This window comes from Paenibacillus campinasensis (genome assembly GCF_002272015.1).
Taxonomy (GTDB): Bacteria; Bacillota; Bacilli; order Paenibacillales; family Paenibacillaceae; genus Paenibacillus_AQ; species Paenibacillus_AQ campinasensis.
The window spans coordinates 1-56,331 of the sequence record NZ_NPBY01000078.1 but is presented as its reverse complement, the minus strand read 5'-3'; the positions used below and the strand labels follow the sequence as shown (position 1 = coordinate 56,331).

General features: G+C 51.1%; 67 protein-coding genes and 1 other annotated feature (1 of these 68 only partly in view). Of the genes, 3 read left to right on the top strand and 64 right to left on the bottom strand.

What is annotated here, in order from left to right; genetic code table 11:
- The 47 genes from secY to CHH67_RS21960 all read right to left on the bottom strand — a co-directional run.
- Positions 1–589 carry the start of a preprotein translocase subunit SecY gene (gene secY, locus CHH67_RS22190; RefSeq protein ID WP_095267552.1) on the bottom strand. It extends 710 nt beyond the left edge of the window, so only the first 589 of its 1,299 coding nucleotides appear in the window; the start codon lies at positions 587–589; its stop codon lies off the left edge, out of view.
- A complete protein-coding gene (gene rplO, locus CHH67_RS22185; protein WP_095267551.1) occupies positions 589–1,029 on the bottom strand; it encodes a 50S ribosomal protein L15 in 441 nt (146 codons plus the stop codon). Before rplO ends, secY begins: the two co-directional genes overlap by 1 nt.
- Positions 1,030–1,071: 42 nt before the next feature.
- Entirely contained in the window at positions 1,072–1,257 is a 186-nt protein-coding gene (gene rpmD, locus CHH67_RS22180; RefSeq protein WP_007132553.1) for a 50S ribosomal protein L30, read from the bottom strand.
- A gap of 12 nt (positions 1,258–1,269) precedes the next feature.
- Positions 1,270–1,767 carry a 30S ribosomal protein S5 gene (gene rpsE / locus CHH67_RS22175; protein ID WP_095267550.1) on the bottom strand — a complete coding sequence of 166 codons (498 nt, stop codon included), beginning with the start codon at positions 1,765–1,767 and terminating at the stop codon, positions 1,270–1,272.
- A gap of 26 nt (positions 1,768–1,793) precedes the next feature.
- Positions 1,794–2,162, bottom strand: a complete 369-nt coding sequence (rplR, locus tag CHH67_RS22170) for a 50S ribosomal protein L18 (protein ID WP_095267549.1) — start codon at positions 2,160–2,162, stop codon at positions 1,794–1,796.
- Between the two features lie 112 nt (positions 2,163–2,274).
- On the bottom strand, positions 2,275–2,817 hold the full coding sequence (gene rplF / locus CHH67_RS22165; protein ID WP_095267548.1) for a 50S ribosomal protein L6: 543 nt from the start codon (positions 2,815–2,817) through the stop codon (positions 2,275–2,277).
- A gap of 30 nt (positions 2,818–2,847) precedes the next feature.
- On the bottom strand, positions 2,848–3,246 hold the full coding sequence (gene rpsH, locus CHH67_RS22160; RefSeq protein ID WP_095267547.1) for a 30S ribosomal protein S8: 399 nt from the start codon (positions 3,244–3,246) through the stop codon (positions 2,848–2,850).
- A 33-nt stretch (positions 3,247–3,279) separates the two neighbouring features.
- A complete protein-coding gene (locus CHH67_RS22155; RefSeq protein WP_013312154.1) occupies positions 3,280–3,465 on the bottom strand; it encodes a type Z 30S ribosomal protein S14 in 186 nt (61 codons plus the stop codon).
- Between the two features lie 47 nt (positions 3,466–3,512).
- Positions 3,513–4,055, bottom strand: a complete 543-nt coding sequence (gene rplE / locus CHH67_RS22150) for a 50S ribosomal protein L5 (RefSeq protein WP_095267546.1) — start codon at positions 4,053–4,055, stop codon at positions 3,513–3,515.
- A gap of 29 nt (positions 4,056–4,084) precedes the next feature.
- The gene (gene rplX / locus CHH67_RS22145) at positions 4,085–4,441 is read right to left on the bottom strand and encodes a 50S ribosomal protein L24 (protein ID WP_095267545.1); all 357 of its coding nucleotides are present in this window, start codon (positions 4,439–4,441) and stop codon (positions 4,085–4,087) included.
- Between the two features lie 48 nt (positions 4,442–4,489).
- A complete protein-coding gene (gene rplN / locus CHH67_RS22140; RefSeq protein WP_095267544.1) occupies positions 4,490–4,858 on the bottom strand; it encodes a 50S ribosomal protein L14 in 369 nt (122 codons plus the stop codon).
- Positions 4,859–4,893: 35 nt separating this feature from the next.
- On the bottom strand, positions 4,894–5,160 hold the full coding sequence (gene rpsQ / locus CHH67_RS22135) for a 30S ribosomal protein S17 (protein WP_007132560.1): 267 nt from the start codon (positions 5,158–5,160) through the stop codon (positions 4,894–4,896).
- A 45-nt stretch (positions 5,161–5,205) separates the two neighbouring features.
- Positions 5,206–5,403 carry a 50S ribosomal protein L29 gene (rpmC, locus tag CHH67_RS22130; protein ID WP_007132561.1) on the bottom strand — a complete coding sequence of 66 codons (198 nt, stop codon included), beginning with the start codon at positions 5,401–5,403 and terminating at the stop codon, positions 5,206–5,208.
- Entirely contained in the window at positions 5,393–5,827 is a 435-nt protein-coding gene (rplP, locus tag CHH67_RS22125; RefSeq protein WP_095267543.1) for a 50S ribosomal protein L16, read from the bottom strand. The genes rpmC and rplP overlap by 11 nt, the downstream gene beginning before the upstream one ends.
- 2 nt (positions 5,828–5,829) lie before the next feature.
- Positions 5,830–6,495, bottom strand: a complete 666-nt coding sequence (gene rpsC, locus CHH67_RS22120; RefSeq protein ID WP_007132563.1) for a 30S ribosomal protein S3 — start codon at positions 6,493–6,495, stop codon at positions 5,830–5,832.
- 13 nt (positions 6,496–6,508) lie between these two features.
- Entirely contained in the window at positions 6,509–6,841 is a 333-nt protein-coding gene (rplV, locus tag CHH67_RS22115) for a 50S ribosomal protein L22 (protein ID WP_095267542.1), read from the bottom strand.
- A 35-nt stretch (positions 6,842–6,876) separates the two neighbouring features.
- Complete coding sequence (rpsS, locus tag CHH67_RS22110) at positions 6,877–7,152, bottom strand: 30S ribosomal protein S19 (RefSeq protein WP_095267541.1); 276 nt, start codon at positions 7,150–7,152, stop codon at positions 6,877–6,879.
- A 70-nt stretch (positions 7,153–7,222) separates the two neighbouring features.
- Positions 7,223–8,053: a 50S ribosomal protein L2 gene (gene rplB / locus CHH67_RS22105; protein WP_095267540.1), complete on the bottom strand. Its 831-nt coding sequence runs from the start codon at positions 8,051–8,053 to the stop codon at positions 7,223–7,225.
- A 29-nt stretch (positions 8,054–8,082) separates the two neighbouring features.
- Complete coding sequence (gene rplW, locus CHH67_RS22100) at positions 8,083–8,376, bottom strand: 50S ribosomal protein L23 (protein ID WP_095267539.1); 294 nt, start codon at positions 8,374–8,376, stop codon at positions 8,083–8,085.
- The gene (gene rplD / locus CHH67_RS22095) at positions 8,376–8,999 is read right to left on the bottom strand and encodes a 50S ribosomal protein L4 (RefSeq protein ID WP_095267538.1); all 624 of its coding nucleotides are present in this window, start codon (positions 8,997–8,999) and stop codon (positions 8,376–8,378) included. Before rplD ends, rplW begins: the two co-directional genes overlap by 1 nt.
- A gap of 26 nt (positions 9,000–9,025) precedes the next feature.
- Positions 9,026–9,649 carry a 50S ribosomal protein L3 gene (gene rplC / locus CHH67_RS22090; RefSeq protein WP_095267537.1) on the bottom strand — a complete coding sequence of 208 codons (624 nt, stop codon included), beginning with the start codon at positions 9,647–9,649 and terminating at the stop codon, positions 9,026–9,028.
- Between the two features lie 38 nt (positions 9,650–9,687).
- A complete protein-coding gene (gene rpsJ, locus CHH67_RS22085) occupies positions 9,688–9,996 on the bottom strand; it encodes a 30S ribosomal protein S10 (RefSeq protein WP_006676490.1) in 309 nt (102 codons plus the stop codon).
- Between the two features lie 401 nt (positions 9,997–10,397).
- Positions 10,398–11,588 carry an elongation factor Tu gene (tuf, locus tag CHH67_RS22080; RefSeq protein WP_095267536.1) on the bottom strand — a complete coding sequence of 397 codons (1,191 nt, stop codon included), beginning with the start codon at positions 11,586–11,588 and terminating at the stop codon, positions 10,398–10,400.
- 94 nt (positions 11,589–11,682) lie between these two features.
- Positions 11,683–13,761 (bottom strand): elongation factor G, encoded by a 2,079-nt coding sequence (gene fusA, locus CHH67_RS22075; RefSeq protein WP_095267535.1) that lies wholly within the window; start codon positions 13,759–13,761, stop codon positions 11,683–11,685.
- Between the two features lie 46 nt (positions 13,762–13,807).
- Positions 13,808–14,278, bottom strand: a complete 471-nt coding sequence (gene rpsG / locus CHH67_RS22070; protein ID WP_095267534.1) for a 30S ribosomal protein S7 — start codon at positions 14,276–14,278, stop codon at positions 13,808–13,810.
- Positions 14,279–14,329: 51 nt separating this feature from the next.
- Positions 14,330–14,752, bottom strand: coding sequence for a 30S ribosomal protein S12 (rpsL, locus tag CHH67_RS22065; RefSeq protein ID WP_095267533.1), 423 nt, complete (start codon positions 14,750–14,752; stop codon positions 14,330–14,332).
- A gap of 138 nt (positions 14,753–14,890) precedes the next feature.
- Positions 14,891–15,142, bottom strand: a complete 252-nt coding sequence (locus tag CHH67_RS22060) for a ribosomal L7Ae/L30e/S12e/Gadd45 family protein (RefSeq protein WP_095267532.1) — start codon at positions 15,140–15,142, stop codon at positions 14,891–14,893.
- Between the two features lie 175 nt (positions 15,143–15,317).
- Positions 15,318–18,932: a DNA-directed RNA polymerase subunit beta' gene (gene rpoC / locus CHH67_RS22055; protein WP_095267531.1), complete on the bottom strand. Its 3,615-nt coding sequence runs from the start codon at positions 18,930–18,932 to the stop codon at positions 15,318–15,320.
- An 88-nt stretch (positions 18,933–19,020) separates the two neighbouring features.
- A complete protein-coding gene (gene rpoB / locus CHH67_RS22050) occupies positions 19,021–22,566 on the bottom strand; it encodes a DNA-directed RNA polymerase subunit beta (protein WP_095267530.1) in 3,546 nt (1,181 codons plus the stop codon).
- A 386-nt stretch (positions 22,567–22,952) separates the two neighbouring features.
- Positions 22,953–23,555 carry a class I SAM-dependent methyltransferase gene (locus CHH67_RS22045; RefSeq protein ID WP_095267529.1) on the bottom strand — a complete coding sequence of 201 codons (603 nt, stop codon included), beginning with the start codon at positions 23,553–23,555 and terminating at the stop codon, positions 22,953–22,955.
- Between the two features lie 187 nt (positions 23,556–23,742).
- Positions 23,743–24,105: a 50S ribosomal protein L7/L12 gene (gene rplL / locus CHH67_RS22040; protein WP_095267528.1), complete on the bottom strand. Its 363-nt coding sequence runs from the start codon at positions 24,103–24,105 to the stop codon at positions 23,743–23,745.
- 70 nt (positions 24,106–24,175) lie between these two features.
- Positions 24,176–24,679 (bottom strand): 50S ribosomal protein L10, encoded by a 504-nt coding sequence (gene rplJ, locus CHH67_RS22035; RefSeq protein ID WP_095267527.1) that lies wholly within the window; start codon positions 24,677–24,679, stop codon positions 24,176–24,178.
- A gap of 60 nt (positions 24,680–24,739) precedes the next feature.
- Positions 24,740–24,899: a sequence feature (ribosomal protein L10 leader region), on the bottom strand.
- 70 nt (positions 24,900–24,969) lie between these two features.
- Positions 24,970–25,662, bottom strand: coding sequence for a 50S ribosomal protein L1 (rplA, locus tag CHH67_RS22030; protein WP_095267526.1), 693 nt, complete (start codon positions 25,660–25,662; stop codon positions 24,970–24,972).
- Positions 25,663–25,744: 82 nt separating this feature from the next.
- A complete protein-coding gene (gene rplK, locus CHH67_RS22025) occupies positions 25,745–26,170 on the bottom strand; it encodes a 50S ribosomal protein L11 (RefSeq protein WP_095267525.1) in 426 nt (141 codons plus the stop codon).
- An 80-nt stretch (positions 26,171–26,250) separates the two neighbouring features.
- Complete coding sequence (gene nusG, locus CHH67_RS22020; protein WP_095267524.1) at positions 26,251–26,784, bottom strand: transcription termination/antitermination protein NusG; 534 nt, start codon at positions 26,782–26,784, stop codon at positions 26,251–26,253.
- Between the two features lie 21 nt (positions 26,785–26,805).
- On the bottom strand, positions 26,806–26,997 hold the full coding sequence (gene secE, locus CHH67_RS22015) for a preprotein translocase subunit SecE (RefSeq protein WP_095267523.1): 192 nt from the start codon (positions 26,995–26,997) through the stop codon (positions 26,806–26,808).
- 24 nt (positions 26,998–27,021) lie between these two features.
- Positions 27,022–27,171, bottom strand: a complete 150-nt coding sequence (gene rpmG / locus CHH67_RS22010; protein ID WP_006212941.1) for a 50S ribosomal protein L33 — start codon at positions 27,169–27,171, stop codon at positions 27,022–27,024.
- A gap of 392 nt (positions 27,172–27,563) precedes the next feature.
- Positions 27,564–28,211, bottom strand: a complete 648-nt coding sequence (sigH, locus tag CHH67_RS22005) for an RNA polymerase sporulation sigma factor SigH (protein ID WP_095267522.1) — start codon at positions 28,209–28,211, stop codon at positions 27,564–27,566.
- Positions 28,212–28,410: 199 nt separating this feature from the next.
- Positions 28,411–28,929, bottom strand: a complete 519-nt coding sequence (locus CHH67_RS22000; RefSeq protein ID WP_095267521.1) for an NYN domain-containing protein — start codon at positions 28,927–28,929, stop codon at positions 28,411–28,413.
- Positions 28,930–28,935: 6 nt separating this feature from the next.
- The gene (rlmB, locus tag CHH67_RS21995) at positions 28,936–29,685 is read right to left on the bottom strand and encodes a 23S rRNA (guanosine(2251)-2'-O)-methyltransferase RlmB (protein WP_095267520.1); all 750 of its coding nucleotides are present in this window, start codon (positions 29,683–29,685) and stop codon (positions 28,936–28,938) included.
- 91 nt (positions 29,686–29,776) lie between these two features.
- Positions 29,777–30,211 carry a Mini-ribonuclease 3 gene (locus CHH67_RS21990; protein WP_095267519.1) on the bottom strand — a complete coding sequence of 145 codons (435 nt, stop codon included), beginning with the start codon at positions 30,209–30,211 and terminating at the stop codon, positions 29,777–29,779.
- Complete coding sequence (cysS, locus tag CHH67_RS21985) at positions 30,208–31,617, bottom strand: cysteine--tRNA ligase (protein WP_095267518.1); 1,410 nt, start codon at positions 31,615–31,617, stop codon at positions 30,208–30,210. Before cysS ends, CHH67_RS21990 begins: the two co-directional genes overlap by 4 nt.
- Before the next feature lie 91 nt (positions 31,618–31,708).
- The gene (cysE, locus tag CHH67_RS21980; protein WP_095267517.1) at positions 31,709–32,401 is read right to left on the bottom strand and encodes a serine O-acetyltransferase; all 693 of its coding nucleotides are present in this window, start codon (positions 32,399–32,401) and stop codon (positions 31,709–31,711) included.
- A gap of 593 nt (positions 32,402–32,994) precedes the next feature.
- Complete coding sequence (gltX, locus tag CHH67_RS21975) at positions 32,995–34,458, bottom strand: glutamate--tRNA ligase (RefSeq protein ID WP_095267516.1); 1,464 nt, start codon at positions 34,456–34,458, stop codon at positions 32,995–32,997.
- A 36-nt stretch (positions 34,459–34,494) separates the two neighbouring features.
- The gene (gene ispF, locus CHH67_RS21970) at positions 34,495–34,983 is read right to left on the bottom strand and encodes a 2-C-methyl-D-erythritol 2,4-cyclodiphosphate synthase (RefSeq protein WP_095267515.1); all 489 of its coding nucleotides are present in this window, start codon (positions 34,981–34,983) and stop codon (positions 34,495–34,497) included.
- Positions 34,980–35,678, bottom strand: a complete 699-nt coding sequence (gene ispD, locus CHH67_RS21965) for a 2-C-methyl-D-erythritol 4-phosphate cytidylyltransferase (RefSeq protein WP_179292195.1) — start codon at positions 35,676–35,678, stop codon at positions 34,980–34,982. Before ispD ends, ispF begins: the two co-directional genes overlap by 4 nt.
- A 78-nt stretch (positions 35,679–35,756) precedes the next feature.
- A complete protein-coding gene (locus CHH67_RS21960; RefSeq protein WP_095267514.1) occupies positions 35,757–36,845 on the bottom strand; it encodes a PIN/TRAM domain-containing protein in 1,089 nt (362 codons plus the stop codon).
- Positions 36,846–37,108: 263 nt separating this feature from the next.
- Between CHH67_RS21960 and CHH67_RS21955 the strand changes: the two genes are divergently transcribed.
- On the top strand, positions 37,109–37,504 hold the full coding sequence (locus CHH67_RS21955; RefSeq protein ID WP_095267513.1) for a nucleoside triphosphate pyrophosphohydrolase family protein: 396 nt from the start codon (positions 37,109–37,111) through the stop codon (positions 37,502–37,504).
- Positions 37,505–37,663: 159 nt separating this feature from the next.
- On the opposite strand, the gene pssA is transcribed toward CHH67_RS21955, so the two are convergent.
- The 17 genes from pssA to CHH67_RS21870 form a co-directional block, all read right to left on the bottom strand.
- The gene (gene pssA, locus CHH67_RS21950) at positions 37,664–38,392 is read right to left on the bottom strand and encodes a CDP-diacylglycerol--serine O-phosphatidyltransferase (RefSeq protein WP_095267512.1); all 729 of its coding nucleotides are present in this window, start codon (positions 38,390–38,392) and stop codon (positions 37,664–37,666) included.
- A gap of 60 nt (positions 38,393–38,452) precedes the next feature.
- The gene (gene disA / locus CHH67_RS21945; RefSeq protein WP_155618807.1) at positions 38,453–39,535 is read right to left on the bottom strand and encodes a DNA integrity scanning diadenylate cyclase DisA; all 1,083 of its coding nucleotides are present in this window, start codon (positions 39,533–39,535) and stop codon (positions 38,453–38,455) included.
- A gap of 7 nt (positions 39,536–39,542) precedes the next feature.
- Positions 39,543–40,910: a DNA repair protein RadA gene (gene radA / locus CHH67_RS21940; protein ID WP_095267511.1), complete on the bottom strand. Its 1,368-nt coding sequence runs from the start codon at positions 40,908–40,910 to the stop codon at positions 39,543–39,545.
- Between the two features lie 397 nt (positions 40,911–41,307).
- Positions 41,308–43,761 carry an ATP-dependent protease ATP-binding subunit ClpC gene (clpC, locus tag CHH67_RS21935; RefSeq protein ID WP_095267510.1) on the bottom strand — a complete coding sequence of 818 codons (2,454 nt, stop codon included), beginning with the start codon at positions 43,759–43,761 and terminating at the stop codon, positions 41,308–41,310.
- A gap of 62 nt (positions 43,762–43,823) precedes the next feature.
- On the bottom strand, positions 43,824–44,894 hold the full coding sequence (mcsB, locus tag CHH67_RS21930) for a protein-arginine kinase McsB (protein WP_095267509.1): 1,071 nt from the start codon (positions 44,892–44,894) through the stop codon (positions 43,824–43,826).
- A 55-nt stretch (positions 44,895–44,949) separates the two neighbouring features.
- On the bottom strand, positions 44,950–45,474 hold the full coding sequence (gene mcsA / locus CHH67_RS21925) for a protein-arginine kinase activator protein McsA (protein ID WP_095267508.1): 525 nt from the start codon (positions 45,472–45,474) through the stop codon (positions 44,950–44,952).
- A gap of 26 nt (positions 45,475–45,500) precedes the next feature.
- Positions 45,501–45,962 (bottom strand): CtsR family transcriptional regulator, encoded by a 462-nt coding sequence (locus tag CHH67_RS21920; RefSeq protein ID WP_095267507.1) that lies wholly within the window; start codon positions 45,960–45,962, stop codon positions 45,501–45,503.
- A 407-nt stretch (positions 45,963–46,369) separates the two neighbouring features.
- Positions 46,370–47,086 carry a GntR family transcriptional regulator gene (locus CHH67_RS21915; RefSeq protein WP_095267506.1) on the bottom strand — a complete coding sequence of 239 codons (717 nt, stop codon included), beginning with the start codon at positions 47,084–47,086 and terminating at the stop codon, positions 46,370–46,372.
- An 8-nt stretch (positions 47,087–47,094) separates the two neighbouring features.
- Positions 47,095–48,111, bottom strand: a complete 1,017-nt coding sequence (locus CHH67_RS21910) for a sugar kinase (RefSeq protein ID WP_095267505.1) — start codon at positions 48,109–48,111, stop codon at positions 47,095–47,097.
- Complete coding sequence (gene dagF / locus CHH67_RS21905) at positions 48,104–48,859, bottom strand: 2-dehydro-3-deoxy-phosphogluconate aldolase (protein ID WP_095267504.1); 756 nt, start codon at positions 48,857–48,859, stop codon at positions 48,104–48,106. The genes CHH67_RS21910 and dagF overlap by 8 nt, the downstream gene beginning before the upstream one ends.
- A gap of 2 nt (positions 48,860–48,861) precedes the next feature.
- Positions 48,862–49,965 carry a DgaE family pyridoxal phosphate-dependent ammonia lyase gene (locus CHH67_RS21900; protein WP_095267503.1) on the bottom strand — a complete coding sequence of 368 codons (1,104 nt, stop codon included), beginning with the start codon at positions 49,963–49,965 and terminating at the stop codon, positions 48,862–48,864.
- The gene (locus CHH67_RS21895) at positions 49,943–50,992 is read right to left on the bottom strand and encodes an amidohydrolase/deacetylase family metallohydrolase (RefSeq protein WP_425320452.1); all 1,050 of its coding nucleotides are present in this window, start codon (positions 50,990–50,992) and stop codon (positions 49,943–49,945) included. Before CHH67_RS21895 ends, CHH67_RS21900 begins: the two co-directional genes overlap by 23 nt.
- Before the next feature lie 310 nt (positions 50,993–51,302).
- Positions 51,303–52,037, bottom strand: coding sequence for a hypothetical protein (locus CHH67_RS21890; RefSeq protein WP_095267501.1), 735 nt, complete (start codon positions 52,035–52,037; stop codon positions 51,303–51,305).
- Positions 52,034–52,735: an ABC transporter ATP-binding protein gene (locus tag CHH67_RS21885; protein WP_095267572.1), complete on the bottom strand. Its 702-nt coding sequence runs from the start codon at positions 52,733–52,735 to the stop codon at positions 52,034–52,036. Before CHH67_RS21885 ends, CHH67_RS21890 begins: the two co-directional genes overlap by 4 nt.
- Before the next feature lie 30 nt (positions 52,736–52,765).
- Complete coding sequence (locus tag CHH67_RS21880; protein ID WP_095267500.1) at positions 52,766–53,128, bottom strand: GntR family transcriptional regulator; 363 nt, start codon at positions 53,126–53,128, stop codon at positions 52,766–52,768.
- Positions 53,129–53,201: 73 nt separating this feature from the next.
- On the bottom strand, positions 53,202–53,966 hold the full coding sequence (locus tag CHH67_RS21875; RefSeq protein ID WP_095267499.1) for an ABC transporter permease: 765 nt from the start codon (positions 53,964–53,966) through the stop codon (positions 53,202–53,204).
- Complete coding sequence (locus tag CHH67_RS21870) at positions 53,959–54,909, bottom strand: ABC transporter ATP-binding protein (RefSeq protein ID WP_244908300.1); 951 nt, start codon at positions 54,907–54,909, stop codon at positions 53,959–53,961. The genes CHH67_RS21875 and CHH67_RS21870 overlap by 8 nt, the downstream gene beginning before the upstream one ends.
- A gap of 222 nt (positions 54,910–55,131) precedes the next feature.
- Between CHH67_RS21870 and CHH67_RS21865 the strand changes: the two genes are divergently transcribed.
- Positions 55,132–55,440: a metalloregulator ArsR/SmtB family transcription factor gene (locus CHH67_RS21865; RefSeq protein ID WP_095267497.1), complete on the top strand. Its 309-nt coding sequence runs from the start codon at positions 55,132–55,134 to the stop codon at positions 55,438–55,440.
- Position 55,441: 1 nt separating this feature from the next.
- The gene (locus tag CHH67_RS21860; protein WP_244908299.1) at positions 55,442–56,071 is read left to right on the top strand and encodes an SRPBCC family protein; all 630 of its coding nucleotides are present in this window, start codon (positions 55,442–55,444) and stop codon (positions 56,069–56,071) included.
- The last annotated feature ends 260 nt before the right edge of the window (positions 56,072–56,331 follow it).

The window sequence follows — 56,331 nt, the reverse complement described above, 5'->3', positions numbered from 1 at the left end:
TATGCATTGGAATCCCAGCTGCGATACCGGCAAAGATAATAATCGAAATCCCGTTACCAATTCCACGTTCCGTAATCTGCTCACCGAGCCACATCAAGAACGCAGTACCCGCGGTAAGCACGATCGCGATCACAACGAAATCAATAAAGGTTGCTCCTGGCACCATATCCATGCCGTACATCCGGTTAAACCCGATGGACAACGCGAAGGCCTGGATGAGACCCAGTAATACCGTACCATAACGAGTAATCTGAGCCAACTGCTTTTTACCATGTTCCCCTTGTTTGTTCCACTCCGCGAACTTCGGAATGACGTCCATCGACAATAGCTGCACGATAATGGACGCTGTAATATATGGGAATATCGAAAGGGCGAAGATCGAAAACTGCGATAGCGCGCCCCCCGAGAACGTGTTGAGTAGACCAAACAATTCATTTCCTGCCTGATTCGCCTGAGTAAAGACGTCTTTATTGACACCTGGAACCGGTACAAACGATCCGATACGGAAAATAATCAGTACGAACAGGGTGAACAGGATCCGTTTGCGAAGGTCCTCGACACGCCATATATTTTGCAGGGTCTTAAACATTAGATCACCTCGGTTTTACCGCCGGCAGCCTCGATCTTCTCTACCGCAGATTGAGAAAACTTATTAGCTTTTACAGTCAATGAAACGGTAACTTCGCCATTGCCAAGAATTTTGATGCCGCTCTTCGTATTTTTCACAATACCGTTTTCGACCAAAACTTCTGGAGTCACTTCAGTACCTGCTGCAAAGCTGTTAAGCTCTTCGATGTTCACAATCGCGTACTCTTTCCGTGTAGGGTTTACGAAACCGCGCTTCGGAAGACGACGATACAACGGGTTCTGTCCGCCTTCGAAGCCTGGACGTACACCACCGCCGGAACGAGCGTTTTGTCCTTTATGACCTCGACCTGATGTTTTACCCGTGCCGCTGCTCGTACCGCGACCAACGCGTTTGCGCTCTTTGCGGGAACCAGCCGCTGGGCTCAGCTCATGTAACTTCATCGTTCGTTGCACCTCCTTAATGTATCCGGGAAGCACCCGGGATTAACCTTCGATTTCTTTAACAGAAACCAGGTGATTTACTTTCTTGATCATTCCGCGAATCGCAGGATTGTCGTTTTGAACCACGGAATGGTTGATTTTACGAAGTCCAAGTGTTTTCACAGTTGCACGCTGATCCTCTGGACGTCCAATCACGCTGCGCACGAGGGTGATTTCAAGTTTAGCCATGAGATTCCCTCCTTAACCCAACAGCTCTTCGACGGATTTGCCGCGAAGCTTGGCAACATCTTCAGCACGCTTCAGGCGGGACAACCCTTCCAAAGTCGCATTGACCATGTTCATGGAGTTCGAAGAACCTAGAGATTTTGTCAAAATGTCGCCTACGCCAGCCAGCTCGAGCACGGCACGAACCGGTCCGCCAGCGATAACCCCGGTACCTTCAGAAGCCGGTTTAAGCAATACTTTACCTGCTCCGAAGTGACCTTGTACAAGGTGAGGAATGGTGGTTCCAACGAGTGGAACATGGATCAGGTTTTTCTTAGCATCCTCAATACCTTTGCGGATGGCATCCGGTACTTCGCCTGCTTTACCGATACCTGCTCCTACCCAACCTTTACCGTCACCGACAACTACCAGTGCGCTAAAGCTGAAGCGGCGTCCGCCTTTAACAACCTTAGCGACGCGGTTAATGTTTACTACTCTTTCAGTCAGTTCCAAAGTGTTAGGATCTATACGCAAGTCGTTTACCTCCTTTTGTAAATAAGTTAGAATTCAAGGCCTTCTTCACGAGCAGCCTCTGCCAGTGCTTGAATACGTCCATGGTACAAGTATCCACCGCGGTCGAATACAACCGACTTATAGCCTTTTTCTGTAGCGCGTTTAGCTACAAGAGCTCCGACTTTGCGTGCGGACTCAACGTTACCGCCGTTTTGAATGTCACCGCTCAATTCTTTATCAAGCGTAGAAGCCGATGCCAATGTTACGCCAGCTACATCATCGATCAGTTGAGCGTAGATGTGCTTCGAAGAACGGAATACGTTCAGACGAGGACGCTCAGCCGTGCCTTGAATTTTCTTACGGACACGAAGGTGTCTTTTCAAGCGCGCTTTGTTCTTGTCTTGTTTCGTGATCATGCTTCCCTTTCACTCCCTTCAGTTTTGCCATGACAGCTTCACTTTTAGACGCATGGGGTAAGTAAGAAGAAATTGCTTAACCAGCCATCGGATAACCGAAGCGTCAAGCAGCTTATTTCTTCTTACCGGCTTTACCTTCCTTACGGATAATGCGTTCGCCTTCGTATTTGATCCCTTTGCCTTTGTAAGGCTCAGGCTCACGTACAGAACGGATCTTAGCAGCGTATGCACCTACACGCTCTTTATCGATACCTTTAACTGTAATTTTGGTGTTTCCAGCTACTTCGAACTCGATGCCGGCTTCCGGTGCAATTTCTACTGGGTGGGAGTAACCCACGTTCAGCACGATTTTGTCTCCGGATTTGCTGGCACGGTATCCGACGCCAACCAGTTCAAGGTTCTTCGAGAAACCTTCTGTTACACCGCTAACCATATTCGAGACAACGCTGCGGGTTGTGCCGTGAAGAGAACGATGCATTTTGTTGTCGGATGGACGCACAACATTAATTTCGTTATTTTCTACAGTAATTTGCATATCTTTATGCAGTACACGAGTCAGGGTTCCTTTCGGTCCTTTCACCGTGATGACATTGTTATCCAATGTAACATCTACACCGCTTGGGATTGCAATTGGTTTACGACCAATACGGGACATACAGTTACACCTCCTATCTTGTGACGTTGATTACCATACGTAGCAGAGAACTTCTCCGCCAGCTTTGGCTTGACGAGCTTCTTTGTCGGTCATAACTCCCTTGGATGTGGAGATGATCGCGATACCCAGTCCACCGAGAACACGAGGAACTTCATTGCTCTTCGTGTAAACGCGAAGACCTGGTTTACTGATTCTTTTCAGACCTGTGATGACACGTTCGTTGTTTGCGCCGTACTTAAGGAATACACGGATGATCCCTTGTTTGTTATCTTCCACAAACTCCGCATCACGGATGAAACCTTCACGCTTCAAAATTTCAGCGATTTGTTTCTTAATCGTCGAAGCAGGCATTTCTACCGTTTCGTGGCGAACCGTGTTCGCGTTACGAATACGAGTTAGCATATCTGCAATTGGATCGGACATAGTCATGTAGGATAAACCTCCTTCCCGGTTATAAACTTCTTACCAGCTTGCTTTTTTCACGCCAGGAATCTGGCCTTTATAAGCTAATTCACGGAAACAAATTCTGCAAATCTTAAACTTCTGCAGTACCGAATGTGGACGACCACAACGCTCACAACGAGTATAAGCCCGTACTTTGAACTTAGGTGTGCGTTGTTGTTTAACTTTCATCGAAGTTTTTGCCACTTAGCCTGACACCTCCTAAATAGTTTCGGAGAAAAGGGACAACCGTCTTATTTCGCAAAAGGCATGCCCAGTTGAGCAAGCAGTTCACGGGATTCTTCGTCGGTTTTTGCTGTCGTTACGATAACGATGTCCATACCGCGAACTTTATCCACTTTGTCATACTCAATTTCAGGGAAAATGAGTTGTTCTTTCAAGCCGAGCGTATAGTTTCCACGTCCGTCAAACGCCTTGGTGGATACACCTTGGAAGTCACGTACACGCGGAAGCGTAACGTTGAACAGCTTGTCGAGGAAGTAGTACATGCGCTCACCGCGCAGGGTTACTTTTACCCCGATTGGCATGTTCTCACGCAGTTTGAAGCCTGCGATGGATTTTTTCGCACGAGTGATAACCGGCTTTTGACCAGCGATCAGCTGCATGTCGTTTACAGCGGAATCAAGCACCTTCGAGTTCGCTACAGCGTCACCTACACCCATGTTGATGACAACCTTCTCGATTTTTGGTACTTGCATTACTGTTTTATAGTTAAACTTCTGCATCAGCGCAGGAGTTACTTCGTTCAGAAAACGTTCTTTCATTCTTGCTGCCATGATTCAAGGACCTCCTTTCTTAACAAGTCTTATTTATCAAGAACTTCTCCGGATCTTTTCGCGACGCGAACTTTCTTGCCGTTGTCGAGTACCTTGTAACCGATACGGGTTACTTTTCCGCTCTTCGGATCAACGTGCATGACGTTCGAGACATGGATCGGAGCCTCTTTTTCAATAATCCCGCCTTGAGGGTTCGCTTGGTTCGGCTTTTGGTGCTTCTTGATCATGTTCACACCTTCAACCAGAACGCGGTTCTCCCGAGGGTACGCAGCAATGACACGGCCTTTCTTGCCTTTGTCCTTACCGCTGATAACAATAACTGTGTCGTCCTTCTTCACGTGCAGTTTATTGTTGTGGGATTCCAGAACTTTTTTCACATTAGCCATTCGTTACACCTCCTATGACTAGCCAGTTCTTCTTACTTGTCCGTGCTATTAGATAACTTCCGGAGCCAAGGAAACGATTTTCATGTAGTCTCTTTCGCGAAGTTCGCGAGCAACTGGTCCGAAAATACGAGTTCCGCGTGGGCTTCTGTCTTCTTTCACTACAACCGCTGCATTCTCGTCAAAAGAGATGTAGGATCCGTCCTTACGACGTACAGAACGTTTCGTACGAACAACAACCGCTCTAACAACGTCACCCTTTTTGACAACGCCTCCTGGTGTTGCTTGTTTGACGGAGCATACGATCAGATCACCGATTTGAGCTGTACGGCGACCCGTTCCACCCAATACGCGGATACACATCAGTTCCTTCGCACCAGAGTTGTCGGCTACAGCCAAACGTGTAAATGGTTGAATCATTTCAATTTCCTCCTTTCGGACAAACTGATTACAAGTTAGATGATAACCGCTTTTTCGACCACTTCAACCAGTCTCCAGCGCTTGTCTTTGGAGAGAGGGCGAGTTTCCATGATTTTAACGGTATCTCCGATTTGAGCTTCATTGTTCTCATCATGCGCTTTAAATTTCTTCGTGTATTTAATGCGCTTGTGGTACAAGTCATGCTTCTTATACGTCTCAACAGCTACAACGATGGTTTTATCCATTTTGTCACTGACGACTTTACCGATTTGCACTTTACGAGCATTGCGTTCTTCGCTCATTTGTTAGCCTCCTTCCTGAATCCAGACACTCACATGTCCGTTTCATTAACTAATCCCAAGTTCTCTTTCACGGATAACGGTTTTAGCACGAGCTATTTCTTTGCGAACGTCACGAATCCGAGTTGGATTGTCAAGCTGGCCTGTAGCCAATTGAAAACGGAGGTTAAAGAGTTCCTCTTTAAATCCGGCGATTTTTTGCTCGATTTCTGCAGTGGTTAAGTTGCGCAGTTCATTAGCTTTCATTTGCTTCACCACCCACTTCTTCTCGTTTCACAAACTTCGTTTTCACAGGCAGCTTGTGAGCGGCGAGACGCATCGCTTCGCGGGCGATTTCCTCGGACACGCCTCCAAGTTCAAACATGACTTTGCCTGGTTTAACAACAGCAACCCATTTCTCAACGTTACCTTTACCGCTACCCATACGAACCTCGAGAGGCTTCTGAGTGATCGGCTTATCCGGGAAGATTTTGATCCATACTTTACCACCCCGGCGGATGTAACGAGTCATAGCAATACGGGCAGCTTCGATCTGACGGTTGGTGATCCAACCTGGTTCCGTAGCTTGCAGACCGAATTCACCGAAGAGTACTTCAGTACCGCCTTTAGCTCTACCTCTCATATTACCGCGTTGTTGCTTGCGGTGTTTTACGCGCTTTGGTACCAACATGATTAGTTGCCTCCTTCCTGAGCAGCTTGTTTCTTAGCCGTAGGAAGAACCTCTCCACGATAGATCCATACTTTCACGCCGATACGGCCGTAAGTCGTATGCGCTTCTGCTGTACCATAGTCGATGTCTGCACGAAGCGTATGAAGTGGAACAGTTCCTTCACTGTAGCCTTCCGTACGAGCAATCTCGGCTCCGCCAAGACGTCCGCTGACCGATGTTTTGATCCCCTTCGCTCCTGCACGCATCGTTCTTTGAATTGCTTGTTTCAGTGCACGACGGAAAGATACACGACGTTCCAGCTGTTGTGCAATGCTTTCAGCAACAAGAATTGCGTCCAGTTCAGGGTTTTTAATTTCAGAAATGTTGATGTGAACTTTTTTGCCGCCAGCGATTTTAGTCACTTGTCCGCGCAGCACTTCTACCTCGGAACCACCTTTACCGATAACCATGCCTGGTTTCGCAGTGTGGATCGTCACGTTCACACGGTTTGCCGCTCTCTCGATTTCAATACGGGATACAGCGGAGTCTTTCAATTTATTTTTCAGGTATTCACGGATTTTCACGTCTTCCAGCAAAAGATCACCGAAATCTTTGCCTGCATACCATTTGGATTCCCAATCACGGATAATACCGATACGGAGTCCTACTGGATTTACCTTTTGGCCCACACGTTTTCCCTCCTTATTTTTCAGCTACCACCAAAGTAATATGGCTGGTGCGTTTGTTAATCCGGCTTGCACGTCCCATCGCACGTGGGCGGAAACGTTTCATGGTCGGACCTTGGTTAACATAAGCTTGGGTTACAACCAATTTATTAACATCCAAAGAGTAGTTGTGCTCAGCATTCGCAACAGCCGAGTTCAGCAACTTCTCCACGATTGGAGATGCAGCCTTTGGAGTGTGACGAAGAATTGCGATCGCTTCGCCGACTTGCTTGCCGCGGATCAAGTCAACTACGAGTTGAGCTTTACGAGGAGCAATCCGAATCGATCTTGCATGTGCTTTTGCTTCCATTGTTTAACCTCCTCTCAAACAAAGAGCTTCGTTAATTATCTTCTCGTTTTCTTATCGTCTTCGTGACCTTTGTAAGTACGAGTTGGAGCAAACTCACCCAACTTGTGTCCTACCATGTCCTCTGTTACATATACAGGCACATGCTTGCGGCCGTCATATACACCGAACGTGTGACCGATAAATTGCGGGAAAATAGTGGAACGGCGGGACCAAGTTTTGATCACAGCCTTTTTGTTCGAGCTGTTCATTTCCTCTACTTTTTTAAGCAGGTATCCGTCGACGAAAGGTCCTTTTTTCAAACTGCGGCTCATATAGAAATCCTCCCTTCACCAAATGATCTCGTTACCTTCGGCACTTCACGAAGCTATGCGAGTGAGCGCATTACTTCGTGCGGCGGCGAACGATATATTTGTCAGAAGCTTTGCCTTTTTTACGGGTTTTGTAACCAAGGGTTGGTTTACCCCAAGGAGACATAGGAGACTTACGTCCGATTGGAGCGCGGCCTTCACCACCACCGTGAGGGTGATCGTTAGGGTTCATAACAACCCCGCGCACTTCAGGACGCTGTCCGAGCCAGCGGCTGCGGCCTGCTTTACCGATTTTGATCAACTCATGGTCTTGGTTACCCACAGAACCGATGGTTGCACGGCAAGTTTTCAGGATGTGACGAACTTCACCGGAAGACAAACGAATCGTTACGTATTTATCTTCTTTACCGAGAAGCTGTGCTTCTGTACCAGCAGCGCGAACCAATTGTCCGCCTTTGCCTGGCTTCAATTCGATATTGTGGATAACAGTACCCACCGGAATGTTCTCAAGCGGCAGTGCGTTACCGATTTTGATGTCGGCACCTACGCCGGAAACAACTTGATCTCCTACTTTCAGACCTTTAGGAGCGATGATGTAGCGTTTCTCTCCGTCTGCGTAGTGAATCAGAGCGATATTGGAAGTACGGTTTGGATCGTACTCAATCGTAGCAACGCGACCTGGAATGCCGTCTTTGTTACGTTTGAAGTCGATAATCCGGTATTTACGTTTATGTCCGCCGCCATGATGACGAACCGTAATTTTACCTTGGTTATTGCGTCCAGCTGTTTTGCTCAGCGGCGCCAAAAGCGATTTCTCCGGCTTGTTCGTGGTGATCTCTTCGAAAGTCGACACGGACATGTTACGGCGAGCCGGGGATGTCGGTTTATACTTTTTAATAGGCACTGTGTTTTCCCTCCTTACTCAAGAAATTGTTATTCTGCAGATTCAAAGAATTCGAGCGGCTTGCTGTCCGGAGTAAGCGTTACGATCGCTTTCTTCCATTCGGAAGTGTAACCGGAATAACGGCCATAGCGTTTCGGCTTCGCCGGAACACGCATCGTATTCACATTCGAAACTTTCACTTTGAAAATGGATTCAACAGCTTGTTTGATCTCGGTTTTGTTCGCACGAATATCAACTTCAAAAGCATATTTCAGATCTGCCATGTAGTCAGCCGTACGTTCCGTGATCACCGGGCGCTTGATAATATCGCGTGGGTCCTTCATTACGCGAGCACCTCCTCTACCTTCTGAACTGCTTCTTTCGTAATGATCAGTTGATCGTACGACAGTACGTCAAGAACATTAATGCCATCAGCCGCTACAAACTTCACTCCCGGAATGTTACGAGCGGAAAGGGCAACGTTGTCATCGTAGCTAGGAGCAACGATCAGAGCTTTACGTCCTACTTTAAGGTTGCTCAGGATGCTTGCAAACTCTTTCGTTTTTGGCGCATTCAGCGTCAATTGATCCAGTACGATAATTGCATTGTCGTTCACTTTAGAAGACAAAGCGGATTTGATCGCCAGACGACGAACTTTCTTAGGAAGTTTGAAGGAATAGCTGCGCGGAGTTGGTCCGAATACGGTACCGCCGCCTTTCCATTGTGGTGCACGGATCGATCCTTGACGAGCGCGTCCTGTGCCTTTTTGTTTCCAAGGCTTACGACCGCCGCCGCGTACTTCAGAACGTCCTTTTACTTTATGCGTACCGCGACGAAGGGAAGCGCGCTGCAGCAATACTGCACTGTGCATAACATGCACGTTCGGCTCAATCCCGAATACCGCTTCATTCAGTTCTACTTCGCCAACTTGGCTACCGCTGACATTATAAAGTGCTACTTTAGGCATTGTTTGCTCCTCCTTTCTTTAGGTGATTATTTCTTCACCGTTTCTTTAATTTGCACAAAGCCTTTTTTCGGTCCTGGAACGGAACCTTTAACAAGGATAACGTTACGCTCAGCGTCTACCTTGATCACTTCAAGCTTTTGGATGGTAACTGTTTCGTGGCCCATGTGACCTGGCAGGCGTTTTCCTTTAGGAACACGGTTAGCCTGGATCGAACCCATGGAACCTGGTCTGCGATGATAACGGGAACCGTGAGACATTGGTCCGCGGCTTTGTCCCCAACGCTTGATAACACCTTGGAAACCTTTACCCTTGGAAATACCGGTTACGTCAACAAATTCGCCTTCGGAGAAGACATCTGCCTTCAGCTCCTGGCCGACCTCGACACTCGCGAGGTCAACACCGCGAATTTCGCGAACGTAGCGCTTAGGTGCAGTATTTGCTTTTTTCGCATGTCCTGCTTCTGGTTTGTTGGCACGTTGCTCTTTCTTATCAGCGAAACCAACCTGGATCGCTTCGTATCCATCGTTCTCAAGATCTTTTTTCTGCAGAACAACACAAGGACCTGCTTCGATAACCGTTACAGGGATTACATTACCTTCTGGAGTAAACACTTGAGTCATTCCGAGTTTTCTACCTAAGATACCTTTCATGTTGACACCTCTTTTCTCTTCACTAATTCATTATGCAATTACAGTTTGATTTCGATATCTACACCGGACGGCAGGTCCAAGCGCATCAAGGCATCCACAGTTTGTGGAGTCGGGTTCACGATATCGATCAAGCGTTTATGAGTACGCATCTCGAACTGTTCCCGAGAATCCTTATACTTGTGCACCGCACGGAGAATGGTAATTACTTGTTTCTCAGTTGGAAGCGGGATCGGACCGGAAACACCAGCACCCGAACGTTTAGCTGTCTCAACGATTTTCTCAGCGGATTGATCAAGAATTCTGTGGTCGTATGCTTTCAAGCGAATACGAATTTTTTGCTTTGCCATTTTATTCCCTCCTTCTATCGCCCAATTTGGTATCGGACATACTCCGTGAAAATTTTCCGATCACCCTCCTCATGGCAAAGGGGCCGGGTGTGTCGGTAACCTCTCACATCATCGCAACGTCGCAGAACAACATTCACTATTATATAGAAAAGATAGGCGTATTGCAAGCATTAAATCATAATTCATGAAAAGCCATGTATTGGCTGTTATCAGTATAGATCTCCGCCCCCCGTCTTAAACACGGGACAGGAATTGCTTCGCAAATTCTATCATATATATAGAAGGAAGTTGTCACAGAAAAAGAGCCCGGCCTTGAGGGCCGGACTCTCTTATCGTTACATCACATTGTTGCTCGTTACAGTACACTGTTGCATATCGATCGCTTATGGGATAAGCGTTAATTACTTAATGATGGAAGCAACGGAACCAGCACCTACAGTACGGCCGCCTTCACGGATGGAGAACTTCGTACCTTCTTCGATCGCGATTGGAGCGATCAGTTGAACGGTAACGGTGATGTTGTCACCAGGCATTACCATGTCAGTTCCTTCTGGCAGGTTGATTACGCCAGTTACGTCCGTAGTACGGAAGTAGAACTGTGGACGGTAGCCAGTGAAGAAAGGCTTATGACGTCCGCCCTCTTCTTTGCTCAGTACGTATACTTGAGCAGTGAACTCCGTGTGTGGTTTAACGGATGCAGGCTTAGCAAGTACTTGACCGCGCTCGATTTGAGTACGCTCAACACCGCGAAGCAATGCGCCGATGTTGTCACCAGCTTGTGCGGAATCCAGCAATTTACGGAACATCTCAACGCCCGTAACAACGGATTTGCGAGTCTCTTCAGCGATACCCACGATTTCAATCTCGTCACCAACTTTGATCGTACCGCGCTCTACACGACCAGTAGCAACAGTACCACGACCTGTGATGGAGAATACGTCCTCAACAGGCATCAAGAAAGGCTTCTCAGTGTCGCGCTCTGGCAGTGGGATGTACTCGTCGATTGTTTTGAACATTTCAACGATTTTGTCAGCCCAAGGACCATCTGGGTTTTGCAGCGCTTCACGAGCGGAACCACGAGTGATTGGAGTGTCGTCGCCTGGGAAGTCATATTCGCTCAGCAGGTCACGAACTTCCATTTCAACCAGTTCCAGAAGCTCTTCGTCTTCTACCATGTCGCATTTGTTCAGGAATACAACGATGTAAGGAACGCCTACCTGACGGGACAGCAGGATGTGTTCGCGAGTTTGCGGCATTGGGCCGTCAGCTGCGGATACAACCAGGATTGCGCCGTCCATTTGAGCAGCACCAGTGATCATGTTTTTAACATAGTCAGCGTGACCTGGGCAGTCAACGTGTGCATAGTGACGAGTGTCAGTTTCGTATTCAACGTGAGCTGTGGAGATTGTGATACCGCGCTCGCGCTCTTCAGGAGCTTTGTCGATTTGGTCGAATGCTACAGCAGCACCGCCGTATCTTTTGGACAATACAGTAGTGATTGCAGCAGTCAAAGTTGTTTTACCATGGTCAACGTGACCGATAGTACCGATGTTAACATGGGGTTTCGTACGTTCGTATTTAGCCTTTGCCATTTGAACAATTCCTCCTTAAGGGGATATATATGTTAGGCTGGAACGGAATGAACGGGACGATCATCCCGTCTCCTAATCCAGCAGGTGAAACTTATTACTCTGCGCCTTTGAACTTGGTCACAATTTCATCAGAGATATTCTTAGGAACTTCTTCGTAATGGGAGAGTTCCATCGAGAATACGCCGCGGCCTTGTGTACCGGAACGAAGAGTTGTAGAGTAACCGAACATTTCGGAGAGAGGCACTTTCGCACGGATAATTTGCGTACCGCCACGGGAGTCCATACCTTCGATACGTCCACGGCGGGAGTTCAGCATACCCATTACGTCGCCCATGTATTCCTCAGGCACGGTAACTTCTACTTTCATGATTGGCTCAAGCAGGACAGGACTACATACATCCTTCGCCGCTTTCAAAGCCATAGAACCGGCGATTTTGAACGCCATTTCATTGGAGTCAACATCATGGTAAGAACCGTCAACGATTGTAGCTTTAACGTCTACAAGCGGGAAGCCGGCAAGTACACCGTTCTTCATCTGCTCTTCAATACCTTGTTGTGCTGGTCCAATATATTCTCTAGGTACAGCACCGCCGACGATCTTGCTGTCGAACTGGTTGCCGCTACCCGCTTCGAGAGGTTCGAACTCAACCCATACGTGACCGTATTGACCACGACCACCGGACTGACGGACGAATTTACCTTCAACACGCCCTGGCTTGCGGAAGGTTTCGCGATAAGCAACCTGAGGCTTACCAACGTTGGTCTCAACCTTGAACTCACGACGCATACGGTCGATGATGATATCAAGGTGAAGCTCACCCATACCTGCCAGAATCGTTTGGCCGGTTTCCTCATCCGTATGAGCGCGAAGCGTTGGATCCTCTTCTGTCAACTTACCGAGGGCCACACCCATTTTATCCTGGTCGGCTTTTGTTTTAGGCTCAACTGCGATTTCGATAACCGGATCCGGGAAGTTCATGGACTCCAGAATAACTGGATGCTTCTCATCACACAGTGTATCACCTGTACCGGTATCTTTCAAACCTACAGCTGCCGCGATATCACCAGCATAAACCTGGTTGATTTCTTGACGGCTGTTCGCATGCATCTGAAGGATACGACCGATACGCTCGCGCTTGCCTTTCGTTGCATTCAGTACGTAAGAGCCGGATTGCAGAATACCGGAATACACACGGAAGAACGTCAGCTTACCAACATAAGGGTCCGTCATGATTTTGAACGCCAGAGCAGCAAATGGCTCTTCATCGGCAGATTTGCGGCTTACTTCCGTTCCGTCTTCAAGGGTACCCTTGATGTCCGGTACGTCAACTGGAGCCGGCAGATAGTCGATAACAGCGTCAAGCATCAGCTGAACACCTTTGTTACGATAAGAAGATCCGCAGATTACAGGGAAGATTTTAACCTCTACTACACCTTTGCGCAGAGCAGCTTTCAGCTCCTCAACCGTGATTTCTTCACCTTCAAGGTATTTCATGGTCAGATCTTCGTCCAGCTCAGCTACCTTCTCGATAAGCTCGTTGCGAAGCTCTTCAACTTGATCTTTGTATTCGGCTGGAATCTCAGCTTCTTCGATGTTCTGGCCGAGGTCATCCTTATACATATAAGCTTTTTCCTCGACAAGATCGATGATGCCGATGAAGTCAGCTTCTGCACCAATCGGAAGCTGAATCGCTACCGCATTCGCTTGCAGACGATCTCTCATGTCTTTTACAACATTCAAGAAGTCAGCGCCGATAATATCCATTTTGTTCACATATGCGATCCGCGGTACACCGTAACGGTCTGCTTGTCTCCATACGGTTTCCGACTGAGGTTCAACGCCCTCTTTCGCACTGAATACACCTACTGCCCCATCCAATACACGAAGGGAACGTTCAACTTCTACTGTGAAGTCAACGTGCCCCGGGGTGTCGATAATATTAACGCGATGACCTTTCCACTGAGCGGTTGTAGCAGCGGACGTAATTGTGATTCCGCGCTCCTGCTCTTGCTCCATCCAGTCCATCGTAGCAGCACCCTCGTGAACTTCCCCGATTTTGTGCGTACGACCGGTATAGAACAAGATCCGCTCTGTGGTGGTCGTCTTACCAGCGTCAATATGCGCCATGATCCCGATGTTACGTGTATTTTTCAAGGAGAACTCTCTTGCCATGCGAATAGTCTCCCTTCAAAATTGAAGTTTAATGTGACTGTTAATCCTACCAGCGGTAGTGAGCAAATGCTTTGTTTGCTTCAGCCATTTTGTGCGTGTCTTCACGCTTCTTAACGGAAGCGCCTGTGTTGTTGGAAGCATCGATAATCTCTGCTGCCAAACGCTCTTCCATTGTTTTCTCACCGCGTGTGCGAGAGTAGTTTACGAGCCAACGTAATCCAAGGGATGTACGTCTCTCTGGTTTAACTTCGATCGGAACCTGGTAGTTTGCACCGCCGACACGACGAGCTTTAACTTCCAGTACTGGCATGATGTTCTTGATAGCAGCTTCGAATACTTCCATCGGATCATTGCCTGTACGTTCCTTGATGATGTTGAATGCATTGTAAAGGATGCTTTGAGCAACACCTCTTTTACCATCCAACATGATACGGTTGATCAGACGAGTAACCAGCTTGCTGTTGTACACCGGATCCGGCAGCACGTCTCTTTTTGTAACTGGACCTTTGCGTGGCATGGATATCCCCCTTTCTTCAATCATGGTCATGCTATTGTTGTCACATGAGCATTAGTTGCTTTTTGCTTTCGGACGCTTCGTACCGTATTTGGAACGAGCTTGCATCCGGTTGTTAACACCAGCGGTATCAAGCGCACCGCGAACGATGTGGTAACGTACACCCGGAAGGTCTTTTACCCGTCCGCCGCGAACCAATACAACGCTGTGCTCCTGCAAGTTATGACCGATACCCGGAATGTATGCCGTCACCTCAATGCGGTTCGTCAAGCGAACACGGGCATATTTACGAAGTGCGGAGTTCGGTTTCTTCGGCGTCATTGTACCTACACGAGTGCAAACACCGCGTTTTTGCGGAGCGCTCAAGTTCGTCTCCTCACGTTTCAAAGCGTTGAATCCTTTTTGAAGAGCTGGAGATTTCGACTTGTACACTTTTGCTTGACGGCCTTTGCGAACCAGTTGGTTAATTGTTGGCATTCTAGCCACCCCCTTCCCGTAATTATCATCCTGTTACAAACCAAGTTTTAAGTCCACAGACCCAGGCGGTTCATAAAAGAACAAATGAAAAGTTTTTGCCGAGAGAAGTACGCTCCTCCAACAAAAACAGTTTCCTACTCATGATTTTAAGACTGCGACCATGGCTGCGCCGACTTCTATGCCGCACGCTTCCCCAAGCCCCTTCATCGTAGGCACATAATTGATATGCACTTGATGCTTGCTGCACAGGGATACGATCTTGGTTATCAGACGCTGATCACAATCTTCAGCCACATAGACTTCTGCGGCCTGGCCTGTTTCCACGGCCTTCATCGTTTGTTTGGTGCCGATCTTGACATGTGCATCCTGTAATCCTTTTTCATTAGACACAAGCATTCCTCCAAAAGATCAGGGAACAAGGCAACTATTCACGCACCTTTGCTATATTAGCATCTGCCCCAAACGATGTCAAGCTATTAAATCGGATAAAAAAAGAAACTCTGGGACGGGAGCAAAGCGCCGGATTACGGCTGCTTTCACATCCCGTCCCATCCTTTCTTTCTTGTTACTCTACGGAAGCTGGCTCCAGTTCCTGATTTTCGTCGTTCAGAAGATCCTGACCTTCGAATTTCACGCTGCGGTAGCGGTTCATACCGGTACCGGCAGGAATCAGCTTACCGATAATGACGTTCTCTTTCAGACCGAGCAGCTGGTCGACTTTACCTTTGATGGCGGCGTCGGTCAGCACGCGCGTAGTCTCCTGGAAGGAGGCTGCGGACAGGAATGAGTCGGTTTCCAGAGACGCTTTTGTAATCCCGAGCAGCACCGGCTTGGCAACTGCCGGCTCTTTACCGGACAGAATCGCTTCCTTGTTCGCTGACTCGTATTCATGGATATCCACGTAAGAGCCTGGCAGCAGGTTCGTATCTCCCGCATCAACGATACGGATTTTGCGCAGCATCTGCCGGATCATCACTTCAACGTGTTTATCGTTGATTTCCACACCCTGGTTCCGGTAAACGCGCTGTACTTCCTGCAGAATGTAGTTCTGCACACCGCGAATCCCTTTGATGCGAAGCATTTCTTTCGGATCGATGGATCCGTCTGTCAGCTCGTCACCGGCTTCAATATGCTGTCCTTCGCTTACGCGCAGACGGGAGCCGTATGTGACGGAGTAGACTTTCGTTTCCGCTTCGCCCTGAACTTCAATCTCACGACGGTCTTTCGTCTCGCGGATCTCTTTGACGACGCCGTCGATCTCACTAATGGTCGCTTGACCTTTAGGGTTACGGGCCTCGAAGAGCTCCTGGATACGCGGAAGACCTTGCGTAATATCGTCACCGGCAACACCGCCTGTGTGGAATGTACGCATCGTAAGCTGGGTTCCCGGTTCACCGATGGATTGGGCGGCGATGATACCAACCGCTTCACCAATTTCAACATGTTTGCCGGTAGCCAGGTTGCGGCCGTAGCATTTTTTGCAGACGCCATAGCGAGCGCGGCAGCTGAGAATCGAACGAATCTGAACTTTCTCTACGCCAGCCTTCACGATTTCGGCCGCTTTGTCCGAATCGATCAGCTCGTTGCGGTTCACGATAATTTCCTTTGTTTCCGGATGACGAACGGTTTCGAAGGAATAACGGCCTTCGATACGATCATACAGATCCTCGATGACTTCCTTGCCGTCCTGGATGCGGCTTACGGTAAAGCCTTTATCCGTGCTGCACTCGTCCTCGCGTACAATCACGTCCTGGGCGACATCGACCAGACGACGTGTCAAGTAACCGGAGTCAGCGGTACGAAGCGCGGTATCGGCCAGACCTTTACGCGCACCGTGCGTGGACAGGAAGTACTCGAGTACCGTCAGTCCTTCGCGGAAGTTCGATTTGATTGGCAATTCGATGATTCGACCGGACGGGTTGGCCATCAGACCCCGCATACCGCCCAGCTGGGTGATCTGCGATTTGTTACCCCGCGCTTTGGAGTCCACCATGAGCATGATGGAGTTGAAGCGGTCCATCGATTTCATCAGAACTTCCGTAATGTCGTCCTTCGCTTTGGACCAGATATCAATAACGCGGTCATAGCGTTCTTCATTGGTGATCAGACCGCGACGGTATTGGTTCGTAACGACGTTAACCTTCTCATCGGACTCTCTCAGAATCTCGTTCTTCTCTTCCGGCACGATAACGTCGGAGACCGCTACGGTCACGCCGGCACGTGTCGAGTACGTGAAGCCGAGCTGCTTGATTTTGTCCAGAATGATGGAGGTTTCGGTTGTATGGTACGTTTCGAAGCAGCGAGCAATAATCTGACCCAGATATTCCTTACCGACAGCACCGCTGATCGGAAGATTCTGAATCACTTCTTGAATATCGGTGCCTTTTTCGTAAATGAAATACTTCTCCGGCGTACCTTGAAGCAAGTTCGTACGCGTAGCTTCGTTAATATACGGGAAGCTTGCCGGGAAAATCTCGTTAAAGATGATCCGGCCGATCGTCGTTACGAGCATCGCTTGCTGCTGTTTCTCGGTAAAGCTGGTTTTGCCAAGCGCTTTAACCGGGATGGCAACACGTGCATGAAGACCTGCAACACCGCGCTGATATGCGGATACCGCCTCGTTCACGCTGCCCAGAATCATGCCGGTGCCCTTCTCTTCCTTGTTGTCCATCGTCAGATAGAAGGAACCAAGGACCATATCCTGGGAAGGGGTAACGACAGGCTTGCCGTCTTTTGGGTTCAAAATGTTGCCGGATGCCAGCATAAGGAGACGAGCTTCCGCCTGTGCCTCTGCAGACAACGGCACGTGAACCGCCATTTGGTCACCGTCAAAGTCCGCGTTGTACGCTGTACATACGAGCGGGTGAAGACGAATCGCGTGACCTTCAACGAGAATCGGCTCAAACGCCTGGATACCGAGTCTGTGAAGCGTAGGGGCACGGTTAAGCAGTACCGGATGCTCCTTGATCACTTCTTCAAGCACGTCCCAGACCTCTGGGCTTACACGTTCAACTTTGCGTTTTGCACTCTTGATGTTGTGAGCCAGACCTTTGTTGACCAGCTCTTTCATCACAAATGGCTTGAACAGCTCAAGCGCCATTTTCTTAGGCAGACCGCACTGATACATCTTCAGGTACGGACCTACGACGATAACGGAACGACCGGAGTAGTCTACCCGTTTACCGAGCAGGTTCTGCCGGAAGCGCCCTTGCTTACCTTTCAGCATGTGGCTGAGGGATTTCAGAGGACGGTTGCCCGGTCCTGTAACCGGACGGCCGCGACGGCCGTTATCGATGAGCGCGTCAACCGCTTCCTGAAGCATACGCTTCTCGTTCTGTACGATGATGTCCGGAGCTCCGAGATCCAGCAGACGCTTCAAACGGTTGTTCCGGTTAATAACACGGCGATACAGGTCATTCAGGTCAGAAGTGGCAAAACGTCCGCCATCCAGCTGAACCATCGGACGAAGCTCAGGCGGGATCACCGGCAGTACATCCATCACCATCCACTCCGGCTTGTTGCCGGAATTGCGGAACGCCTCAATGACTTCAAGGCGCTTAATGGCGCGGTTGCGGCGCTGGCCTTGTGCCGTACGCAGCTCTTCTTTCAGGAATTCCAGTTCTTTTTCAATATCCAGATCCTGAAGAAGCTTCTTCACAGCCTCAGCACCCATGCCAGCCTGGAAACCATAACCGTACTTCTCACGATAGCTGCGATATTCTTTCTCGGACAGCAGCTGTTTTTTCTCCAGCGGCGTATCGCCTGGATCGGTTACGACATAAGATGCGAAATAGATGATCTCCTCAAGAGATCTTGGAGACATATCCAGCGCCAGACCCATCCGGCTTGGAATGCCTTTGAAGTACCAGATATGGGATACAGGAGCGGCCAGCTCAATATGTCCCATCCGCTCGCGGCGGACTTTGGCACGCGTAACTTCGACGCCGCAGCGATCGCAGACAACGCCTTTATAACGGACACGCTTATATTTACCGCAATGACATTCCCAGTCCTTTTGAGGACCGAAAATCCGTTCACAGAACAAGCCTTCCTTTTCCGGCTTCAATGTCCGGTAGTTAATCGTTTCCGGCTTCTTCACCTCGCCGCGGGACCAAGAACGAATCTTCTCCGGGGAAGCAAGACCGATTTTCATATACTCAAAATTGTTAACGTCCAACAAGGAGCAACCCTCCTCAACCTAGTCCTAATTATGTGCTACGGTCGCAACACCGCCGCCGGCCAAAGACCGACGGGGTGAACAGCAGCCGTTATTCCACTCCGACTTCAGCGCCTTCCAAGTTAAGGCTCAGTTTATCACCTGCGGCATCATCTTCATCATCGAGTTCTTTCATCTCGATTTCTTCTTCGTCCTCGCTTAGGATTTTGACGTCCATACCGAGAGACTGAAGCTCCTTGATCAATACCTTGAACGATTCAGGAACACCTGGTTCCGGAACGTTCTCGCCTTTGACAATCGATTCGTACGTTTTTACCCGGCCGACAACATCATCGGATTTCACTGTGAGGATTTCCTGCAGCGTGTACGCTGCACCGTAGGCCTCAAGCGCCCACACCTCCATCTCACCGAAGCGCTGACCGCCGAACTGAGCTTTACCACCCAGCGGCTGCTGCGTAACGAGAGAGTAAGGGCCTGTGGAACGGGCATGGATTTTGTCGTCAACCATGTGCGCCAGTTTGATCATGTGCATGACGCCCACCGTAACTTCACGCTCGAAGCGCTCGCCAGTCCGGCCGTCATACAGCACGGTCTTACCGTTGCGCTGCATGCCTGCTTCCTCCATCGTATCGAACACGTCATACTCGCTTGCACCGTCAAATACCGGCGTTGCAACGTGAATGCCGAGCTGGAGGGCAGCCATACCCAGATGGACCTCAAGCACCTGACCGATGTTCATACGCGATGGAACCCCGAGCGGGTTAAGCACAACCTGTACCGGTGTGCCATCCGGCAGGAACGGCATGTCTTCTTCAGGCAAGATCCGGGCAACGACACCTTTGTTACCGTGACGTCCTGCCATCTTGTCGCCTTCAGAGATTTTCCGTTTCTGTGCGATGTAGACGCGAACCAATTGGTTGACGCCTGGAGGCAGCTCATCGCCGTTCTCACGGGTAAACACCTTCACGTCAACGATGATGCCGTCACTTCCGTGAGGCACGCGAAGTGACGTATCGCGAACCTCGCGAGCCTTCTCACCGAAGATCGCATGCAGGAGACGCTCTTCCGCCGTCAGTTCCGTTACCCCTTTAGGCGTAACCTTGCCGACGAGAATATCTCCGGCGCTAATCTCGGCACCGATGCGGATAATGCCGCGCTCATCCAGGTTCTTCAGCGCTTCTTCACCGACGTTCGGAATGTCGCGCGTAATTTCCTCCGGCCCCAGCTTCGTGTCGCGAGCCTCGGATTCGTACTCCTCGATATGAATCGAAGTGTACACATCCTCCTTCACGAGCTTCTCGGAAAGAAGGATCGCATCCTCGTAGTTATAACCTTCCCAAGTCATAAACGCGACAACAACGTTGCGGCCAAGCGCCAATTCGCCCATCTCGGTTGAAGGACCGTCGGCCAGAATGTCGCCTTTCTTCACCACGTCGCCGCGCTTGACGATCGGACGCTGGTTAATGCAGGTTCCTTGGTTGGAACGCATAAACTTGTGCAGTTTATATTTAATGATGTCCCCTTTGACTTCTTGTCCGTCCACGTTCTCCACGCGGCGGAGCCAGATTTCGTCAGCGGACGAACGTTCAATAATCCCGTCGTATTTGGTTACAATACATACACCGGAATCCTTAGCAGCTTTATGCTCCATGCCTGTTCCGACAAGCGGAGCTTTAGGCACGAGCAGAGGAACCGCCTGACGCTGCATGTTCGATCCCATCAGGGCGCGGTTAGAGTCATCGTTCTCAAGGAACGGAATGAGCGCCGTCGCCACGGATACAACCTGCTTCGGCGATACGTCCATGTAGTCCACACGGTCGCTCGGCATCGGCAGGATGTTATCGGATTGCTTGTTGTAACGAACGATAACGACATCATCTGTAAAGCTGCCGTCTTCGTTCAGTTCGGCATTCGCCTGGGCGATCACGTAGTTGTCTTCCTCATCCGCAGTCAGGTAATCAATTTGCTCGGTTACCTTGCCTGTTTTCGGATCCACCCAGCGATACGGAGCTTCAATAAAGCCGTATTCGTTAATGCGGGCAAAGGTAGACAAAGAGTTGATCAGACCGATGTTCGGTCCCTCCGGCGTCTCGATCGGACACATACGACCATAGTGACTGTGGTGAACGTCGCGGACTTCGAAGCCTGCGCGCTCCCGCGTCAGACCACCAGGTCCGAGTGCAGACAGACGACGCTTGTGCGTCAGTTCTGCCAGCGGGTTCGTCTGATCCATAAACTGGGACAGCTGGGAGCTTCCGAAGAACTCCTTGATGGATGCGATAACAGGACGAATGTTGATCAATGCCTGCGGCGTAATCACATTCGCATCCTGAATCGACATTCTTTCACGCACAACGCGCTCCATGCGGGACAAACCGATACGGAACTGGTTCTGCAGCAGCTCGCCAACAGAACGCAGACGGCGGTTGCCCAGATGGTCGATATCATCCGTGTTCCCGATTCCATGCAGCAGGTTGATGAAATAGCTGATGGAAGAGATGATATCCGCCGGCGTAATATGTTTCACGGATTTGTCGATATTTCCGTTCGCGATCACTTTCACTACCTTGCCGTCCTCAATTGGAGAGAAGACATCAATGGTTTGCATCGGGATATCATCGCTATCCAGCACACCGCCGGCCACATGGTAGTTCTTGAAGCCAACGCTCTTCTCGAGGTGTGGCATAATCTCGTCGAGGAGACGACGGTCTACCGTTTGTCCTGCTTCTGCGATAATCTCGCCAGTTTCAACGTCGATCAGGCTTTCAGCCAGACGCTGGTTGAACAAACGATTCTTGATATGAAGCTTCTTGTTGATCTTGTAGCGACCCACATTAGCCAAGTCATAACGCTTCGGATCAAAGAAACGCGCGACCAGGAGGCTCTTCGCATTCTCCAGCGTCGGCGGCTCGCCCGGACGAAGACGTTCGTAAATCTCGATCAGCGCCTTCTCGGTAGAGTCCGTGTTGTCCTTGTCCAGCGTGTTTTGAATATATTCATCATTGCCCAGCAACTCCAGAATCTCGGCATCCGTACCAAAACCAAGCGCACGCAAAAGCACGGTTACAGGGATTTTGCGGGTGCGGTCGATCCGGACATAGATGATGTCCTTCGCGTCCATTTCGAGTTCCAGCCATGCGCCGCGGTTCGGGATCACTGTAGCAGTGTAGGTTGACTTACCGTTTTTATCCACTTTCGTGCTGAAATAGACGCTGGGAGAGCGAACCAACTGGCTGACAATAACCCGTTCGGCACCATTGATAATGAATGTTCCGGTTTCCGTCATGAGCGGAAAATCCCCCATGAACACTTCCTGCTCCTTGACCTCTCCAGTCTCCTTATTGATGAGACGGACCTTCACGCGGAGCGGCGCCGCATAAGTAACGTCGCGTTCTTTTGCGTCATCGACGGTGTATTTCGGTTCTCCAAGGCTGTAGTCAATGAACTCCAGAACCAAGTTGCCTGTGAAATCCTGGATTGGCGAGATGTCCTGAAACATTTCGCGAAGCCCTTCCTCCAAAAACCATTCATAAGATTTTTGTTGGATTTCGATCAGGTTCGGAACTTCGAGTACCTCGTGGATACGAGCATAACTGCGCCGAGTGCGTCGACCATATTGAACAAGATGTCCTGCCAACTTAAACTCACCCCTCATGTCTACTCACTTTAAAAATTCATTGCGAACCTCTGTTTGTAACACTATAATGGTACATACAGAGGACACTCCCATAAATAGAGAAAAGCCCTTATCGAATCAACTTTCGAAAAAAGAGCAGCTTATCCATGGTTATGATAATCATCTCATATCCAGTAGATTTGCCCAAAATGTACATATTATACGTTAATGCGACGGACTTTATGCAGTTCCCTTCACATTAGGCCTTGACATTTCAGCAAACTAAAGACAAAGAGACCATCCTAATACTGACATTTTATAATAATAACACAGCGGGTCAACCGAGTCAACAGCCCTGCCGTATTTTGAAACATTAATTTTCATTTCATGCATTTGCGTTCATTTCCTCAAGCCTTTGTCGCCTTGAAGATGCGATAACCCTTATCCTTCGTTACCTCTTCCACCTTCTTGAACAGACTCTCCAGCTTCGCCTTCGCCGAAGGAGCGCCCTGCTTCTTCTGGATCACGATCCACAGCTCACCATTGTCGCGAAGATGATGCCACGCCTCTTCAAAAATCGCAAACACCGTTTCTTTTCCCGCACGGATCGGAGGATTCGTCAGGATCACATCAAACTGCTGGCCTTTCACCGCAGCAAACAGATCCGATTCCATCACCGTGACATTCGCAATGCTGTTGCGAATCGCGTTTTCCTTCGCCAGTTCGACAGCTCTGCTGTTAATGTCGATCATCGTCACATGTCCGGCAGCAGCGAGCTTCGCCGCAGCCAAACCGATGGGCCCATAACCGCACCCGACATCCAGCACGGAAGCATCTGGCCGAATGTCCATCGCTTCTATCAAAACTTTGCTGCCATAATCTACGCCGCCCTTGGAAAATACCCCCGCATCGCTGATAAAACGGAACGTGTTTCCCCGAAGGACTGCACTCAGCTCTTTGCGATCATGCGCCGTCTTCGGCTGATTAGAGTAATAGTGCTGATTCGGCATACGCCCCTCCATCTGAATCCAGTTTCCCCTCTTTCCCCCGAACAAGGAGCAAAGAGCGCCAATTGTACCAGTATACCCCCGGCTGATTTCAAACAGACCTGTCTTGGGTTAACGCCTCACAATAACAAACCCCTTGAACCTAAATTCAAGGGGTTTGCATCATGCTGACATATCCGTTAGAGAGAAATTACTTCAGCTCTACAGTTGCGCCTGCTTCTTCAAGCTTCGCTTTAACAGCTTCAGCTTCGTCTTTGGATACTTTCTCTTTCAGAGCTTTAGGAGCGTTGTCAACCAGCTCTTTCGCTTCTTTCAAGCCGAGGCCAGTGATTTCGCGAACCACTTTGATAACGTTGATTTTGGATGCACCAGCGTTAGCCAGTACTACGTCGAATTCGGATTGCTCAGCAGCTTCAGCAGCGCCGCCGCCACCTACAACAGCTACTGGAGCTGCAGCAGTTACGCCGAATTCTTCTTCGATTGCTTTAACGAGATCGTTCAGTTCCAGAACGGACATGCCTTTAATTGCTTCCAAGATTTGCTCTTTGCTCATTTAAGTTGAACCTCCGTTTATTATAAGAATTTTGTATAGTTACAATCATACAGCGAATCGTTCACACTGCTTATGCGCCTTGCTCTTCCTTCTCTGCCACAGCTTTAACTGCAAGCGCGAAGTTGCGAACTGGAGCTTGAAGGACGCTGAGGAGCATGGAAAGGAGACCTTCGCGGGATGGAAGCTCAGCCAGAGCTTTGATCTCGCCTTCTCCAATTACACGACCTTCTACTACGGCGCCTTTCAATTTCAACGCGTCGTTCTGTTTAGCAAAATCGTTCAGGATTTTTGCCGGAGCGACGGCGTCATTGACACTGAATGCAACAGCTGTAGGACCTGTCAGCACTTCATCGAGTTCTGTCAGTTCTGCAGCCGCAGTTGCACGACGAAGCAGCGAGTTTTTCAAAACTTGAAATTCAACGCCAGCTTCGCGAAGCTGTTTACGCAGTTCAGTAACCTGCGCAACGTTCAATCCACGGTAGTCAGCAACAACGGTCGTTACGCTCTCGCGCAGCTTCGTTGCGATCACATCAACCGCTTCTTGTTTCGCTTGAATCACTTTTGCGTTTGCCAATGATTACACCTCCTGGTTGTACTAAGTAGCGATTGAGGCCAAGCCCCCCGCTCTCTTCCTACGGGCACTAAAAAAGCCTCCGTAGAATCACGAAGGCCTGATGAAATCATCATTTGACCGGCATAGCCGGACAAGCTGCTGACATTCTATCATAACACCTCGGTAGGAAATTAAGCCTGCTTAGGGCACCTACTGTCTACGGTAAGCATATTCAACTTTAACGAACAGTCTCATAAACTCACAACTGTTTCATCATAACAAACATCATTGACCAAAGTCAACGGTATTTATTACTTGAACGTTGCTGTGTTCACACGAGCGCTCGGTCCCATCGTGGACGAAACGGCGATGCCTTTCAGGTATACACCTTTAGCAGCAGCTGGTTTCGCACGGTTCAAAGCATCGATGAGAGCTTTCAGGTTCTCATTCAATTGCTCTTCAGTGAAGGACACCTTGCCGATTGGCGCGTGAATTTGAGCTGCTCTGTCCAGACGGTACTCGATTTTACCAGCTTTGATTTCTTGAACCGCTTTGGCAACGTCGAAAGTAACCGTACCGGCTTTAGGGTTAGGCATCAGGCCTTTACCGCCGAGCAGACGGCCCAGTTTACCAACTTCACTCATCATATCAGGTGTAGCTACGCAGACGTCGAACTCGAACCAGCCCTGCTGGATTTTGTTGATCATATCTTGATCGCCTACAAAATCAGCGCCAGCCGCTTCCGCTTCCTTCGCTTTGTCACCTTTTGCAAATACCAGAACGCGTTGTGTTTTACCCGTACCATGCGGCAGGACAACAACACCACGAACAGCCTGGTCTTGTTTACGAGGGTCAACACCCAAACGCACTGCTACTTCGACAGTTTCGTCGAATTTAGCTGTAGCTGCCTTTTTCACCAGTCCAACGGCTTCAGAAGGCTCATACACTGCTTCGCTGTCGATCAGCTTGGCAGCTTCAAGGTATTTCTTACCGTGTTTAGCCATGATTCGTATTTCCTCCTTTGTGGTGATAGCGGAAAATCCTCCCACATATTTCCGGACGAAGAACGTCCGGGTTCACGAGACCTTAGTCTTCGATTGTGATGCCCATGCTGCGAGCAGTACCTTCAACCATCTTCATTGCAGCTTCAACAGATGCAGCGTTCAGGTCAGGCATTTTGGTTTCAGCGATTTGACGAACTGCGTCACGCTTAACCGTAGCCACTTTTTTCTTGTTCGGTTCGCCGGATCCTTTTTCGATCTTGGCAGCAACGCGAAGCAGAACAGCAGCCGGTGGAGTTTTGGTAATGAACGTAAAGGAACGATCTTCAAATACCGAAATTTCAACCGGAATAATCAGACCAGCTTGATCGGCGGTACGCGCATTGAATTCTTTACAGAATGCCATGATGTTGACACCCGCTTGACCCAATGCTGGACCTACCGGAGGAGCCGGGTTCGCTTTAGCTGCAGGAATTTGCAGTTTAACTACCTTGATTACTTTTTTAGCCATGATAGACACCTCCTTGCCTCAATAGTGGTTAACGGACGCGGCAAAGCGCCCTCCCACAAGAAACCCGAAGAACAAAAAATCTATATCTTCTCCACTTGAGTATAGTCCAACTCCAGCGGGGTTTCCCGTCCAAACATGTTGACGTGAACCTTCAGCTTGCTCTTATCAGCCAATATTTCTTCCACGGAGCCCACAAAATTCGCAAAAGGACCAACCTTGATTCGAACGGATTCCTTGATATCGAATTCGATCTTCGGTTTCGGCTCTTCCATACCCATATGCTTCAGAATCTGTTCAACTTCTTCTGGAAGCAAAGGCGTCGGCTTGGAGCCTGAGCCTGTCGAACCGACAAAGCCCGTTACCCCTGGCGTATTGCGAACAACATACCAAGAATCATCGGTCTGAATCATCTCGACCAAGACATATCCCGGGTAAACCTTACGCATGACGGTTTTCTTCTTTCCGTCCTTGCTTACGACCTCTTCTTCCATCGGAACAAGAACCCGGAATATTTTGTCCTCCATGCCCATGGACTCGACACGTTTTTCCAAATTGGCTTTGACTTTATTCTCATACCCGGAATAGGTATGAACCACGTACCATCTTTTTTCCATATCAAGCCACCTGGGACCCTTCTAAATTATCGCTTCGATCACAGCGGAAATACCGATGTCTACAACCCAAAAATAAATCGCGACAAACACTATGGTGCCAAGAACAATCAACGTATAGTTCGTCAGCTCTTTACGATTGGGCCAGCGAACCTTTTTAAGTTCCGCCCAGCTTTCAGAGAAAAAGGAAAACAGAGACTTGAAACCACGTTTCACGCCGACTACACCTCCAAAAGAAAACTATCTTGTTTCGCGATGAGGAGTTTGCTCGTTACAAAACTTGCAAAATTTCTTCATCTCCATGCGGTCGGGGTGATTTCGCTTGTTTTTGGTGGTTGTGTAGTTTCTTTGTTTGCAGCTTGTACAAGCCAAAGTGATAATTACCCGCATGATGTGCACCTCCCGAAGACGTCCTTCTTTATCAGAAGAACCGATATTGATCCTAGTAGAAATAACATCGCCTTAGCATTACGTAAAACGCGGTTATTTCTGCGAGATGAATAAAACCGCTGTGCCCGCATAAGCAACAACGATTCATTCATAAAACACGCGAATTTAGGCCTACCTAAATCACTTTATCACAAGGGTAGCGCCATTTCAAGCCTTTTTCTCTCTGATTGCAAGGTACAGAACTTGGTAAACCGGTATTGCTGATCATTCTATACCATTATGTTCAATCTTACAAAAACCTAAAACAGACTATCCAAAAAATGAAAAAAGGCTCTGTTCGAGCCTTTCCTGATCCAAGTAACATGTACGATAGCAAAATAAATGAATGAGTTCTATCCGTTATCCCTTACCTCCAGGTAACGCTCAAGCTTGCGCTTGACTCTCTGGAGCGCATTATCAATCGATTTCACATGACGTCTGAGATCTACCGCAATTTCCTGATATGAACGACCGTCCAAATACAACATGAGCACTTTACGCTCGAGGTCGCTCAAAATTTCGGACATCTTATCTTCCAGGCCAACGAATTCTTCCTGGTTAATGATCAGTTCCTCCGGGTCGCTGACTGCTGTGCCGCAAATGACGTCAAGCAGGGTACGGTCCGAATCCTCATCATAAATAGGCTTGTCCAGCGAAATATAGGAATTGAGCGGGATATGCTTCTGCCGCGTGGCCGTCTTGATCGCCGTAATGATCTGCCTTGTGATGCACAGCTCGGCAAAAGCCTTGAACGAGGAAAGCTTGTCTCCCTTAAAATCACGGATCGCCTTGTAAAGGCCGATCATGCCTTCCTGGACAATGTCTTCCCGGTCAGCGCCAATGAGAAAATAGGTGCGTGCTTTGGCGCGCACGAAATTCCGGTACTTGTTGATCAAATACTCAAGCGCACCGCTGTCACCCTCGCGGACCGCCTCGACAATGTCTTCATCACTAATCACATCATACCCTGACAACACGACTTCTCTGAGGTCTACACTCAATAGAATCCCTCCGGCCCGGAACGCACGGTAGTCCGTCACTCGCTTGAAATATATGACAAGTATATATGATGTCTATCAGACCGTCAACCACAGATTGCCTAAATAGACCGATATTAACATTTAATGTCAAGTATAAATTTTTTTATTGCGGGAGATCATGCGCAACCTGCGGCTGCCAAAGCGTCCTTTCTTCCAGGCTTCATTCCCGGCGCCAGCGTTCCAGCATCTGCCTCACATCCGGCGGCAGCGTGGAATCAAGCGTATTCCGGTTTTTCGTCTCTTCCTTCCGGATTTGACGCTGCACCTCCTGCTCGCTTTGCTCCACCTCGATCAGCAGCTCTCTGGCAGACACCCGGAGCGCCCCCAGCGCAAAAATAACGTGCTGCTCAATCAGATCACTCGTTGCGACATAAATTTTGCGCCGGCGGTGACTAAACTCCCCGACCAGGCGCTCGATGCATTCATCAGCCGTTTCCTTCTCTTTCGTAAAATACACCTGAACCTTGCCCTGGGTGTAGGATTTACCGAGGCCAGGCACCCGGTAGGCGTCAAAGATCGCCACGACCCGCCGGCCCGAGAAGGCCTGGTAATCGGCCAGCTTCTCCAAAAGCGCATCCCGCGCATCCTGCATGCTGGACTTGGCCAGCTCTGCAAGAAACGGCCAGGCGCCGATCATATTGTAGCCGTCCACCAGCAGCACATCGCGCCAATCGGCCATGGATCTCTAACCCTTCATATGGCGGCGGCGAAGCACTTCATACATGACGACACCAGCGGCAACCGACGCGTTCAGCGAGTTGATTCTGCCAGCCATCGGCAATTTGGCGAGCACGTCGCATTTCTCCCGAATCAGACGCCCCATGCCTTTATTCTCATTCCCGATCACGACCGCAACCGGGCCGTCAAACACGGTGGCGTCGTAAATATCCGAATCCGCATCGACCACGGTGCCGACAATCCACACGCCCAGCTCCTTCAGCTGCTCAATCGTCTGGGCCAGATTGGTGACTCTCGCCACCGGCACATATTCCACCGCGCCGGCCGAGGTTTTGGAGACCGTCGCCGTAATTTGCGCCGAGCGGCGCTTCGGCAATATGACGCCGTGGACTCCGGTACAATCTGCCGTTCTCAGGATAGAGCCGAGATTATGGGGGTCCTCGATCTCATCCAGAATGAGCAGAAACGGCGGCTCCCCCTTCTCCTCCGCCACCTTGAGCAGATCATCCACCTCGGCGTATGCGTATGGCGCTGTCTGCGCGACAACGCCCTGATGCTGAACCCCGGGGGCAAGCTGATCCAGCTTGCGCTTGTCGACATGCTGGATCACGATGCCAAGCTTCTTCGCCTCGGCGATAATCGGCGATGTCAGATGCTTTTGCGCGGTTTCCGCAATCCATATTTTATTAATCGTTCGTCCCGATCGCAGCGCTTCCGTCACGGAATGCTTGCCGGCGACAATTTCTTCTTCCTGCATAACTGATTTGCTCCTCCTGCTTGAACCGGGACCCGAATACAGGCCCCAGCCAAAATGTTGTTATCATACCGAAGCCGACAGACCGCCCCGTTTATTGTTCAATGTATTCGATGCTTGTGCCAATCAGCTCGCGGAGCCGATCCTGATTGCCCGTATAATACAAATACCCGATCAGGCACTCGAACGCAGTCGCATGGCGATATTCCAGCACATTCGCATTCTTGGGCATCGTGCCCGACTTGGCGTTGCGCCCTTGCCGCACGACATCCCGCTCCTCATCGGTCAGCATCGGCTCCAGATAAGCGATGATCCGGCTCTGCGCCTTGGCCGAGACCAGCCCGGTGGCCAAGCGATGCAGATGATGCGGCCGCAGATTCGCCTTGGAGATCAAATATTGTCGAACCGCCACCTCGTAGATGGCGTCTCCGATATAAGCGAGCACGATCGGGGGGATGAGCCGCGCCGGCTTGGATGGCGGAAAATCAAACCATCCAAAATCCGGCACGTCTGGTCCTGGCCCGCTCATTTCCGCCGCCAGCGCATGCCTTGCGCCGTGTCCTCAAGGAGGATGCCCTGTGCAGCCAGCATGTCGCGAATTTCATCCGCACGCGCCCAGTTTTTGTTCTTCCGGGCCTCCGTGCGCTCGGCGATCAGCTGCTCGATCTCCTCATCCAGCATCTCCTCGGCCTCTGCCGAATCCACGATGCGAAGCACGCCGTTCATCTCTTCAAAGGCGCGGAGCACCGCCTGCAGATCAGCCGCCGGAACCGAAGCTTCCTGCAGAAGCTGGTTGGCCTCGCTCGCCCACAGGAACATTGCCGTAATCGCATCTGGCGTGTTGAAGTCATCCTGCATTTTCTCATGGAACTCTGCAAGCACAGCCGACATCTTCGCAGCAACAGCCTCGCTCGGCGCCTCATCAGGCAGACCGACGGCAGCGCTCAGCCGATGCTTCACATTCCCGGCAGCATTCGCCAGCCGCTCGACACTGCTGATCGCCTGCGCCATCACCTCATCGCTGTAGTTCAGCGGATTGCGATAATGCGTGGACAGCATGAAATAACGGATGACCTCTTTGGCATATTGCTCGCGCAGGTCCTTCACCAGCACCCCGTTGCCCAGCGATTTCGACATTTTCTCATTGTTGATGCGGATATAGCCGTTGTGCATCCAGTAATTGGCCAGAGGCTTGCCTGTGAGCGCCTCCGACTGGGCCACCTCGCACTCATGGTGCGGGAACTGCAGGTCCTGGCCACCGCCGTGAATGTCCAGCGTGTCGCCGAGATAACGGCGAGCCATGGCCGAGCACTCGATGTGCCATCCCGGACGGCCGTCGCCCCAAGGGCTGCTCCAGTAGATCTCTCCCGGCTTCGCCGCTTTCCACAGCACGAAGTCTTCCGGGCTTTCCTTGCGCTTATCCACTTCGATCCGGATGCCAAACTGCAGTTCGTCCAGCTTCTGCTGGGACAGCTTGCCGTAATCATCAAACTTCCGGGTCCGGAAGAAGACGTCGCCGCCGTTCTCATAAGCAAAGTCCCGGTCCACAAGCTCCTGGATGAAATCAATGATCTCTTCCATGTTTTCCGTGACGCGGGGATTCAGCGTCGCTCTCGGAATGCCCAGGCCGTCCAAATCTTCGTAATAAGCTGCGATAAATTTCTCCGCAACCTCAGGCACCGTCGTCCCGGTCTGTTCGGCTTTGCGGATCATTTTGTCATCGACGTCGGTAAAGTTCACCACATAGTTGACATCATAGCGCTGATTCTCGAAGTATGCCCGAACTACGTCGAAAAAGATCATCGGACGCGCATTTCCGATATGAATATAGTCGTATACGGTCGGTCCGCACACGTACATCTTCACCTTGCCCGGCTGCGCCGGCACAAAGGTTTCCTTGCTCCTGGTTAATGTATTATAAATTTGCAGTGCCATATGGTCAGGTCACAATCCTTTCCTCTTGCTCGTTATCAATCTGCCCAAGCGGTTTGCGGCTCCCTTCCGGCCGGACAGGCCGCTTCTTCGGCTATTCCTTCTTGACCGAGGATACCAATGCCTCCGGCTCTCTTTCCTTATGCCCGCTCTCTCCACGGACCTCCTCTATCTCTGCCCGAAGCTGATCGATCTCCTTCTGCATCGAACGAAGCATATCGACGATCGGGTCCGGCAGGTTCGTGTGATCGAGGCGATCTCGAATCCGCTCCCCATTCTGCTTGACCACCTTCCCCGGGTTGCCAACCACAGTGCTGTTCGGGGGAACCTCCCGCAGAACGACGGCATTGGATCCGATATTACAATTGTCTCCAATCGTAAACGATCCCAGCACTTTCGCGCCCGAACCGATGACCACGTTGTTGCCGATGGTCGGATGCCGCTTTCCTTTTTCCTTCCCCGTACCGCCCAGAGTTACCCCCTGGTAGATAACCACGTCGTCGCCGATCTCGCATGTCTCCCCGATCACAACGCCCATGCCATGGTCAATAAACAGTCTATTCCCGATCTTGGCCCCGGGGTGAATCTCGATCCCGGTCATGAATCTGCTGATCTGCGATATGATGCGGGCCAGTGTATACCAGCGCCGCTTGAACAGCGCATGTGCCACCCGATGCGCCCAGAGGGCGTGCAGGCCCGAGTAGGTAAAGATGACTTCAAAAAGTCCGCGGGCAGCCGGGTCATTCTCAAACACGGCCCGAATGTCCGACTTGATTTGTTTGAACATGTGCGCTCCCTCTCTCCTTCTGCTATTCGAGTCCAAGCACGGCGGTGAAAAGACCACATGCATAGCTGCTGATCAAGATGTGTGGGTCACAGCCTCCCCGCAAATGTCGACAAATTGTTGTTTAGAAAAAAGCGCCCCTGCAGCTTTCGCTGCAGAGGCGCCAGATCCGCGGTTCCACTCTGCTTGAACCGTCAATAGCTCCTCCCCGGTCAGGGACGGGTTTCTACGGTTCCACTCAAGTCATTAACGGCAGACAACCGGCATGATCTAACGAATGTGATTCGCTTCAACCACGCAGCTCACAGGTGCATTTCCGCTGCAGACGAACGGGATAACTCTCAGCCGGCTTCGTCAAGCTGATCTTGTCCTTTAAGCCGGTTATCCTCTCTGGGCGTGTCTGTTGTATGCGTACTTCTCCTGATCGTAGCTTTTTGCAAGATGATATTGGCAATATAAGGAGCGGCCTGTAAGCCCGGTATACGAGCCACCGCCATACACCTTATATCTTATAATTCACTTTAGTTTGAGTGTAATTATACCCGATGAAGCAAGGAGCTGACAAGGCGGATTATGCGCCTGTTTCAGCGGACATCTCAGGCTCCCTTGATCTGGGAGCGCAGACGATCAAGCACGCGGTCACGGCCAAGCAGCCAGATGGTCTGGTTCAGGTCGCGTCCATGGGTCTGTCCCGTCAAGGCTACACGAATCGGCATAAACAGCTGCTTGCCTTTAAATCCGGTTTCCTTCTGCACTTCCTTGATCAGCGCCGCAATCTTCGTGGCACTGAATTCATCGGACTGCTCCAGCTTGCCGAGGAACGAAGAGAGCACGGCCGGCACCTGCTCGCCGCTCATGACCTCAATCCCCTCTTCATCCAGCTCCAGATGCGTCCGGAAGAACACTTCGGACAGATCCACGATATCGGACGCAGACGTCATCTGCTCCTGATACAGCGCCACGAGCGCACGCGCCCAAGCATCCTCTTCCGGCGAGAGCACGTCTGGCAGGCGGGACGCCTTCTGCAGATGCGGAATAGCCAGCGCAGCCACACGATCTGGATCGGCATTCTTGATATACGTGTTGTTCATATGCGCAAGCTTGTTCGTATCGAATACAGCCGGGCTCTTCGAGAGACGGTGCTCATCGAAGATGCGGATCAGCTCGTCTTTCGAGAACACCTCTTCCTCTCCTTCCGGAGACCAGCCGAGCAGGGCGATGAAGTTAAACAGCGCTTCCGGCAAATAGCCGAGCTGATCATACTGCTCAATGAACTGAATGATCGATTCGTTCCGCTTGCTCAGCTTCTTATGATCCTCGCCGACAATAAGGGTCATATGCCCGAACTTCGGCGGCTCCCATCCGAACGCTTCGTAGATCATCAGCTGGCGAGGCGTGTTGGAGATATGATCCTCACCGCGCAGCACGTGGCTGATCTTCATCAGATGATCGTCCACCGCCACGGCAAAGTTATACGTCGGAATGCCGTCCTTCTTCACGATGACAAAGTCTCCGGTCTCCTTGCTGTTGAAGGAAATCGTTCCTTTCACCATATCGTCGAACGTGTATACCCGATCCTCCGGCACGCGGAAGCGAATGCTGGCGACACGGCCTTCCGCCTCGAACGCGCGGCGCTCCTCCTCCGTCAGATTCCGGTGCTTGCCGGAATAGCGCGGCGTTTCACCGCGGGCCATCTGCTCTTCCCGCTCCTTCTCCAGCTCTTCCTCTGTACAATAACAGCGGTAAGCCAGACCGCGATCCAGCAGCTCCTGCCAGTATTGCTTGTATATATCCAGACGCTCTGTCTGACGGTATGGTCCATACGCTCCGCCGACATCAACGCTTTCGTCCCATTCCATCCCCAGCCACTTCAAATATTTCAGCTGGCTCTGTTCTCCGCCCTCCACGTTGCGTTTAACATCCGTATCTTCAATCCGAATAATAAATTTGCCCCCATGCTTGCGGGCGAATAAATAATTAAATAAAGCCGTTCTAGCATTTCCGATATGTAAATGTCCCGTTGGACTCGGTGCATAGCGCACACGGACTTCTCCGGTCATTTCCAACCCCTCCGTTCGCTTACTTCAAAGATTCCTTCAAGATGATAGCATACCTTTCACGAGACACACAACAGACTGTGCGGCAATCCCCTCGCCGCGTCCGGTAAAGCCCAGCTGCTCGGTTGTTGTAGCCTTGACATTGACTTGCTCGGCACTCGCTTCAAGCGCTCCCGCTATAATCTCGACCATCTGCGGGATGTGCGGCGCCATCTTCGGCTTCTGTGCAATAATCGTTGCATCGACATTGCCAAGCGAGTAACCCCGCTCCTTGGCCATCGCCCATACCTGGCGCAGCAGCTCCAGGCTGTCGGCATCCTTAAAAGCCTGATCGTCATCTGGAAAATGCCGCCCGATATCCCCAAACGCCAGCGCGCCCAGAATGGCATCCGAAATGGCATGCAGCAACACATCCGCATCCGAGTGCCCGAGCAGCCCTTTCTCATAAGGAATGGTCACACCGCCAATGATGCACGGCCTCCCCTCCACCAGCTGATGCACGTCAAATCCTTGTCCAATACGAATCATTCCCTGCTCTCTCCCTTGCGTTTCTGTAAGAACATTGCATACTCCAGATCATCTGGTGTGGTGATTTTGATGTTGCTGTATTTCCCCTCGACCACCGCCACCGGAACGCCCATACGCTCGACCAGCATGGCGTCATCCGTGCCGACAAACCCTTCCTGCTCCGCTGACTGGTGAGCCTGCAGCAGATCGGAAAGACGAAAAGCCTGTGGGGTCTGAACGGCCCACAAGCTTTGGCGATCCGGCGTTCCTGCAATGAAGCCTTGACCGTTCACCTGCTTGATTGTGTCCTTGACAGGAACCCCCAGCACCGATGCGCCCTCGCGGAGCGCCGCGTCCCGGCACCGTTCAATTTCTTCCGATGTGACAAACGGTCTGACACCGTCATGTATCATTACCCAATCTGAAGAAATTTGCTTGATTCCTTGGTAAACGGACTGCTGTCTCTCGCTGCCGCCGGTAATGACGGCTGACACCTTGTCCAATCGGTATTCCTGAATCCACCTCTGGCAGCGCTCCACCTCGCCCTCGCCCGTGACGAGTACGATCTCCCGCAGCCAGGGCAGCCGGTTGAACACTTCCAGCGTATGAATCATAATTGGCTTCTCATTCAACATGAGATATTGCTTGCTCTCCCGGGTCCCCATGCGGGACCCTTTCCCCGCCGCCACAATGACGGCCCCGAAGCTCGACAACATACCCAAAACTCCTGTCTTTCCCACTCTCAACCACGGCGTGGCGAAAACGGACATATGTATACCTTCATCATACTCCGTTTACTGGGCTTTTTCCAACAGTTTCGGTTTGGCGAAGATCATTCGGCCGGCCGAGGTCTGCAGCACGCTTGTCACCAGCACCTCCATCATGGTGCCGATATATTCCCGTCCTCCCTCGACAACGATCATCGTACCGTCATCCAGATAGGCCACGCCTTGGCCGTGTTCTTTCCCGTCCTTAATAATTTGAACCAATATTTCTTCCCCTGGCAGCACCACCGGCTTGACCGCATTGGCCAAATCGTTGATATTCAGCACGGATACGCCTTGAAGCTCGCACACCTTGTTCAGATTAAAGTCATTGGTTACCACTTTCCCCTGAAGCACTTTGGCGAGTTTGACCAGCTTGCTGTCCACTTCGGATATTTCTTCGAAATCCCCTTCATAGATGAGTACCTTCACTTCGAGCTCTTTCTGAATTTTATTCAAAATATCCAGTCCCCGCCGACCGCGATTGCGCTTCAGCAGATCCGAGGAATCCGCAATATGCTGGAGCTCCTCCAGTACGAATTCCGGGATGACAATCGTCCCCTCAATAAATCCGGTTTTGCAAATGTCGGCAATGCGGCCATCAATAATGACACTCGTATCCAGAATCTTATGCTCCTCAATGCGTCTGCCTTCCGGCTCGGCCACCTGGCTCCATTTGCCGGACATCCATAGCGAAGCCAGCTCTTCCTTCTTCTCCAGCCCGATCCTAAGACCAATGTATCCGCCCAAGAGCGTAATTCCGACCTGCATCAGCTTCCCGGCTTGTCCAAGCCACAGCAGCCCCGGCGACATTAACAGCGACAGCAGCAATCCGCCCAGAAGTCCTGCCGTACCGGCAGCCAGCTCATTCATCGGAATCCGCGAGAAAGCGGAAATCATCGTTTGCAGACGGCCTGCCACCTTGTCAGCCACGAGCATGCCAATCACGCCAAACAACAATCCCCCCAACAGCGCGGATGCCCCGCTGCCTGCCGCGAATATACCTTGATCAAATATCGGCGAGAGCTCCGAGAATGATTGCGGGACCGTATGGTACAGCGTATATCCGCACCATGCTCCGCATAAAACCGCAAATGCTAAGATAGCTTTTTTAATCATGAGCTTTCGCACCTCCTTTTACTTCAGAAATCAATGTTTCCCTCTTCTTACTTTCCAGTATGGTCCAATTTTTTACAGCATAATCGTCTTGGTTAGCTTTTTTTGAAAATGTTTCCTTGTCATGTTCGTCTCCTTGCCAGCCGCCGTTCTGTTGCTGCCTCCCCCTGTGCCTTACCGCCCTGCCAATCCCTAAATTGGTTGAAATCGGCTGAACGTGTGGAATATAATGAATTCAATTCATAAATATCGAGGTGGATGTAAAAATGAGCGCTCCTAGTTTACAGGCTTTTCAGGATCAAGTTTCCGAATTGTTGCTCCGTCATCGCAGCTTGATGGATGTATTGTCCAAAAATGGTCAAAGCAGCGCATCCGTTAACCGAGCTGTCACCAAGGCTGTTACGGAATGCGGATGCATCGAGCTTCACGCCACGAAGCAGACCTTCGATATCGGCGCTGACCTTGAGCATGCCCGGGAACTCGCCGGCACGCATGTGAAGGGTGAGCTGTGCGAGAACTGCCGTGAGGCCGTCAGCTCCGAGCTTGGACGAAGCCTTTTCTACATGTCCGCCCTGGCTAATCTGCTGGACATCCAGCTGGATGATGTTGTGAGCAAAGAGTCCCAGAAATGCTCGACGCTCGGTCTGTTTAACTTGTCATAATCAGCACTTGCGCTGGCAGCACCAGACGATCATTTTGTTCTTCGATATAAGGAACGGCCTTTTATATGCATATAAAAAGCATTTATTTCACTGCTTAAGGGCAGGAAATAAATGCTTTTTATTATTGGAAATATTCGAATGATGAATAATGGCAGGTTGCTAGTGATCGGAAGATTGGTAAGCTTCTTCGGAATTGTTGTCCTTCTTGCGCTTTTTTCTTCTGAATCTGCGCAGGTTCTGCTGCAGCCCGTAGCCTGCATACAGCACAAGCGGCACAAAGATCAGCATCGATGTCTGCTCCGGGAAGAACACGGCAACCATGACAGCGCCGATAATGACAATCGGAGTAAATTTGATGGCAGTCTTTGGAATTCCGACTTTTTTGAAATTCGGATACTTGACGCTGCTGACCATCAGATAAGACAGAAGCAGCATCGCCACGATCATGTAAGGCGCCATAATCTCTTCGTTGAACAATGCCAGCGTAGCCAGTACGCCGCCTGCTGCCGGGATCGGCAGTCCGATAAAATACCCAGGTATGCCGGGACGAACATTAAATCTTGCCAGCCTCATCGCTCCACACATCGGGAAGATGGCTGTCACGGTCCAGGCCAATGCGTTATTCAAATCGCTGAAAACAGCTGTGTACATGATCAAAGCAGGCGCAACACCAAACGATATAACATCGGACAATGAATCCAGTTCCTTGCCCAGTTCGCTCTGGCAGTTCAGGGCCCGGGCGACACGCCCGTCGAGTCCGTCGAGCAGCATGGCGATAATAATCATAATCGCAGCCATGCTGGTCCGGCCTTCAAAAGCCAGGATAATACCAATCATTCCGAGAAACAGATTACCTAACGTAAACATGTTCGGAATTGATTTTGTCATGTGTATATTCACCTCGTCGTCTAACAGTGTACGTGCAGACATCCATTGATTGTAGGGGTTTTAAATTTGCCTGTCAATGAATACTTGTTCCTGCAAACGCTTGAGCCCTTCCTTGATGGTCCGTGCGCGAACCTCTCCGATGCCGTCCACTTCATCCAGCTCGTGGATGGAAGCAGCCATAATGCTCGGCAGATCCTGGAACCGGTCCACCAGGTTGCGGATAATCACATTCGGCAGACGGGGAATTTTATTCAAAATGCGATAGCCCCGCGGCAGAATCTCCTCCTCGGAGGCCGCCGCCGAGGCCGGATATCCGAGTAGACGCACAATGTGATGAATGTCGAGCAGTTCTTCATCCGTTGAGCGTTTCAAAGCCAGTATGATTTCGCGGATTTTCTCCTCGCTGTACTCGCGCACGTAATCCGCATACAGCAGCCAGGCTTCTTCCTCCATATTGCTGACCAGCTCATCCATCTGCATGCTGATCAGCCGGCCCTCATTGCCAAGCTCATTAATATAGCGCTTGATCTCCTTCTTGATCCGAAGCACCATCTCCACTCGCTGAATAACGTTGACCACTTCCGGAATGGTGACCAGTTCTTCAAACTCCGATGCCGACAGGTTGGTCAGCGTCTGATTGAGGACTGCCCGATAGCGTTCCAGCGTCTGAATCGCCTGGTTCGCCTTGGTCAGAATGACGCCGATTTCCTTCAGCGCATACCGTAGCGAGCCTTGATACAGCGTAATAATGTTCCGGCGCTGAGAGATGGACACAACGAGCTTGCCTGTCTGCTTGGCCACCCGTTCCGCAGTCCGGTGACGGATCCCCGTCTCGATGGAGGCGATGGAGGAATCCGGGATCAGCTGGGTGTTGGCGTACAAAATTCGTTTCAGGTCTTCGCTGAGAATGATGGCGCCGTCCATCTTCGCCAGCTCATATAAATAGTTGGGCGAGAAATCGCAGTTAATGGAGAATCCCCCATCCACAACCTCCATCACTTCCGGGCTGTAGCCGACCACGATCAGCGCCCCTGTCTTCGCCCGCAGCACGTTCTCCAGGCCGTCGCGAAACGGTGTTCCCGGAGCTACCAGCTTAAGCAGATCATTCATTTTATCCAGTTGGCTCGATTCCTTCACCTTCATATGCCCCCTAATCTAACGCAACCGCCAGTGCATCTGCAACGGTATTAACTCCTATAATTTGAATTCCTTTCGGATGTTTCCAGCCTTTCAGGCTCTTCTCCGGCAGGATGACACGCTTGAAGCCAAGCTTCTCCGCTTCCTTCACCCTTTGTTCTGCCCGGGACACCGCCCGAACTTCACCGGTCAGACCCACTTCGCCAAAGATGACATCATAGGGCTTGGTCGGAATATCGCGGAAGCTGGAGGCAATGCTGACGGCAATCGCCAGATCCACCGCCGGCTCATCCAGCTTGACGCCCCCGGCTGCGTTCAGGTATGCGTCCTGCGTCTGGAGGAACATGCCCATTCGCTTCTCCAGAACGGCGATGATCAGATTCATCCGGTGATGATCGACCCCGGTACCCATTCGTCTTGGCGAAGGAAAATGGGTGGTTGAGATCAGCGCCTGCAGTTCCACAAGCACCGGCCGCGTGCCCTCCATGCTCGCCACCACCGTCGAGCCGGCCACGCCGAGCGGACGCTCCGACAAGAACAGCTCGGAAGGATTGCCGACCTCGCGCAGCCCATCCTCGCCCATTTCGAAAATGCCGATTTCATTCGTCGAGCCGAATCGATTCTTAACGGCGCGCAGCACGCGGTACGTGTGATGCCGCTCGCCTTCGAAATACAGCACGCAATCCACCATATGCTCCAACATGCGCGGTCCAGCAATGGCCCCTTCCTTGGTCACATGGCCAACGAGAACCGTGGCGATGCCCTTCACCTTGGCTAGGCGCATAAACCGGGATGTGCATTCGCGCACCTGAGCTACACTGCCAGGCGCACTCGTCACCTCCGGCAGATAAACCGTCTGAATGGAGTCGATGACAACAAAGCCCGGCTGCACGCTCTCGATCGCCTCTTCAATCGCCTCCAGGTTCGTCTCGCACAGCACGAACAGCTCTTCGGACAGCGCCCCGAGCCGATCAGCACGAAGCTTGGTCTGGCGGACCGATTCCTCTCCCGATATATACAGCACCCGCACACCACTCTGTGCCAAACGGTTCGAGGCCTGGAGCAGCAGCGTGGACTTACCGATCCCGGGATCCCCGCCGACAAGCACAAGGGAGCCGGGAACGAGCCCGCCGCCGAGAACACGATTCAGCTCCGTAATCCCGGTCTGGATACGGGGTTCCTTGCCACTCTCTATATTTATGATCGAAAGAGGTTTTTCTTTACTATGAAAAAGAGGGGAGTTCCTCCCCTGGGTCTTGACAACTGTCTCGGTCTCCTCCACCATGGAATTCCATGATTGGCAGCCCGGACATTTACCGTACCATTTAGGGGCTTCATAGCCGCATTCAGTACAAGTAAATTTCGTCTTAGTTTTGGCCATGAATGTCTCCTTTATCACGTTCGGTCATTGTCGGATTCCGTAAAAGACTGCAAAATCAGACATTACTCAAAGTTTACCATTGAACACAATTCATCGTAAAGACTATTCAGTAACTTTAGGTGCCTATACCCATGGTTTTATAAGGAAGTTGTCCCTATTGTTGATTTCGGTGTGGCGGCACACTTTTTTTAGCTATAATTAACCGTTGTTTAACAAATTTGTCTATCGCCGTCGGATTTAGGATGATCGTTGCATAACACACGTTAGAAAAGTGCAAACACATTTGCGCAAGTATACGCAGAGGAACCTGGCTGATCCCGATAAAAAAGCATGAGCGCCCAAGGACGAATCCCCCCGGACGCTCAGTGCAGTTCTTCTATTCAATCGATCTATATGATCATTCCGCTTCGGCAGCGGCTGTTACTTTGCCTGTCTTGCGAACGACCAGTTCGCCGTTCTCCTCGTCGATGACCACCGAGTCGCCTTTGACCACATTGCCCTTCAGCAGTTCCTCGGACAACCGGTCCTCAACATGCTTCTGCAGTGCCCGGCGGAGCGGACGAGCACCGAAGGCCGGATCGTACCCTTCCTTGGCAATGAAGCTCTTCGCTTTGTCGGTCAGCTCGAATTCCACGTTGAATTCCAGCAGCCGTTTGCGCAGCTCGTCGGACATCAGCGTCACAATTTCGGCGATGTGCTTCTCTTCGAGCGAGTGGAACACGATGATCTCGTCGATCCGGTTCAGGAACTCCGGACGGAAGCTCTTCTTCAGCTCATCCATCACTTTGCCCTTCATGTTGTTGTAGTCGCGTCCGGCATCGCTCGCGGCGGTGAAGCCAAGCGTCGAGTTGCGCTTGATCGCCTCTGCGCCCACGTTGGACGTCAGAATGATAAGCGTATTCCGGAAATCGACCACGCGGCCCTTGGAATCGGTCAGACGACCATCCTCAAGCACTTGGAGCAGGATGTTGAACACTTCCGGGTGAGCCTTCTCGATCTCATCGAGCAGCACAACGGAATACGGCTTGCGGCGAACCTTCTCGGTCAGCTGGCCGCCTTCTTCGTAACCAACATATCCCGGAGGCGCTCCGACGAGACGCGCAGTGGAGTGCTTCTCCATATACTCGGACATATCGATCCGAACCACGGCGTTCTCGTCGCCGAACATCGCTTCGGCCAGCGCACGAGCCAGCTCCGTCTTCCCGACGCCTGTAGGGCCGAGGAAGATGAAGGAGCCCATCGGGCGCTTCGGATCCTTCAGACCGGCGCGCGCACGGCGCACAGCACGGCTGACGGCTCTCACCGCTTCCTCTTGGCCGATGACGCGGCTGTGGAGAATCTCCTCCAGCTTCAGCAAACGTTCGGTCTCTTCTTCCTTCAGCTTGTTGACCGGAATGCCGGTCCAGTTGGCTACAACGTCCGCGATATCCTCAGGGGTTACCTCGGAGTCCGTGCGGCCTTGCTTCTCTTTCCACTGATTCTTCGTAATTTCAAGCTCTTCACGAAGCTTCTGTTCCGTATCGCGAAGCGCGGCAGCCTTCTCGAATTCCTGGCTTTGGACCGCGGCGTCCTTCTCCTTGCGGATATCCTCCAGACGCGCTTCCTGATCCTTCAGGTTCGGCGGAATCGTGTACGTATGCAGACGGACTTTCGATCCGGCCTCATCGATCAGGTCAATCGCTTTATCCGGCAGGAAGCGGTCTGTAATGTAACGGTCCGACAATTTCACCGCTTCCTCGATTGCTTCATCCGTTATTTTCACACGGTGATGCGCTTCGTAACGGTCACGCAGTCCGTAGAGGATCTGGATCGCTTCCTCCGGAGACGGCTGATCGACCGTAATCGGCTGGAAGCGGCGCTCCAGGGCTGCGTCTTTCTCGATATATTTGCGATATTCGTCCAGCGTCGTTGCACCGATGCACTGCAATTCGCCCCGAGCAAGGGACGGCTTCAAAATGTTCGATGCATCAATGGCGCCTTCCGCACCGCCAGCGCCGATCAGCGTATGCAGCTCATCGATGAACAGAACGATGTTGCCGGCCTGACGAATTTCATCCATGATTTTTTTCAGACGGTCCTCGAACTCGCCCCGGTATTTCGTGCCTGCCACGACAGAGCCCATATCGAGTGTCATGACCCGCTTGTCGCGAAGCGTCTCCGGAATTTCATTGTTGATGATCCGTTGCGCCAGCCCTTCGGCAATCGCCGTTTTACCAACGCCCGGCTCACCGATGAGCACCGGATTATTCTTCGTACGACGGCTGAGCACCTGAATGACACGCTCGATTTCCTTGCTGCGGCCGATGACAGGGTCCAGATTGCCTTCCTTGGCAATGGCCGTCAAATCCCGGGCCAGACTATCCAGCGTCGGTGTGCTGACGTTCTGTGGCGTTCCGTGATGGCTCGACACGGCTTCGCTGCTTCCGAGCAGCTGAAGCACCTGCTGGCGCGCCTTGTTCAGGCTGATGCCGAGGTTGTTCAGCACGCGAGCTGCGACGCCTTCTCCTTCACGGATCAGACCGAGCAGAATATGCTCAGTCCCTACATAAGTATGGCCTAATTTGCGAGCCTCATCCATCGAAAGCTCAATGACTTTTTTGGCGCGAGGCGTATAAGCAATATTCGTCGGCTGCTCCTGTCCGCGTCCGATCAAGCTCTCCACTTCGTCCTGGATTTTCTCCAGTCCAAGGCCGAGGCCGATCAGCGCTTTCGCTGCAATGCCGTCCCCTTCACGGATGAGTCCGAGCAGGATATGTTCTGTTCCAATATTGTTGTGGCCCAGACGAACGGCCTCTTCCTGAGCGAGTGCCAGCACCTTTTGCGCACGTTCTGTAAATCTGCCAAACATCATCGTATTGCACCTCCACGTTCGATTCGTATCGTTATTATCGTATTGCGGTTCGTTTCATATCATTAACTACAAGTATGACCAAGTGTTTCCCGGATCAGCTTCGCCCGGTAGACATCCCGTTCCGAAGGATTCATGTTCTCGCCGAATGTCTTCTGCAGAAAGCCGGGCTGTGTCTTCACATTCAGCTCATTCATGACCGAGCTTGGCGGTCCTTCCAGAATGCCCAGATCCACCCCGAGCCGGACATCCGACAAGCGCTGTGCCGCTTCCTTCGAATCCATGACCGCCGCATAGGACAGAATGCCGTAGGAACGCATCACCCGGTCCGTAATCCGGATCTTGGATTCATTCAGAAGCCGCTCTCTGGCGTTCTTCTCATGTTCTATGATCTGAAGCACGACACTGTGCAGATTTTCGATAATTTCGGCCTCGGTCTGCCCGAGCGTAATCTGGTTCGAAATCTGGAACAGGTTGCCCAGCGCCTCACTGCCTTCTCCGTAAATCCCTCGGACCGTCAACCCTACCTGCGACACCGCCGACAGAATCCGGTTGATCTGCTGCGTCATGACCAGCGCCGGCAAATGCATCATCACCGAAGCCCGAAGCCCGGTGCCGACATTCGTCGGACAGCTGGTCAAGTAGCCCCGCTTGTCATCAAAGGCATAATCGACTCTGGACTCGAATATATCATCCAGCGCCGATGCCCGCTCCCAGGCTTCATGAACCTGAAAGCCGGGGTACAGGCATTGAATGCGGAGATGATCCTCCTCGTTGATCATAATGCTTACCGATTCATCATCTGTCAGCACCACAGCGCCGTTGCGGGACTCGCTGGCCAGATTCGGACTGATCAGATGCTTCTCAACGAGCACCTGTTTGTCCAGATCGTTAATCTCATTTAACGGTATGACATGCAGCACGCCGAAGTCGTTCAACAGCTGCTCATCCTCGATGACTTTGGTCAGGCGCTCAAGCACTTCACCGGACTGCTGGTTCGTTGCCAACAGCGGGAAAGGAAGATGCTGAAGGTTGCGGGCTACCCGGACGCGAGTGCTAATGACAATGTCGGAGTCCTGACCGCTTCCACGCATCCATTCGCTGAGCGCATGTTCCGTAAACCGAAGATTGGACATCACGCAATCCCTCCTACTTCAAGTCCAGTTTCATTGGCTCATCGCTCACGAAGCACTAACCTTGAGCCATGTTCTTCTCGAGCTCTCGAATTTGATCCCGGATTTCGGCCGCAGCCTCAAACTCTTCACGCACGATCCGATATTGAAGTTCCTTCTTCAATTCGTCGAGTCTGCGCTTGAGCTTGATCCGGCCGCCGCTGCGCTTCGGCACTTTGCCGATATGCGCCGTATTCCCATGAACGCGCTTGAACAGCGGGTCCAGACGATCCGAGAAGTAGTTGTAGCAGGAGCTGCAGCCGAAGCGTCCGACCTTGCTGAACTGGGAGTAGGTCATGCCGCATTCTTCACACCGCAGAGATTGTGCCGATATCGCACCTGGCGTCTGCCCTTTTCCGGAAGGATCCAGATCCAGGAGGCCCGACAACAAACTGTGTATAGAAAAACCATTCGACGTTCCGGGGATCAATTCCCCTTTTTCTCGGGCACAGAATTCACAAAAATGAAATTCTGTTTTCTCCCCGTTCACAATTTTGGTGAAATGGAGCGTTGCTGGCCGTTTGCCGCATTCCTGGCATAACATATCACATGCCTCCTTAACAGACAGACTCACTTACCTAATAAAGATACAAGCATGGCCTTCATAATCCGGGCTCTCAGCTCATCCCGATAAGGAAGCTTGACGTTCAGGCACTCCCGAGAAATTGCGGCGCGCATCAAGCAAGCCTCCCGCTTGGTGAGCAACCGGGCTTCCTCAAGCTGATAAATCAGCCCCTCTGCCACCGTCTGGTCAATCATATTGCCAATCGTGTGGTTAAGATGCTTATGAAGCGCCGAATGCTGCGGCAATTCGATACGCTGTATACGAATATAGCCGCCGCCTCCGCGCTTGCTCTCCACGAGAAACCCCTTCTCGAGCGTGAACCGTGTGCTGATGACATAATTGATCTGGGATGGCACGCATGAGAACTGCTCCGCCAGATCATTCCGCTGAATCTCAACGGTTCCTTCAGGGCTTTCCTGTATAATGCTCTTTAGGTATTGTTCGATAATATCAGAGATATTACGCATTGTCTGTTCATCCTCCACTGCTTGAAACGTAAAGATGGATAGGGATCTTACACGTCCGCACAGAGCCTTGCTTATAGGTTGAATTAACCATAATCAAAAACTGCGAACCCTTCGTTGACTTTGACTTTCTTTGACTTTAACTTTATTATAGCACATTTTTTTATTTTGCCAAGGGCTTTCTATAATGATGTTCCATTCACGCCTCACATCATTATTGTACCCCATTTCCAGCCTGTTTATAGCCCTGAAGGCAGCCTTCCGCTCACAGCCCCCTGTACACACAAAAGAGCATCCCCCAATCCTTATGGCAAGGACGGGAATGCTCTTGATCTATGTGCTGCTGTTCAACTCCTAGTGCCGGGCCGACCCCGGACAATAACCGGGAGCCATCGACAGAACTGGAGGTCTTACAGATCATAGGTGATCAAATAATGCTGGAGCTCCGTGTTGTAGTAGCCAATGCTGTACTCTATAATCGAGCCTTCGGCATCATAGGAGGAGCGGAGCCTTTTCAGAAGCGGTGTGCCCGGCTTCACCCCGAGCAGCCGTTCGGTCTCCTCCTGCGCCGGTGCAACCGTGAACCGGTCACGGAATTGCTCCAGCGTGATTCTGCTCTCTTCAATCCGGTCATATAGTGAGGGAAGCTCGCTTTGATCAAGCTCCTCCCCCAGGTCAACTCTGGATGAAATATAATGAATATAGTGAATGTACGGTTGACCGTCCAGCAAATACAGGCGCTCAATATACCGGCAGCGTTCGCCGAATTTCTCGTACAATTCGGTGCCCGGCTCCGGCTGCGTCCAGCCAAAGCTCAGGTGCTGCTTCTGGATCTGATGACCTTCCTCGACCAGAATCTCGGTGAAGCGTTTGCCCTTGGACAGCTTAGAAAAAGAGGTGTTGCGGATCACAATGGTGCCCACGCCGCTTCGCTTGTCCACATAACCTTCCTGGTACAGCTCCTGGATTGCGTTGCGGATCGTCATCTTGCTGACGTTGAATTCCCGCTCCAGCTGCGGCTCGGACGGAATATGGGACCCGAGCGGATAGACGCCGTGCAGAATGCGGTCTTTTATAATTTTTTTGATCTGCAAATATAGCGGACCGTTCTTCCGTGTAATCGTCATCTCTGATCTTACCTTTCAACATCTGACATGTGCTCATTCATCGCCTGGACAATCTCGCGCTCATTGGCCGTAGGCGTATCCCCGGTCACGGTATGCGCAAGCATTCCGGCAGCGGCTGCGAACTCTACGGTGCGCTTCGGGTCATACCCTTCGAGGGTGCCGTGAATTATGCCGCTTGCATACGCATCCCCGGCCCCGATCCGGTCGTGAACCGAGAAGGTGAGTTGCTTCGAATATTCGAAAGCGCCCCCCGTATAAATATATCCCTGCAAAGAATGCGTATTATCGCCGTTAATGCTGCGATGAGTGCCGGCTGCAACCTTTATATCATACTTGGTTGCCGCCTGTGGAATCAACTCCTCCAGCTGCGCCCGGCGTTCCGTCTTCGTCGTGGTCAGTCCCAGGATGTACATCGCATCCTTCTCATTCATGAACACCACATCCGCCAAGGACAGCATCTCTTCATAATGCGGTCTGGCATAAGCATAGCGGTCCGCCCCCCACAAGGAAGGCCGATAATTGCAGTCAAAGACCACCTTGCCGCCGCGGGCCTTGACAGCACGGGCGAGGCTTTTCATTTGAGAGCGTACCTGATCATTCATCGCAAGCGTAATCCCGCAAAAATGCACCAGATCAATGCTGTCAGCGATCGCTTCAAAGTCGTAGACATCGTCTCCCGCGGTGTTGAAGCTGCTGCCGAGCCGGTCGGTGTAAGTGACCCTGCCCGGGCGGACGCCAAAGCCGTTCTCCAGAAAATACATGCCGATATATTTGCCAGCCCTGCTGACCAATCCGGTATGGATGCCAAGCTTACGCAGGTAGGCCAAGGCTGCCTCCCCGAGCGGATTATCCGGCAGCGTGCTGATCAGATAACCGGTATGTCCGAGGCGCGACAGCGCAGACGCAATATTGACACCCGTTCCCGAGAAGGAATAATTCAGATGACTCTCCTGTGCCAAGGATGCGTAGCCCGGAACCTGAAGCCGCATCATGACCTCGCCGAACGCAGCGATAACCTTAGGCATACTGATCCACCAGCGCTTTAAGTTTCTGATGCAGCTCTTGAACATCACTCACGATCGTATCTCCGCTCGCGGCGTCGATGATGGACGAGTAGACGTGCGGAATGACCTGCTGTACCCCGGCTTCCAGTGCGATGCGGACAATCGCTTCAAAGTTGTCCTTGTCGATGCCGCCGGTCGGCTCAAGCGCAAAGCCCTCCTCGGCACATGCCTTAGCAACTGCTCGATACTCATCTTCGAGTTTAAGCCCCTGCATCGGGAAGTATTTCAGGGCATTGCCCCCCATATCACGCACAAGAGCAATTGCCGCCTTAACCGGCACAACCGCATGCTCGCTGTTAGCCGCGCTATACGGCCCCGTGGAGATATTCACATAGCCGACCTGTCCGGACGGGGACACCAGGCTGTTGATCCAGCCGTCAGCACCGTTAAGATTGGCCCGGGTGGCTCCTACCGCCGGGAATACCTGATTGATATGCGTGCCCGGGTAGCTTTTTACAATCTCGGCCACGACAGCGGCCTGACGATTGTCGCCTGCCCCAAGACCGATGGACACGGCATCTTCAATCGCTGCCCCGTACTCCTTCATCGCAGCTACCCCTTCCTGCACAGTGGGATAATTTTTCGAGAGAACGCCAACGAGCACATATCCTTCCGCCGCTTCGAATACTTCTTTTGCATTCTGAATGCTGCCAGCCAGGACGTTCAGCGCAGTCCGGTTCTTGTACAATCTGTTATCGATGTTTGCCATAATTATTTGCCTCCTGCTATTTGCTGAATTCTTGAAATAATGACCTGCAAATCGTCTCCCGCCAAAGAGCGCGGATCGATATCGAAATAACCCTGACGCACGCCGTAGTCCCTCGTGTAGATGGCAATTGCGCCCTCGCGGAGCTGATCGTTCATCTCCTTGGCTGTCACGCCTGCCTCATCCGGATTCACCTTCACCCGGCCCCGGAATATCGCACGTCCTGCCTCATCCTGCACAATCGCAACCTCGATGCCCGAGAGAGCAGACAGCCCCTTCAGGGCTTCCAGCGCGGCCTTCTCCTGCTCACTCTTGTCTTCCTTGACGATGTATTCATCCAGCGCCTGCAGCAAGCCAAACGTGGTCTCTTTGCCCACCTTCATGCTGCGACCAATGCCGTGAAGCTGTACCTTCACCCATTCGATATACTGACGCTTGCCGCCCACGATGCCGGAGGTGGGCCCTTCAATCGCTTTCGACCCGCTGTATATAGCCAGATCGCCGTACTTCACATATTTATGGATGTCTTCCTCGGCTGCCGCATCGATGATCAGCGGAATGTCATGCGCCCGTGCCACCTCGGCGGCTTCCTCAACCGATATCATATTCTTCTGAACACAGTGATGGGACTTCACATATAAAATAGCCGCGGTATGCTCGCCGATGGCCTCCTCAATATGCTCCTTGCGGCCTTCATTGGCATACCCCACCTCAACGACTTTGCCGCCGCCAAGGTATACCATCGTCTCTACCGGCGCCCCATACTGAACATTATGCCCTTTGAGCATGATGATCTCATTGTTCGCGATCGGTTCTTGATGCAGCCTGTCGCTTCGTCTGCGGTTGCCCTGGGTCACAATCGCCGCCACGGACAGCGCGATGCCGCTGGAAGCCGAGTTCACCACGACCGCAGCCTCCGATCCAAGGATACGGGCGATGTAGTCGCCAGCTTTGTCCACCAGATCGGCAATTTCCACATAACTCTGTCCGCCGATTCTCATCGCTTCCATGACCGTATCCGTCGGGGCTGACACCCCGAGAATGCTCATGCGCCCGCTCGCATTAACAACTCGCTTCAATCCGTATTTAGCATGCAGTGAATGATCCATGGACCACAACTCCTTTTGGCTCAATATATCGTTTGGCAATTCTCGTCTCTCCCTCGGAGTCCGTCAGTTCAATATCCCCCTCGGTGACGGTAAACAGCGTCAGATGCGCAGGATCCCCAACCTGGATCCGCCCAAGCTCAGGCCTTCCCAGCCAGACGGCTGCTGCTTCAGTCACTGCTGCAATCACTTCGTTCAGGCTGTAGCCCAGCAGCAAAAACTTGGACATCACATGAGCCAGACTGTACACCGGGCCGTTCAACCGGTTACCTCTGTAAATATCCGAACTGATCGTGTTCGGGGCAATCCCGTGTCTTCTGGCAAATTCGGCGACCCGGAAGGAGAAGCTGGCAGTTCCATGCCCGACGTCCAGATGTACCCCGCGCGCAATAGCTTCCTGAAGCGCCGGCAACGGGTTACCATCCGGGGTGAACAGATTGTTCGCCTTCCCGTTCAAGTAATGGGTAACGATGTCGCCCTTCTCCAGCAGGGAAATGACCTGTTCAATCCCGGGAGGGCCTGAGCCGATATGCACCATCAGCGGCAGCGATGTATCAAGCGACAGCTTCCTCGCCCGCCGCAGCGGCTCCACTCCTTGCTCCTTAACGACGCTCCGGCTAATCCTTGCCTTCAGTCCGACAATTATATCCCGGTAAGACCCGAGCGCTTCCATGACGCGCTCAGCATCAATCCAGTCCAGATTCGACAGCTCATCAATGCGCTCCAGCCCGATGTGCGAAATGTTCAGGAATGCGAGCACGTTGGTCTTGGCCCGCGCTGCATCCTGCGCCAGTTCTCCGATACGGTCTGCACCGCAGCTGCCTGCGTCTACAATGGTGGCTACCCCTTGCTTGACGCCAATCTCATCAATTTCGTCACCGTAGGGATCCAATCCGGGAACCGCATGCACATGCATATCGATCCAGCCGCTGGAGACATACTGTCCCGAGCCGTCATACACTTTATCCCCCTGGGCCGAGTTAGCCGGGGTTATAGCCGCAATCCGGCCGTTCTCAACGACAATATCCATTGATGTACCCTGTACCGTCTGGACATTGCGAATTACGAGTTGCTTTTCCAAGATGGCCTCATCCCTTCCTTTCCCATTCCCTGTTGCAATTCCTATACTGACTGTCCTGAGCCATTTGCTTAATGAATCCGTTCCAGTTACTGCTATCCATCTTACTGTCTTCCCTAGCATAGCATAGATTCATAGCGATGTGAATATAACGTTATAATGTTTGATGGTAAAAGAAATGGCAAGCTCGGCCCATTCGGTCACCGAGCTTGCCTTCGTTGTCTATTTTTAAAACCCATATTTCGTAATAACCGCGACTTGCTCAGGCTGCTACCTTCCGTTCAATCAGATATGCTGTTGCATACAGGAGGAGGATGGAGACTATAACTTCAAGTATCGCATCCCCCCAGGACTGACCCACCGGGCCAAGTTGAAAGAACACTCCTTCTTCGTTAATAGACCCGCTTTGCGACCAGTATCCATCTCCAAACAGCTTTTGGGACACCCATCCGATGATAGAGTGCAGCACAAGGAATGTAAGGATGCCGATCCAGACTCCGGCTCTACTTGATGTAGTTCTAGATACTGCAGTAGCAAAGAAAATCGTCAGCATCAGGAAGATAAAGTTCCAAACGAGCATGATCAGTGCCTTCAGGTAGTCCCAATTATCGAAAACGGTGTGGAATGCCAAGCTGGAATCGTGAAGACCAAGCAGGTTGAAGTACATCCACAAGTGAAGCAGAACCACTGCACCTAAGCACAGCACACCGAGACACCCCATCAGCAAGGGGGACAGAATCGACCATATGGAATGGAGGGGGAGCAGACGCCGCTGATAGCTCTTGATGTTATAGTCGAAGGTTTTCACCACAAGCACTACCATTAGCACACCAACGGAGCTGTAGGCCATGATACCGAGACCCAGCATAGCGGCCGGAAGCCATCCCCACATGAATCCCATGACCATGATGGCGATTTGAGCAATGATCAGAACTACGAGTGCTCCTAGCACCGTGGTAGAGTTGCGTTTCCAGTCGTATTTCAGAAGCCTTATCATTCCGCGAACACCCCTTTGAACATCTCATCTACACTTTTTCCATGCTTCATGCGGATATTCTCAACTTCATCATGCAGCACAATTTCACCATTTCGTATAAACACAACTTCATCAAATATTCGTTCAATGTCCCTTACAAGATGTGTGGAAATGATCAGTGAGCTGTCCTCATTATAGAACTCCACAATCGCGTCCAGAATTTTGCCTCTGGCTACCGGGTCCACCCCTCCGATCGGTTCATCCAGCATATACAGCCGGGCATTGCGGGACAGTGCCAGCGTCAGCTGCAGTCTCTCATTCATCCCTTTGGACAGCGCGCTGATTCGATCGTTAAGCTGAATATTCATAAATTCCAGCATGTTGTGTGCCTTCTGGACATCGAAGTCCTGGTAGAAATCCTGAAAAAATGCGACCGCATCCGACACCTTCATCCATGCTTCCGTCAGCGGCCGGTCCGGCATGAACGAGACGATAGACTTGGTATCAAGCCCGACCGGGGTTCCGCTGATCGTCACATGGCCTGAGGAGGGCTGCAGCAGTCCGGCGGCAATCTTCATAAAGGTGCTCTTTCCGCTCCCGTTGGTCCCCAGCAGTCCGATGATTTTTCCGCTGCCAATGTTCAGGGATACGTTGTTAAGAGCTGTTCTTCCTCGCATATATACTTTACTGACATGGTCGAATTGAAGCAGTTGATCCATGCTGTACATTCTCCCTTCTCCTATTACCGGTTATGGTTTCACCGCATCGGTTACGATCGCTACGATGTCTTGCTCTTCAAAGCCCAGCTCCTGCATGCCTTTGATGAAATTCTCCAGCAGTTCGCCAGCCATCTCTTTTTTTATCGTCATAATTTTCTCTTCCTCACTGGTTACGAATCGGCCCAAGCCGCGACGTGTTTCCACGATACCTTCACGCTCCAATTCTTGAAAGGTTCGCTGCACTGTATTCGGATTGATTTGCAGCTCTGCTGCAAGCTCACGGACAGATGGAATTTTATCACCGGGCCGAAGCTTTCCGATCACGATTTCTTTCTTCAGGTAAGTCATAATTTGCAAATAGATCGGCAGGTTATTATCGAACTCAATACTCATGCTCCCGTTACTCCTTTCGGCCACTCTTCCCTACATGCACCTATACTAGCGTTGTTTGCACTAGCTCATTTTCCTAGGCGACATCCCGTTTATTAAACGTGATAAATCCAGCCATAAGAAAGAAGAGAAGGTATGCAGCGAGAACAATAATAGAAAACATTAAACTCATGCCCGGAAATACTGATCCGGCGCCTCCATCATACATGGACAGATCGACGTTGAAAAACAGCAAATATTTGGACCAGCTATATCTGGCTAGCAGCTGGACGGCGAGGCTTTCCGCCACGATCATAAACATGCCGATACCGATGGCCGATCCTGTGGATCGGGTGAGAATGCCAGCTGTGAAGGCCAAAGTCACATAGACGGCAGTATACACCAAGTTGTAAACGCCGGCCCTAAGCACCTCACTGAACGTAGTCGCCCCGGCCCCATCCCCCGGGCCAAACACAATTTGTCCGGTCAATACAGCAATCACTCCGAGAAAAACAACAAGCGTTGCGGAGTAGATCAGCACCATGACATATTTCGACGCCAGAATCTTGGTCCGCGTCTGCGCCCGAATCAGCAAAAACTTGATCGTGCCCATGCTGTGCTCCTTCGAAACGGTGCCGGCCGTCATAACAATCGCAAGCAGTGTCAGCATGGCCCCCATACCTCTTGTCGACAGCGCCATCTCCGCAAAACCATAGCCATCCGCCGAACCCTGCGCGAACTCGGACAGAATAAACGCCACAAAAATGACCATCCCTGCCAGCAAAAGATACGGTATAAAGAAGCTGCGTTTCTTAAACATTTTCAACCACTCATTCCAGAGCAAATACCCAAAGCTACGCAATGCGATTCCCTCCTGTCCATTTCAGGAACTCATCCTCAAGCGAGGACTTGCACTCTTCTATGCGGTAGACTCTTACTCTTGCTGCAGACAAGGAATCCACAAGTGAAGGGATATCCTCCTCTGGGAGCTGTACTGTGACTGTCCCGTTATCCGGCTGCGCGTCCAGCACCTGGATCCCTTGATGAAGCTTCGCTGTCTGCTGTGCCAGCTCGACATCGTTTACTCGTAGCGAGATCATCACCTGCTGCTGAACATTATCCGCCGAATGCTCACCAATCAAGCGCTCGGTTAACAGCTTGCCCTCCTGAATGACTACAACCCGGCTGCACATCAATTCCATCTCCGACAGAAGATGACTTGAGACGAGTATGGATATGCCCTCTTCCTTAGCAATCTTCTTCAAGTAATCTCGCATTTCGCGAATGCCTGCCGGATCCAGTCCGTTCGTCGGCTCATCCAGAATCAGGATGGAAGGGCTGTGCAGCAATGCCTGGGCGATCCCAAGCCGCTGACGCATCCCTAACGAGTAGGCGCGGACCTTCTTATGAATCGCATCCTGCAGTCCGACCAGCTTCACCACTTCCATAATCCTTCCGATGCTCACACCCTCGGCCATGCGTTGATACTGTCTCAAGTTGTCATAGCCGCTCATGTATGGATAGAACTCGGGATTCTCGATAATCCCACCGATGTAACGAATTGCATTTACAAAATCCTTCTTAATACTATGCCCCTGGACGAACACATCACCGCTGGTCATTTCAATCAGGCCTACAATCATCCGGATGGTTGTTGTCTTGCCTGCACCGTTAGGGCCTAGCAAACCTACAACCTCCCCCCGGTAAATATCAAAGGTCAGCCCGTCGACAATCTTTCGATTGCCGATCGCTTTCGTCACGCCTGCTACTGACAGAACCGCTTGGCTGGTTTCCGAGACCGCCATTGCTGCATTTCCGGCTCCCCCGTGCGCCTCCCGCTCGGCGGGCGCATATGATCCGTTCATGTTTCCACTCCTCATCCGTGTTGGTGTCATAGTTAAATAGTACACTAGTGTTTTGGTATTGTAAATAGTTGTTTTTATAAAAAATTTGACATCTATGCTGAATAGGATTAATCTATTTCATATAACCTTATGGTTATATTTTATTCAGGAAGGAGATACTGGATGAGCGATATATACCGGGCTATATCCGATCCCATCCGAAGACAGATTCTGAATATGTTAGCTGAACGGGAACTTCCCCAATTGGAGATTGTAAAGTCGTTTACCATCTCACAGCCTGCAATTAAGAAACACCTTGCTATTTTGTTAGAAGAGAAGCTTGTACTCGAGCGACGGGAAGGTAAATATTGCTTTTACCGATTAAATACCCCTGTTTTCGAAGTAGAGTATCAGCGTCTTCAGAATGAAATCGGACGTATTCTGGACAACAAGCTGAATCGATTGAAACAATATCTTGAGGAGGAGTCTTAGTATGGGAAACATTTTTAACCATGTCAAAAGAGAGATTCTGATCCGCTCGACACCAGAACGAGCATGGAGCGCATTAACCGATCCCGAGGAGCGAAACCGCTGGGAGACACGTCATTGTCGAATCGACCTGACCGTAGGAGGGATTGTCGAACTGGATTATGGGTGGGGCGTCTCTTACCGAGGTAAGATCGTTGAGCTGATTCCATACAAGAAGCTGGCCCTTCAGAACGAAGCCGGAGAGTTCACAATATGGACGCTCGAAGAGCATGCTGATGGAACACTGGTCGCGATTGAATACACTGGACACTGGGCCAGTGAACAAGAGTATATGATGATGGACAATATGGCGTTTGGTACGTATCGTTTTATGCAGAATATGAAATATGTGCTTGAGGATAGCAAAGACATCCGCTCTTCCTTCTGGACTAGTTGGATCGGTGTTCAGCATTATACATACCAGGATCACGAAGTGTCTGGCACCAAGGTCCTCGAGGTTATTCCTAATACGTCTGCAGATGGCATTATCGAGGCAGGTGATGTCATAGTGCAGGCGGATGATCATTGTATCCAGAACTATGACCAACTCGAGGAAAAAGTAACCTCTATGCAGCCCGGGGATCCTACACGCTAACATGGATCAGAAACGGACAGCCGATGCAGACGACGCTCACCGTCTTGCCTTACGGTCAACGGACACCAGCCGAGAGAACTTAGTTTATACCTGTCTGGCGGCAGAGTTCCCCCATATTCTTCATGCAAAAATTTGAGCCGACTACTCCATACTCAATAATAATTAGACTGACTACATGAATTTCATTTCCTTAACCATTCATGCTGTAAATAATAAAGCCCGTTATCGAATATTCGATAACGGGCTTTATTCGGTTGTTC

Excerpts from the sequence above, each read along its gene's own strand:
- rplO (WP_095267551.1), bottom strand. The coding sequence starts at position 1,029 with ATGAAGTTACATGAGCTGAGCCCAGCGGCTGGTTCCCGCAAAGAGCGC.
- rpmD (WP_007132553.1), bottom strand. The coding sequence starts at position 1,257 with ATGGCTAAACTTGAAATCACCCTCGTGCGCAGCGTGATTGGACGTCCA.
- rplR (WP_095267549.1), bottom strand. The coding sequence starts at position 2,162 with ATGATCACGAAACAAGACAAGAACAAAGCGCGCTTGAAAAGACACCTT.
- rplF (WP_095267548.1), bottom strand. The coding sequence starts at position 2,817 with ATGTCCCGTATTGGTCGTAAACCAATTGCAATCCCAAGCGGTGTAGAT.
- rpsH (WP_095267547.1), bottom strand. The coding sequence starts at position 3,246 with ATGACTATGTCCGATCCAATTGCAGATATGCTAACTCGTATTCGTAAC.
- rplE (WP_095267546.1), bottom strand. The coding sequence starts at position 4,055 with ATGGCAGCAAGAATGAAAGAACGTTTTCTGAACGAAGTAACTCCTGCG.
- rplX (WP_095267545.1), bottom strand. The coding sequence starts at position 4,441 with ATGGCTAATGTGAAAAAAGTTCTGGAATCCCACAACAATAAACTGCAC.
- rplN (WP_095267544.1), bottom strand. The coding sequence starts at position 4,858 with ATGATTCAACCATTTACACGTTTGGCTGTAGCCGACAACTCTGGTGCG.
- rpsQ (WP_007132560.1), bottom strand. The coding sequence starts at position 5,160 with ATGAGCGAAGAACGCAATGCTCGTAAAGTGCAAATCGGTAAAGTCGTC.
- rpmC (WP_007132561.1), bottom strand. The coding sequence starts at position 5,403 with ATGAAAGCTAATGAACTGCGCAACTTAACCACTGCAGAAATCGAGCAA.
- rplP (WP_095267543.1), bottom strand. The coding sequence starts at position 5,827 with ATGTTGGTACCAAAGCGCGTAAAACACCGCAAGCAACAACGCGGTAAT.
- rplV (WP_095267542.1), bottom strand. The coding sequence starts at position 6,841 with ATGGAAGCAAAAGCACATGCAAGATCGATTCGGATTGCTCCTCGTAAA.
- rpsS (WP_095267541.1), bottom strand. The coding sequence starts at position 7,152 with ATGAGCCGCAGTTTGAAAAAAGGACCTTTCGTCGACGGATACCTGCTT.
- rplW (WP_095267539.1), bottom strand. The coding sequence starts at position 8,376 with ATGAAGGACCCACGCGATATTATCAAGCGCCCGGTGATCACGGAACGT.
- rplD (WP_095267538.1), bottom strand. The coding sequence starts at position 8,999 with ATGCCTAAAGTAGCACTTTATAATGTCAGCGGTAGCCAAGTTGGCGAA.
- rplC (WP_095267537.1), bottom strand. The coding sequence starts at position 9,649 with ATGAAAGGTATCTTAGGTAGAAAACTCGGAATGACTCAAGTGTTTACT.
- rpsJ (WP_006676490.1), bottom strand. The coding sequence starts at position 9,996 with ATGGCAAAGCAAAAAATTCGTATTCGCTTGAAAGCATACGACCACAGA.
- tuf (WP_095267536.1), bottom strand. The coding sequence starts at position 11,588 with ATGGCAAAGGCTAAATACGAACGTACGAAACCCCATGTTAACATCGGT.
- fusA (WP_095267535.1), bottom strand. The coding sequence starts at position 13,761 with ATGGCAAGAGAGTTCTCCTTGAAAAATACACGTAACATCGGGATCATG.
- rpsG (WP_095267534.1), bottom strand. The coding sequence starts at position 14,278 with ATGCCACGCAAAGGTCCAGTTACAAAAAGAGACGTGCTGCCGGATCCG.
- rpsL (WP_095267533.1), bottom strand. The coding sequence starts at position 14,752 with ATGCCAACAATTAACCAACTGGTTCGCAAAGGCCGTCAAGCAAAAGTG.
- CHH67_RS22045 (WP_095267529.1), bottom strand. The coding sequence starts at position 23,555 with ATGCCGAATCAGCACTATTACTCTAATCAGCCGAAGACGGCGCATGAT.
- rplL (WP_095267528.1), bottom strand. The coding sequence starts at position 24,105 with ATGAGCAAAGAGCAAATCTTGGAAGCAATTAAAGGCATGTCCGTTCTG.
- rplA (WP_095267526.1), bottom strand. The coding sequence starts at position 25,662 with ATGGCTAAACACGGTAAGAAATACCTTGAAGCTGCCAAGCTGATCGAC.
- rplK (WP_095267525.1), bottom strand. The coding sequence starts at position 26,170 with ATGGCTAAAAAAGTAATCAAGGTAGTTAAACTGCAAATTCCTGCAGCT.
- nusG (WP_095267524.1), bottom strand. The coding sequence starts at position 26,784 with ATGGAAAAAAGATGGTACGTGGTTCATACCTATTCCGGGTATGAGAAT.
- rpmG (WP_006212941.1), bottom strand. The coding sequence starts at position 27,171 with ATGCGGGTAATTATCACTTTGGCTTGTACAAGCTGCAAACAAAGAAAC.
- CHH67_RS22000 (WP_095267521.1), bottom strand. The coding sequence starts at position 28,929 with ATGGCCGATTGGCGCGATGTGCTGCTGGTGGACGGCTACAATATGATC.
- rlmB (WP_095267520.1), bottom strand. The coding sequence starts at position 29,685 with ATGCAGGAAGAAGAAATTGTCGCCGGCAAGCATTCCGTGACGGAAGCG.
- CHH67_RS21990 (WP_095267519.1), bottom strand. The coding sequence starts at position 30,211 with ATGAGCGGGCCAGGACCAGACGTGCCGGATTTTGGATGGTTTGATTTT.
- cysS (WP_095267518.1), bottom strand. The coding sequence starts at position 31,617 with ATGGCACTGCAAATTTATAATACATTAACCAGGAGCAAGGAAACCTTT.
- cysE (WP_095267517.1), bottom strand. The coding sequence starts at position 32,401 with ATGTTCAAACAAATCAAGTCGGACATTCGGGCCGTGTTTGAGAATGAC.
- gltX (WP_095267516.1), bottom strand. The coding sequence starts at position 34,458 with ATGACCGGAGAAGTCCGTGTGCGCTATGCACCGAGTCCAACGGGACAT.
- ispF (WP_095267515.1), bottom strand. The coding sequence starts at position 34,983 with ATGATTCGTATTGGACAAGGATTTGACGTGCATCAGCTGGTGGAGGGG.
- ispD (WP_179292195.1), bottom strand. The coding sequence starts at position 35,678 with ATGTTGTCGAGCTTCGGGGCCGTCATTGTGGCGGCGGGGAAAGGGTCC.
- CHH67_RS21960 (WP_095267514.1), bottom strand. The coding sequence starts at position 36,845 with ATGATTAAAAAAGCTATCTTAGCATTTGCGGTTTTATGCGGAGCATGG.
- CHH67_RS21955 (WP_095267513.1), top strand. The coding sequence starts at position 37,109 with ATGAGCGCTCCTAGTTTACAGGCTTTTCAGGATCAAGTTTCCGAATTG.
- pssA (WP_095267512.1), bottom strand. The coding sequence starts at position 38,392 with ATGACAAAATCAATTCCGAACATGTTTACGTTAGGTAATCTGTTTCTC.
- disA (WP_155618807.1), bottom strand. The coding sequence starts at position 39,535 with ATGAAGGTGAAGGAATCGAGCCAACTGGATAAAATGAATGATCTGCTT.
- radA (WP_095267511.1), bottom strand. The coding sequence starts at position 40,910 with ATGGCCAAAACTAAGACGAAATTTACTTGTACTGAATGCGGCTATGAA.
- clpC (WP_095267510.1), bottom strand. The coding sequence starts at position 43,761 with ATGATGTTTGGCAGATTTACAGAACGTGCGCAAAAGGTGCTGGCACTC.
- mcsB (WP_095267509.1), bottom strand. The coding sequence starts at position 44,894 with ATGTCCAATCTTCGGTTTACGGAACATGCGCTCAGCGAATGGATGCGT.
- mcsA (WP_095267508.1), bottom strand. The coding sequence starts at position 45,474 with ATGTTATGCCAGGAATGCGGCAAACGGCCAGCAACGCTCCATTTCACC.
- CHH67_RS21920 (WP_095267507.1), bottom strand. The coding sequence starts at position 45,962 with ATGCGTAATATCTCTGATATTATCGAACAATACCTAAAGAGCATTATA.
- CHH67_RS21915 (WP_095267506.1), bottom strand. The coding sequence starts at position 47,086 with ATGACGATTACACGGAAGAACGGTCCGCTATATTTGCAGATCAAAAAA.
- CHH67_RS21910 (WP_095267505.1), bottom strand. The coding sequence starts at position 48,111 with ATGCCTAAGGTTATCGCTGCGTTCGGCGAGGTCATGATGCGGCTTCAG.
- dagF (WP_095267504.1), bottom strand. The coding sequence starts at position 48,859 with ATGGCAAACATCGATAACAGATTGTACAAGAACCGGACTGCGCTGAAC.
- CHH67_RS21900 (WP_095267503.1), bottom strand. The coding sequence starts at position 49,965 with ATGGATCATTCACTGCATGCTAAATACGGATTGAAGCGAGTTGTTAAT.
- CHH67_RS21895 (WP_425320452.1), bottom strand. The coding sequence starts at position 50,992 with ATGGATATTGTCGTTGAGAACGGCCGGATTGCGGCTATAACCCCGGCT.
- CHH67_RS21890 (WP_095267501.1), bottom strand. The coding sequence starts at position 52,037 with ATGATAAGGCTTCTGAAATACGACTGGAAACGCAACTCTACCACGGTG.
- CHH67_RS21885 (WP_095267572.1), bottom strand. The coding sequence starts at position 52,735 with ATGGATCAACTGCTTCAATTCGACCATGTCAGTAAAGTATATATGCGA.
- CHH67_RS21880 (WP_095267500.1), bottom strand. The coding sequence starts at position 53,128 with ATGAGTATTGAGTTCGATAATAACCTGCCGATCTATTTGCAAATTATG.
- CHH67_RS21870 (WP_244908300.1), bottom strand. The coding sequence starts at position 54,909 with ATGGCGGTCTCGGAAACCAGCCAAGCGGTTCTGTCAGTAGCAGGCGTG.
- CHH67_RS21865 (WP_095267497.1), top strand. The coding sequence starts at position 55,132 with ATGAGCGATATATACCGGGCTATATCCGATCCCATCCGAAGACAGATT.
- CHH67_RS21860 (WP_244908299.1), top strand. The coding sequence starts at position 55,442 with ATGGGAAACATTTTTAACCATGTCAAAAGAGAGATTCTGATCCGCTCG.